The organism is Ferrimonas sediminicola, assembly GCF_005116715.1.
Lineage (GTDB): Bacteria > Pseudomonadota > Gammaproteobacteria > Enterobacterales > Shewanellaceae > Ferrimonas > Ferrimonas sediminicola.
Window position 1 is genome coordinate 170624 of sequence record NZ_SWCI01000003.1, and the last position, 57671, is coordinate 228294.

The following is a 57671-nucleotide window of genomic DNA, read 5'->3' on the forward strand; positions in this document are numbered from 1 at the left end:
CATCGCCACGACGGTGGCTTTTGCGAAGAAACAGGGGAAAACACCCATTGTGGTTCAAGATTGCGCCGGGTTCTATGTAAATCGCATTTTAGCACCCTATATGAACGAGGCTGCCAACCTCGTCTTGGAGGGTGAACCCATAGATAAATTGGATAAAGCACTGGTTAAATTCGGTTTTCCTGTTGGTCCAGTTACACTCTTGGATGAAGTTGGCATTGATGTGGGCGCCAAAATTTCGCCGATATTGGAGGCGGAACTGGGAGCCAGGTTCGCTTCGCCCCCGGCTTTCGCCAAACTTTTGGCGGATGGGCGTAAGGGGCGCAAGAATGGTAGGGGATTTTATCAGTTTGATGCCAAGAAGAAGGGCAAGAAGCCCGTGGATGAAAGCGTCTATAAGGTTCTTGGGGTAAATCCCGACGGAAGATTGTCGGATTCGGAGTTGTCTGAGCGCTGTGTGGTGCAGATGCTGAATGAAGCGGTCCGTTGCCTGGACGAGGGGATCATCGCCAGCGCTCGAGATGGCGATATCGGAGCCATCTTTGGCATCGGCTTCCCCCCCTTCCTCGGCGGTCCCTTCCGTTACATCGACAGCATGGGGCCGGCACGCCTGGTTGACCTGCTCAGGGGGTATGAGGCGCGTTTCGGCGAGCGTTTTGCCCCGTGTGAGCGACTGCTGGCCATGGCCGAAGCCGATCAGCGCTTTTACGGATAGGTGTGGGTCTGGGTCAGAGAGGGCAGCTTAGGCTGCCTTTTTCATTGGCCGTGTGTCGTCTTGGCTATATAATGGCCAGCTTTGTGGCGATGTGGTGTGTCCTATGCTGTGGTTACTGCTGATGCTGGTCAGTTCCGCCTTCTTCTATGTGGAGGCCTGTAAAGCCGGCCTGAGCCCAAAGCGATGGGGTATCGCCGGTTTTCTCGTGGGCCCCATGCTCTGGCCCCTGTTTCGCGTGCACGCCAACCTGGCGCTTCGCCGCGCCGTCGGCCGGGGTGACGTGCTCTGGACCATAAAATGACATAGAGGAGCCAAGGGCTCCTCTATGATTCTCGTCATCGACCTTTCGGTCTTCAGGACCACCAGCTTCCTGCCGGTACCTCTCTGATATCCAATTCAGCCTTGATGCGCTTACGAGGTTTGCGAATCAATGTGTCCCTCAGAAGTGTGATCATTATTCTAATCATCGTACAGCTCCTCTGTCGGGGGAATATCTGTTGCTTATAACTTAGGCGGTCTGCCGCTCGGACAGCTTGATCCAGGGGATGCCGCCGGCGAGCTGCTGGTCGGACAGCTTGATCCAGGGGATGCCACCGGCGACCTGCTGGTCGGACAGTTTTATCCAGGGGATGCCGCCGGCGAGCTGCTGGTCGGACAGCTTGATCCAGGGGATGCCGCCGGCGACCTGCTGGTCGGACAGTTTTATCCAGGGGATGCCGCCGGCGAGCTGCTGGTCGGACAGCTTGATCCAGGGGATGCCGCCGGCGACCTGCTGGTCGGACAGCTTGATCCAGGGGATGCCACCGGCGACCTGCTGGTCGGACAGCTTGATCCAGGGGATGCCGCCGGCGACCTGCTGGTCGGACAGTTTTATCCAGGGGATGCCACCGGCGACCTGCTGGTCGGACAGCTTGATCCAGGGGATGCCGCCGGCGATCTGCTGGTCGGACAGTTTTATCCAGGGGATGCCACCGGCGAGCTGCTGGTCGGACAGCTTGATCCAGGGGATGCCACCGGCGCTTTGTTGAGTATTTGATTTAATCCACGGAATGGAACCAGCAATTTCGGAAGTGGCCTGGTTGCCATGGCTGATGAAGGCGGAAGCAGAAAATGCTGTGGCGGTAGTAATGGCGATTACCAGAGTTTTCATTGCTGTTTTCATGGGAGTGGTCCTTGCCGAAAAAAAATTTAATCGGCAAGGACTCAGCAATGGCTGTGCCAATCCTGAAAAGTTAGTAACCTTTCTAGATCATACTGTTAACTTGTTAAGCTCATTTTTAAGCTTTTGTTCTATGTCGTTTTTTTTCAAAGGTTTGCTGAAATGGTAGCCTTGAATCAATTCGCACTTAAGAGCTTTTAAAACAGTAAGTTGCGAGCCATCTTCGATCCCTTCGGCCACCACCTGAAGATTCATGTTGTGGGCAATGGTAATAATGGAATCAACCATCTTCATATCTTTGTCGGAGACGGCGATGTCATCGATAAAGGACTTATCTATCTTCAACGTGTTGATGGGGAATCTCTTCAGATAGGAGAGAGACGAATAGCCCGTGCCAAAATCGTCCAGTGCTAGGTGGATGTGCATCTTATTGAGCTCTTGCATGATGCTGATCGCTTCCTCCGGGTGTTCGATGACCGCGCCCTCGGTGATCTCCAGTTCGAGGCTTTCGGGGGGAAGGCCGGTTTCCTCAAGTATGGCGTGCAGACGATGACACAGCTGTTTGGAGGCGAACTGCTGGCCGGAGATATTGACCGCCATGCGTCCACGCAACAGCCCAGCTTTCCGCCAATGCTGGGCGGTTGCGCAGGCTTGCCTGAGAACCCAGAGATCGATATCGGCGATGAGGCCGGTCTCTTCGGCCAGGGCAATGAACTTATCGGGGTAGAGCAGGCCCTGAGTGGGGTGATTGATTCGGACCAGGGCCTCCATGCCGAAGATGGAGTCGTCGCTCAAAGCCATTTTGGGCTGATAGTGCAGCTCGAACCAGTTTTCCCTCAGTGCTTGGCGAATCATCGCTTCAACTTCGAAGCGCCTGACCGCATCCTGGTTCATAAAGTCATTGAAGAACTGAAAGCTTTGCCCGCCCTCGCTCTTAGCGTGGTACATGGCCAGATCGGCTTTCCTGAGCAGAGCATGGGGATCAGAGTCGTCCTCGGGGTAACTTACGATGCCGATGCTGGCGTTGACTACGATCTCCTCCTCTTCGATGAGGAAAGGTTGAGCAAAGGTGTTGAGTATGCGGGTGGCGATCTTGGTAGCGTTCTTTATGGAGGCGTCGTTATCGGCGATCACCGCAAACTCGTCGCCGCCAAGGCGGTACAGTTCGCAGTCGTTAGTCAACTGGGCATTGAGCCTGTTGGCCACATGGCAAAGCAGGCTGTCACCCACATCGTGACCGAGTGTTTCGTTGATACGCTTGAAGTTATCAAGGTCGAAGACAAATAGGCAGTGGGCGCTCTCTCTCTTAATGCGGGCATCCAGGCTGATCTGCAGGTAGGTACGATTGGGCAGGCCGGTCAGCACGTCGTTGTTGGTCAGCCGCCTGAGTTCGGTTTCGTTCTGCTTCCTGTGGGTGATGTCGGTGAGAATACCCACGAAATAGCTGGGTTGGTTGTCCTCGGCCTTAATCAGGTCGATGACCACATCCAGGCAGATACGTCGACCATCTGGTCTGAGGTGCTCCAGTTCAGAGGTCCAGCTGCCCTGGATCTTGACGATGTTGGAGATCTCCTGGAAGTAACCGGCGTCCAGATCCCCCAGGGAGAGCGGAGTGCCGGTGAGATCCTGGCGTTGATGGCCGAGGATCTTGCAGGCGCTGTCGTTCAGCTCCAGGTAATGGAAGTTGGCATCCAGGATGAACATGCCTTCGGAGATGTTGGTCAGGGCCCGGGCGAAGATGGTGAGGCGCTCCTCCGCTTCTTTTAGCTTGCTGATGTCTTTGATGGTGCCCGTCATACGGGTGGGGTTGTCATCGCCGTCCCGTTCTACAATTTTGGCCCGGTCGAGAATCCACACCCAGTTGTGCTGCTTGTCCCGTACCCTGTAGGTAGCCTCGAAGTGGTCCACATCCCCCGTGAAGTGTGCCTCTAGCGCTTTTTGAACCCGCTCCCTGTCATTGGGATGGATGTTGCCGTTGTCGGTGGGGGCGCTGCGCTGGCCGTCCTGAGGGAAGTCCAGAGTACCCCAGATGTTGGAGCGGTAGATGCGTCCGGAGCGGATGTCCCAGTCCCACATCTCGTCACCGCTCCCCCAGAGGGACAGCTTAAGCCGCTCCTCACTCTGGGCGATGCGCAGTTGCACCAGTCTCCGTTGCTGAATGGAACGCAGAGCCAGCAGCATTAGGCTCAGAATCACCAAGGCATAGAGGCCACGGGCAAGATTGGAGAGCCACCAGGGCGGCAGGATCACTACATTCAGACTTCGAATTGGGCTTTCATGGCCCAGCCTATCGGTACTTTTAACCTGAAAGGTGTAATTGCCATAGGGGACATTGGTGTAGGTGGCCGCGTGGGCACTGGCATCGGCTTCGAGCCAGTGATCGTCGAGTCCTTCTAAACGATAAAAATACTGTAGGTTGTGATCCAGGGCCTCTTGCGGGGAGGAGAAAGAGAAGGAGAAGGGGTAATCACTGTATTTTAAGGTTACGGACTCCGCGTAAGGGATCGCTTGTTTAAGGTTCAGTCCTACATTGACATCTTTGTTGAAGATACGAAAAGAGGTCAATACTGGCGCAATTCGTGGTTCTCGATACTTGTTAAAGTCAGAGACAAGGTTAATTCCCTCGCTACCGCCAAAAATCAGGGTGTCATCGAACTTGCCTGATGCCATGCCGTTGAAGTCATTTAAGGAACCCTGCTTATTGCCGAAGATCTTCAGGATCTCACCAGTGCTTTTATCAAGGACCAATAATCCAGCAGAACTTGCGCTAATTATACGGTCGCCGGTGACTTCGAAAGAGTATGCAATATAATTATTAAGGTCGCTTATCTGGGTGGACTGACCACTGCTTGAAATTTCAAATATTCCATTATCAAGAGACTGAGCTAGTATTCTTCCCTCTGAGTATTTAACACCTGAGACAATTCTTCCTTTTAAAAATTCACCATTTCTGACGAGGCTTCCATTAAGCTTGGTCAGCTGCACAGCTCCAGTTTGAGTGCCAACAAACAATGCCTGTTTAGTGGCGGCACCATTCAGGATCGGCATGTTGATGCGTCTGTCAACTGGAGCTTTCTCAATTCTGGGCTCGCCATTAATATTTTTCAGCATCATTAGCCCATGTTCAACTGTACCCAGATAAATATTTGCTGAATATGGGTCTGGAATGATGGCGCTAAAAGTGGCTTGATGGTGCAGAACAACCTGTTCTAGGTTTTTATCAACTATTATTAGTTTGTTTTTTCCACTAATAAGAAGTTTTCCGGCATATTCATTAATGCCCTTCGGTCCGGAAATGCCAGTGTCAATGCTTCTGGCTTTTTGATAGGAGTGATCATATAGATGCAATACTGGGTCATTTTCGGCCAGCAGCAGGAACTCACCATACTGTTGAGCGCCCCAAATATCTGTAAGATCAGGGTGGGATAATTTTTCTACGATCTTTTCTTTGCTGCTTTTTCGGAAAATTCCATTTCCATTTGTTCCTATTAATAGACTTCCATCGCGGTCGAAAAACAGAGTGGTGATAGCCAGTGATTCACTTTTGTTGTTATAAACTCTTCCGGCACTACCGCTTTTACTAAGCTGGACTGAAAAGACTTTATCCCTAGAGACGGCATAAATATTGTCATCTTGCGGGTTGTACTTTAGCTTTTGGTAGCCACTACCAAGATTAAACACTCTTTTTTCGCCTCTTTCGACAACGGAGATGCTTTCTTCTCCCAGAAGAAAAATCCTGTCTCCATATTTGTCTAGGTCTGAAAATGCTTGTTTGTCTGGTATTTTTAATGATGTGTTTTTATTAACTATTGAGCCATCATACAATAATGCAATACCACCCTTTTCGAAGGGTATGAATTTGACGGCATTTACTCCATCGACCACCTTTTCAAATTCCATTGATTGAGTATCAAGACGGAATACACCGATGTTAGAAGCGATCCAAACGACATCTTCCTCCCTTTGCAGGTGACTGACCTTCATCCCTTCAGGTAGTGCCAGAGTCTCAAAGTGGTCTTCCGTGATGTTGTAGATATCGAGTGTTGTCTGCGTGGCTATTACCAGAGTATCAATGCTATCCAAATAGACCTGACTCAAAATGGTGTTAGAGCTCAAGCTGTTTGGGTTGCTATCCTGATGGCGGAAGATTTTGAACTCGTGACCATCGAAGCGGTTTAGCCCCTCCAGGGTGCCCACCCACAGCATACCGACTTTGTCCTGGGCGATTGACGTGACCACAGACTGGCTCAGTCCCTGGGTGGTGGAGAGGTGCTGGAACTTGTTTACCGGCTGCAGGGAGTCTCCCCAGGAGAGGGGCGGCAGGAGTAACACAGATAGGCCCAGAGCAATAACCGATTTTAGAGTCATTTCTGTATTTTTTATTAAATTATCGTATGTTAGAGCAGACTACCGAACCTAGCATGCCGTGCCCTAAATGAACAGAGTACATCTGTAAGGAGCCGTTTGGTTGCCGTATCCATGGCCATCACCTCCGGGAGTCTGGAATGTTAGACGGAAAACCGGCCGGTTTCCGATTTGAATCGGTTGAGGTCCTCGATGTTGCTGGATCCCTCGATCACCGAGTGATCTTGGTGTTGGTTGCCGCAGCTGAACAGGATCAGCCTGTCGGGCACCTTCGCCTTCATTCGACTGACAATAAAGCGGATCATGTCGGCCCTCTCCAGGGTGTCGATCTCCTCGGCGATACGCTGGCGAAGGCCAAAATCATTGTCATGGTTGCCTATGCTGGTCCACAGCCTCTGCGCTCTGGCGTTAATGTTAGCATCGGGCTCCAGGATCTGGCGGACCAGCCCTTGCTTGGTGGATTGCCACTGGTCGTGGGTGATCTGCATCAGGGCGTAGCTGAAATCGGCGATAAACTGGTCGATGGCTTCAATGAGCTGAAGAGGGCTGGCCACCGGACTCTGGATGTAGAACATCAGGCCGGGGTAGTGGTTCAGTGGCACATAGCTGGTGCCGACCATGTAACCCAGCTGTTGCTTGGTCCTCAGTTCGTGGAAGAAGTTGGAGCTCATGGCGTGGTTTAGCAGGCTGAACATCGCCGCCTTCTCCGGCGTGTGCCTGCGGGACTGGTAGTAGACCAGGATGGCGCTGTCCTGATGTTCCGCCGGCAGCTCGCGTAAGATGGTGCCTCGCGCCTCGATACTGACCAGCTCCCGAACCACTTCGGGACCGGGGGCGCTCAGCTTGATCATCTGTTGATGCAGGTCACGGGCCAGGGCATCGGCCTCTGCTCGCAGCCAATCGCCATAGACGAAGGCTTCGATGTTGATTTGGCGGTAGATCCTTCCAATGTGCTCGTGAAGCTCCTCCAAAGTGACCGTCTCCAGGCCCGCCGCCAGACGCAGGGGCTCATAGCTGCGGTGCTGGAGGGTGGCTGTCAGGCTGTTGAACAGTTTGGATATGGGGCGGGCATTGCGCACGGCGTGCCAATTGCGCATCAGCCTGGACTTGGTGTCGTTAAAGCGCCTGGGGAGGAAGTTCCGTTTCTTGGCCTGGCTGAGCAACAGGCTGAGCAGCTCCTGCTGTTTGCCGGTGAAACCGGTGAGGTGCAGGGTCAGCCCCCCCTGATGGGGGTAGATGTTGTAGCTGAGGCCGGCAATCTCGGCGGCGTAGGTGCGTTCGCTGAGATCGTCGAGTAGCATGGCAATGTAGAGGCGTGTCAGCGCCGCCGCTCGGGTGGTCCTATGGGCCTCGTCGCTGTCGAGGGCAATAAACAGGTGGCCCTTGGGCACATTGAACTCGCTGTCCTTGAAGTGCCACAGTCTGAAACCGTCGCGTTCGAACACAACCTGGGGGACCTCGGAGTCCTGCTCCTCGTGTCGGGCCTTAATATCCTTGAGGATGTAGGGATTGGGGCCCGGCAGGCTCAGTTCATGGGATTTTGGCACGGCAGCCCAACGACAGCGGCGCTGTTCGGTAATGGGCTCTATGCTGTAGGGTGTGTTGTACCACCTGGCGTGCCGGTCTGTTTCCAGCTCCGGCAGCACCAACTGCAGTCTCAGCCGTTTGGGGTGCATGCTCCCCAGCAGATCCCGGGTTAACTGGGTGTCCAGCTTGTCCATGCGGTAGTCGCCGTAGATGATGTCGTGTTCCGGGTAGTGCTGCATGTTGATCGCCAGATGGCTGGCCAGATCCATCGGCTTGCTAGCCTCCTGGAAGCGGAACGCCAGATCCAGCAGGGTTTTGCGTTCATCGTAGCGCCACTCCTCGAGGCACTGGGCTTTGACCACCTCAATGTACTGAAACATCAACCCCAGTATGGTGTCCTGTTCGGCGATCCCCTTCTCAGTCAGCTGGAAGCTGATGTTGAAATCCTTGAAGTTGTAGCCGTTGATGCCGCCGCCGGCGGAGAGGTTGGTGGCCAGCCCCTGGCGCTTGAGCAGGGAGAGCAGGCTGCCACGACCTTCGTAGCCTAGCATGTGGGCCAGAAAGGTCAGGGGCTTGAGGTGATACCACCGGTCGACGCCGGGCAGGGGGAAGGTCGCGGTCAGGCGTCGCTGAGCTTTCAGCGGGGTGGCCCGCACCTCGATGTTGAGCTCCCGATCGGTATAGAGGTCAATGTCCGGGTAGGCTTTGATCAGGTTACGGTTTTCCACCTGGGCGAAGCGTTGCTGCGCCCACTGCTGCTGTAACTCCAGTGGAGCGTGGCTTACCATCACCAGAGTCATCAGGTTGGCGGAGTAGTGCTGGCGGTAGAACGCCAGCAACTCCTCCCGGACCGGTCTGTCGTCGCGGTCTTCCAGGGTCTGAAGGTTGCCTACGGAAAATTTGGCAAAGGGGTGGGCGGGGTTTACCGTCTGCTTATGCACCTGATAGAGGCGGCGGACATCGTCCCGCAGCTTCATCTTGAATTCGGAGTCCACCGACAGGCGTTCTTTGTCCGCCAGGTGGGCATCGAACAGCGGGGCGGTAAAGAACTGGCTGAACCTGTCCAGGCCCTCTTCGAAGCTGGCGTGATTGATGTCGAAGAAGTAACAGGTAAACTCGGGCCCAGTCCAGGCGTTGTGGTTGCCGCCATGCTGGCTGATGAAGCGCTGGTAGTCTCCGGGGGTTGGGTACTTCTCCGTTCCCAGGAACAGCATGTGTTCCAGAAAATGCGCCATCCCCTCCCGCTCTTCGGGGTCGTCGAAATGTCCCACGTTGACCGCTAGGGCGGCGGCAGACTTGTTGGCCTCCGGATCCTGAATCAGGAGAACTCTTAGGCCATTGTCTAGGGTAATCTGAGCGTATTTCTTGTTATCGTTAGGGCTGACGATCAGTTCTGGCATTGATGTTGAGTCCTATGGGCCTACCGCAGTGCTTTGAGTATTGCGCCGGAGACAACAAGGGCAATGCGCATGCTGGTTCTGATAGTGATAAGCCTAGTTAAAGCTGACTGCGAACGTGGCATTTTTGTTAGCTTATACCCTTTCCCAGGGGAAAACCAAAATGAATCACTTTGTTATTTTGCTGCTTTCTTGGTGAGTGAGCGCTTTTTAGACGGGAACGGTTCGGGTGTTAACAACGGCCCTGGGTTTCTATAGAATGCCCGACTTAATCTGCTCTAAAGATCGGGGTTCAGAGCCCCGGTTCTCGCGGGCAGGAGCCACCATCCGGCCGGGCCGGCGAGCAATCATCGGGGTAACAATGCAGCTATTTTTGATGCGTCATGGCGAGGCCGGGTTCGATGCCTCGGTGGACAGCCAGAGAACCCTGACCGATCTCGGTCAGCGGGAGGTGATGCATATGGGGGCGAAGCTGGCTCCGGAGTTTGCCCGGTGCGAGCTGGCCCTGGTGAGCCCCTATGTGCGGGCCCAGCAGAGCTGGGTGTGTCTGCAGGCCTCGCTGCCCGAGGGGGTGGCGGTGGAAACTCTGGACGAACTGGTGCCCGATGCAGATCCCTCCCTCAGTCACGATGTGATTGCGGCCTATGCCGATACCCATGGCGCCGAGCGGGTGCTGGTGGTGGCCCACATGCCTCTGCTGGCCTATCTGGTCAGGGAGTTTGTCCCTGGTATAGAGCCTCCCCTGTTTGCCACCGCGGCGGTTGCTGCAATAAGGACGCTTCCCTGCGCGGAGTTTCAGTGGCTCAAGTCACCGACGGTGCCAGCCCTCCTCTGATTGACCGATATCCACCAACACCAGCAGTGAGCCATCGCCGCCCCACTCGAGGGGCGCCTGATGGTAGGCGATCACATCCGGATGCTGGGCCAGCCAGGCGGGTACCTGTTGCTTGAGCACCCCGCCACCGATGCCGTGCATGATGCAGGCACAGTCGATGTGCTGCTTCCTGCACGCCTCAATGAGGGCGATGATCTCGAACCGTGCTTCCTGGGCCCGGTAGCCGTGAAGATCCAGCATCAGCTCCGGAGGGTAGTCGCCGCGGCGCAGCTTCTTCAACTCGAAGGGATCTGCCCCCTCCCGCAGGTAGCGGGTGGGGCCGCTGTCGGGCATGGCCGGCTGGTACTCGTCCGAGAAGTAGGTGTCCGCCATCTGACGCTGCTGTTTCTCCTCCATCACCACCTTGGATTTGGGGCTTTTCCTGTGGTGATGCTTGTCCTGACTCATGGGTTTGATCCCCTTCATCATCTCGGAAAACAGCTTGTCGTGATTCTGCTGGCTCATAGACTTCCCGCTCGGGCGGCACATGGTTAAAGGAATGCAATCGTAATCCGACAAGGGGCGGGTTACAATGTGCCGGTTTCATCTAGTTTAGGGTTTTCCAGGTGGATAAAATTTTTATCGACGAAGCAGTGACCGAACTGCAGACCATTGAAGATATGCTGCGGTGGTCCGTCAGCCGTTTTAATGACGCTGGCATCTATTATGGCCATGGTACCGACAACCCCTGGGACGAGGCGGTGGCTTTGGTGCTGCACTGTTTGCACCTGCCCCTCGAGTTGGGGAACGAAGTGCGCCGGGCGCGCCTGACCAGCAGCGAAAAACAGAAGATCGCCGAGCTGGTGATCCGCCGGGTTCGGGATCGCACCCCGGTACCCTACCTGACCAACAGTGCCTGGTTCGCCGGCCTGGAGTTCTACTGTGATGAGCGGGTGCTGGTGCCCCGTTCGCCCATTGCCGAACTGATCGACAAGGGGTTCACTCCCTGGATGTACAACAAGCCGGTACAGCGTATCCTCGATATGTGTACTGGTTCCGGCTGTATCGCCATCGCCTGTGCCTACGCCTTCCCGGATGCCGAGGTGGACGCGGTGGACATCAGCAGCGACGCCCTGGATGTTGCTCAGATCAATATTGAGCGCCACGGCATGCTGCACAGCGTCTTCCCCATCCAGTCCGATGGGTTCAATGCCTTGCCAGGGCAGAAGTATGATCTTATTGTGTCCAATCCTCCCTACGTCGACGCCGAGGATATGGCTGACCTGCCTGAGGAGTTTCACCATGAGCCAGAGCTGGGTCTGGCTTCTGGCAACGATGGCCTGGACCTGACTCGCCGCATCCTGCGTGAGGCGGCCGATCACCTCAATGACAACGGGGTGCTGATCGTAGAGGTGGGTAACTCCTGGGTGGCCCTGGCCGAGCAACTGCCTGAGGTGCCCTTCACCTGGCTGGAGTTCGAAAACGGCGGCGACGGGGTGTTTGTCCTCACCAGGGAGCAGTTGGTGGAGCATCAAGACCGCTTCAAGTAGTCATCAATCATATGGGAGTGCCGCTGGGGAATGGCAGGTAATACTATAGGTAAGCTTTTCACCGTGACCACCTGGGGTGAAAGTCACGGTCTCTCACTGGGCGCCATTGTCGATGGTTGTCCCCCCGGCATCGAACTGAGCGAGGCGGATCTGCAGGGTGACCTGGACCGCCGTCGCCCAGGCAGTTCCCGCTATACCACCGCCCGGCGGGAGCCGGACCAGGTGAGCATCCAGTCCGGCGTGTTCGAGGGGAAAACCACTGGCACGCCCATCGGCCTGCTGATTCAGAACACCGATCAGCGCTCCAAGGATTACTCTGAGATCGCCCGGACCTTTCGTCCCGGCCATGCGGACTATACCTACCATCACAAGTACGGCATCCGCGATTACCGGGGCGGTGGCCGCAGTTCCGCCCGGGAAACCGCCATGCGGGTGGCCGCCGGCGCCATTGCCAAGAAGTACCTGGCCCAGGTTCATGGCATCGAGATTCGCGGTTACCTGTCCCAGCTCGGCCCCATCCGCGCCGAGCAGGTGGACCTGGCCCAGATTGAGCAGAACCCCTTTTTCTTCCCCGACACCACCAAGCTGGAGGCGCTGGACCAGTTCATGCGGGATCTGAAGAAGAGCGGCGACTCCATCGGCGCCAAGGTGACCGTGGTGGCCACCGGGGTGCCGGTGGGGCTGGGTGAGCCAGTGTTCGACCGTCTGGATGCGGATCTGGCCCACAGCCTGATGAGCATCAATGCGGTCAAGGCGGTGGCCTTGGGGGATGGCTTCGACGTGGTGGAGCAGCGGGGCAGCGAGCACCGTGACGAGTTGACCCCGGAGGGCTTTACCTCCAATCACGCCGGCGGCGTGCTCGGGGGGATCAGCAGCGGCCAGCCTCTGGTGGCTCATCTGGCGCTCAAGCCCACCTCCTCCATCATGGTGCCGGGCAACAGCATCGACCTTGAGGGGAACCCCACCGAACTGGTGACCCGGGGGCGTCATGACCCCTGTGTCGGCATACGAGCGGTACCGATCGCCGAAGCGATGATGGCGATTACCCTGATGGACCACCTGTTGCGTCATCGGGCTCAAAATGCCGACGTTGCCGTGACGACCCCTGCCTTGAATATGAAAGCGTGATGACCAACCGATTCTGGCAGCCACAGCGACAGCTGTTGGCTGCCAACTACCTGTTCTATTTTGCCGTACAGGGGTTGACCGTCCCCTTTATGGGAATCTACCTGGACCTGCGTGGTTTCGACGCCCCCCAGATCGGCACCCTGATGGCGGCGCAGATGGCCACCGCCATGGTGTCTCCCTACCTGTGGGCCTCCCTGGCCGATGCCAGCGGCCGTCGGGCTGGGATCGCCAAGCTGGGTCTGGCACTGGCGCTGACCGGGTTCGCCGGGCTGCTGTTCGCCCAGGGAATGTTGGCCACGGGGGCGGCGCTGATGGCGTTCAGTTTCAGCTGGAGCGGCATCCTCGCCCAGTTGGAGGTGCTGACTCTCTCCTCCCTGAAGCCGAGAACCGAGCTCTACAGCAAGGTGCGAAGCTGGGGAAGCGTCGGCTACCTGGCGATGGTGATCGCTGCCGGCTGGGCCTTCGACCAGTGGGATGCCGGCCTGTTGCCCTGGATCGGCGTCGGACTGCTGGCCACCATGCTCTGGTTTACCCTGGCGCTCGACAATGGGGATGAGTCGCACGGGACCCGCTCCACGGGGTCCTGGCTGGGGATCCGCTGGAGCAGGGTGGCTCTCTATCTGCTGTTTGCCTTCAGCCTTAACGCCAGTCACGGTGCCTACTACGGCTTTTACGTACTCTACCTGCAGACCCTGGGGATCAGTGAATCCGTGGCCGGGCTGCTGGTGGCCTCCGGGGTGCTGGCGGAGGTGGGCCTGTTTGCCCTGATGCCCAGGCTGCTCAGGAGGGTCGCGCTGGATCGGCTGATGATCGTCTGTGCCCTGCTGGCGCTGCTGCGCTGGTTGGTCACCGCCCAGGTGAGCTCGCCCCTGGGGCAGTTGCCGGCGCAGATGCTGCATGCGGCCAGCTTTGCCCTGGCTCATGCCTGTGCCATGCAGTTCATCCATCATGAGTTTGCGCCCGGGATCCAGGGGCGGATGCAGGCCCTCTACGGCAGCCTGGCGTTCAGTGGCGGCGGTGCCCTGGGGATCTACTTCAGTGGCCAACTTTGGGCGGATCAGCCAGGGCGAATCTGGCAGCTGGCCATGGCCCTGGCGGCGGTTTCGCTGGTGGCGGCGCTGCTCTCCCGGGGGCTGGGATACAACCGGCGGGTGGCGCAGCAGGCCGGTGAACCGCCGGGGCGTTGCGCGGATGCGGCCTAGCCCATTCCAGAGAGGGTGACACTCGAGATGACAAACGGTCGATTCTGGCAGCCACAGAGGCGGTTAATGGCGGCCAACTACCTGTGCTATTTCGCTATACAAGCGCTGACCGTGCCTTTCATGGGGGTCTATCTGAAGCTGCGTGGTTTCGATGCTCCCCAGATCGGCGCCCTGGTTGCCATCCAGATGGTGATCGCCATGGTGGCCCCCTATCTCTGGGCCAGCCTGGCGGATCGGGGCGGTCGCCGGGCCCTGCTGACCAAGGCGGGAGTGGCCCTGTCGCTGCTGAGCTTTGGCGGCCTGTTCCTGGTTGGCGGCTTCTGGCCGACGGCGGCGATCCTGGCCCTGTTCAGCTTCAGCTGGAGCAGCATCCTGTCCCAGCTTGAGGTGCTGACCCTGGCGCTGCTCCGACCTCAGGTGGAGCTCTACAGCCGGATTCGCAGCTGGGGCAGCATCGGTTTCCTGGTGATGGTGGCGCTGGCGGGCTGGATGTTCGAGCGCTGGAGTGTGGCGCTGCTTCCCTGGGTGGGGAGCGGTTTGCTGCTGGCGATGCTGCTGTTTTCCCTGCCGCTGAACGAGGGCGATGAGCCCGACCCTGAAGCTCGCCTCAGCGGATGGGATGGCGTCCACTGGCCCAAAGCCACCCTGTTTCTGCTGTTTGCCTTCTGTCTTAATGCCAGCCACGGCGCCTTCTACGGTTTCTACGTGCTCTACCTGCAGTCCCTGGGGATCAGTGAATCGGTGGCAGGGATGCTGGTGGCGGCCGGTGTGGTGGCCGAGTTGGGGCTGTTTGTCCTGATGCCGCGCCTGCTGAGGCGTTGGCCCCTGGATCGGCTGATGATCGCCTGTGGTATGCTGGCGTTGCTGCGATGGTACCTGACGGCACAGACGCACACCCCCTGGGGGCAGGTGCCCGCCAACCTGTTGCATGCGGCCAGCTTCTCCCTGGCGCACGTGTGTGCCATGCAGTTTATCCACCACGAGTTTGCTCCTGGCATCCAGGGGCGAGTGCAGGCACTGTACCGAAGTCTGGCCTTCAGCGGCGGCGGTGCGCTGGGGGTGTTTTTCAGTGGATTGTTGTGGCAGCGTCACCCCGGGCAGATCTGGTGGCTGGCCATGGGACTGGCCGCGACTGCGCTGTTGGTGGCATTGATCTCCAAGGGATTGAATTACAACAATGGGATGGTCCACCGAAGTGACAGAGACGCCGAACCTTGCCCTGATCCGGCTGTTTAACCTGGGGCTGGGCAGACAGTTCAATACCAGGTTGATTGATCTGGGGAGCGACCCCCTCTACCTGCCGGCGGATGAGCACTGCCCCTGGCACCGCATCTATTTTGCCCACGGTTTCTTCGCCAGTGCCCTCCATGAGTTGGCTCATTGGACCCTGGCCGGGGCGGCCAGGCGTCAACGGGTGGATTACGGTTACTGGTACCATCCCGACGGGCGCAGCGAGGCGCAGCAGGCCGCGTTTGAGCGGGTGGAGGTGAAGCCCCAGGCCATCGAGTGGGCCTTCCACCTGGCCGCCGGTCGCCGTTTCAATGTCAGTGTGGACAACCTGGGGGGGGCGCAGGTGGATCGGGCCACCTTTCAGAGACAGGTGCAGGCGCAGACCCGCCGCTATCTGAAGCAGGGATTTCCTCCCAGGGCACAGGCCCTGATCGAGGATCTTCACCGCTACTATGCAACTCCGGCCCTGTCGCCGGAACAGTTTGAATGTTGAGGCAAGGATGAACAGAGCATTTCGACTCGGGGTGATCATCAACCCCCTGGCTGGACTGGGGGGGAGCGTCGCTCTCAAGGGCAGCGACGGCATGGCGGAGCAGGCGCTGGCCCTGGGGGCCGAGCCTAGGGCTCACCTGAGAATGGCCACCGCCCTGGAGCAGCTGGAGGGGGAGCGGGATCAGTTTGAGCTGCTGACCGCCTCCGGTCCCATGGGGCAGGCGCTCCTGGAGACCCTGGGGTATCAGCCGACGGTGGTGCATCACTGCGCGGCGCCCACTGGCGCCGAGGATACCCGGTTGGCGGCTCGTGCCCTGATGGAGGCCAGGGTGGACCTTATCCTGTTTGCCGGTGGTGATGGCACCGCCCGGGATATCTGCGCCGAGGTCCATGACCGCCAAGCGGTGCTCGGGGTACCGGCCGGGGTGAAGATCCACTCCGGCGTCTACGGCATCACCCCAAAGGCCAGCGGCGAGGTGGTGGCCAAGATGGTGCGCGGCGAGTTGCTCTCCACCCAGCTGGCCGAGGTGCGCGACATCGACGAGACCGCCTTCCGCCAGGGGCGGGTCCAGGCCCGCCACTTCGGTGAGATGCGCATCCCCGAGGCGCTGCAGTATGTGCAGGCGGTGAAGATGGGGGGCGTGGAGGTGGAAGCCCTGGTGCTGGATGACATCAGTGCGGAATTTCGGGAACGGATGGATGACCATTGGCAGTACATCATGGGGTCCGGATCCACGGTGGCGGCGGTGATGGAGCACCTGGGGCTGGAGAACACCCTGCTGGGGGTGGACCTGATTGCCGGGGAGCGACTGATCGGGCAGGATATGACTGCGGTTCAATTGGTTGACGCCGTTAACGGCCGCCCCACCAAGCTGGTGGTGACCCTGATTGGCGGTCAGGGCCACCTGTTCGGTCGGGGCAACCAGCAGCTGAGCCCGGCGGTGATCCGCGCCGTTGGCAAGGACAATATCCTGGTGCTGGCCACCAAGGCCAAGCTAGAGGCCCTTGAGGGAAGGCCGATGATCGCCGATACTGGCGACCCTGAGCTGGATGCCCAGCTGGCCGGTTGGTATCCCATCATCACCGGCTATCACGATGAAGTGTTGTACCCATTAGCGTAGGAAGGGTGGATGTTAGAGCAAATTGAACAGCAGGCGAACCAGTGGATGACCGAGATGGTGGAGCAGGGCAGTGACGACCAGGTGTTCGCCAGCGGCTACCTGCAGGGGCATCTGGCCCTGAGCCTGAGTACCCTGGAGGAGAGCGGGGGCGAGCTGTTGTCGTGCCTGGCCCAGGATATGCTCGTCCGCCTGGATGAGGCCAGCAGCGAGCTGGCACCGGAGGATCTGGCCCTGGTGCACAATGCCTGGCAGCAGCTGCTCAGCCGGCTGCAGCAACACTGAGGCGGAAGATGGACAAGAGAGGCTCCCTGGGGAGCCTCTCTTGCGTTGAGGGAGGTGCGCCGTTAATCGGCCTGACCCTGGTCAACCGGGGGGTGGCCCTTGTTGATGCGCCGTTGCCAGAAACGCCCCGGCAGCAGCCTCTGCAGCAGCCCCTGGGTGAGGGGCAGGGGCTCGGCGCAGATCAGTGACACCGCCGATTCCGCCATCAGGGCGCCGCTGCACAGTCCCCGGGAGCCCAGCCCGGCCACCAGGTGCAGCCCGGGCTGGTTCGGCAGGGGCGCGTCCCGCCACACCCTGGGGTCGGCGGCAACCCGGGACCAGTCGGTTATCGGTCCCATCAGGGGGAAGTGGTCCCGTACCGAGCCGCGGATGGCGGCCCGGCCGCTGTCATCCAGTGCCAGCTGCGCCAGCCAGTCACTGCCGGCGAAGCTGTTGGCCATGCGACCGCCGATCTCCTCGACATCCTCGGAGCGCCACTGCGAGTCGCGGCTGTTCTTGACGAAACTGGCGCCACAGGTAAGCCTGCCCGCCAGAGCCGGCACCAGATAGCCGTCGGCGCACAGTACCGTCTTGAGCCGGGATAGATCGCCCGACGACTCGGGGGCGCTGATCTGGCCTCTGACCGGCTGCAGCGGCAACGGCGCACTCTGGGCGAGATCGGCGCTGGCGTGGCCCATGCAGATCACCAGCTGCTGATGGCGGGCGGTGGATTGGTCAAACTCCAGTTGCCAGTGAGCCTGAGCTCGCTGCAACCCTTGCAACCGGTGGTGCCAGTGACAGGTAAGCAACCCGGTGGCCTGGGCCTGAGCCAGCAGGGCCAGGACCAACTGCTCCGGAGCCAGCCAGCCGCCATAGGGGAAGAACAGGCCCCCCCGGTCCAGGGGCAGGTCGGCGATGTGGCTGGCGGCATCCCGATCCACCCGGTGCACCAGCTCACAGGGGAACCCGGCGGCGCCGATGCGCTCGAGCTTCTCGGCGTCCTTGGGGCTTTGGCTCAGCTGCAGCACCCCGCACCAGTCGTGATCCACCGAATGACCGTTCTCCACCAGTCGACTCAGGCGTTGGCGGGCCAGCAGGAACCCCTGTTGGTAGAGGGCGCTGAGGCCATCCTCCGCCAGGTTCATCAAGGGGTAGAGGGCGCCCTGGCGATTGCCGGAGGCGCCGTCTGCGGGGCCGGCGTCTTGACCGTAGAGGGTGACGGCGATGCCGCGCTGCACCAGGCTCAGGGCGGTGTGAGCGGCGGCAATCCCGGCCCCTACCACTGCCACCTCGTCCGGGCGGGAGGCCTGGGGTCGGTCTGGTGTGAAGTGGCCGGAGATCATCTCCCGCTTGACGCCATAGCCCTGGTCCTTGGTGACGGTGAAACCGTGCTTCTCCAGTCCCCGGCGCACATGGCCGGCGGCGGTAAAGGTGGCATAGCTGGCGTTCCGGTGGCTGAGACGGGCCATCTGCTCATAGAGCTGCTCCTGCCACATCTTGGGGTTGCGGCTGGGAGTGAAGCCATCGAGGAACCACACGTCCACCAGTCCCTCCTCCGGGGCGTACATCTGCTCCAGGCACTGGTTGACGTCTCCCAGCCACAGGTCCACCACCACCTGTCCCTGGTCAAACTCCATGCGGTGGCAGCCGGGAATGGGCATGGGATAGGCCGACTTGAGCTGGCGGCACTGTTCGGCGAATTCGGGCCAGTGGCGGTGGGCCTTGGCCAGATCCGCCTCGGTCACCGGGTACTTCTCCATGGTGACGAAGTGGAGCCGCTTGCACGGCGCATCGGGATGGCGTCGCCGGAACTCGCGGAAGGCGTGCCAGAGCACCATCAGATTGAGACCGGTGCCGAATCCGGTCTCGGCCACCACCAGGGTGTTTCGGGGATGCTCTGTAAATCGTTCGGGAAACCCGTTATGTTGCAGGAAGACGTAGCGGGTCTCATCGATGCCGTCTACGGTGGAGAAGTAGACATCGTCAAATTCGATGGAAACCGGGGTGTCGGAGTCGCGCCAATCCAGTTTGGCGTGGCTGATGGATCTCACTGGGGTACTCGCTGTGGCAATTTGAGACGCTATTCTAACCCCGAGGGGGGAAAGCCGACCAGTTTCGCCTGTAAAACAGGCTAAGATGGCGGCGGTTTAAAGATCTTCATACACAGGATACAACGATGAAGCGAGTTGTAATTACCGGACTGGGCATCGTTTCCAGTATTGGCAACAACGCCGAGGAAGTGAAAGCTTCCCTGAAGGCTGGTAAGAGTGGCTTGAGCTACTCGGAACAATTTGAGGAACTGGGCCTGCGCAGCCGGGTGTGGGGTGATCTGAAGATCGATACTTCCGAGCACATCGACCGCAAGACCCTGCGTTTCATGGGCGATGCCGCGGCCTACGCCTACATCGCCATGAAGGAAGCGATTGAGGATGCCGGTCTGGCCGAAGACCAGGTCAGCAACCTGCGCACCGGCATCATCGCCGGCTGCGGCGGTGCCTCCTCCCTGAACCAGGTGCAGGCTGCCGACACCCTGAGAACCAAGGGTGTGCGTCGGGTGGGTCCTTACCTGGTGCCCCGCATCATGTCCTCCACCGCTTCCGCCTGTCTGGCGACTCCCTTCAAGATCAAGGGGGTGAACTACTCCATCAGCTCAGCCTGCGCCACCAGTGCCCACTGCATCGGCAACGCGGTTGAGCAGATCCAACTGGGCAAGCAGGACATCGTCTTTGCCGGCGGTTCCGAGGAGCTGCACTGGACCCTGGCCATGGGCTTCGACGGCATGGGGGCGCTGTCCACCAAGTACAATGACGATCCCACCAAGGCATCCCGCACCTACGACGTCGATCGTGACGGCTTCGTCATCTCCGGTGGCGGTGGCATGGTGGTGGTCGAGGAGCTGGAGCATGCTCTGGCCCGCGGCGCCAAGATCTACGGTGAGATCATTGGCTACGGTGCCAACTCCGATGGTTACGACATGGTGGCGCCCAGTGGCGAAGGCGCGGTGCGCTGCATGAAGATGGCCCTGGAACAGGCTGGGGACGACGTGTCCATCGATTACATCAACACCCACGGCACCTCCACTCCTGTGGGCGACACCAAGGAGTTGGGTGCCATCCAGGAGGTGTTCGGTGCCAACAGCCCCGCCATCAGCGCCACCAAGGCGATGACCGGCCATGCCCTGGGCGCTGCAGGTGTTCATGAGGCGATCTACAGCCTGTTGATGATGGAGAACGACTTCATCGCCCCCAGCATCAACATCGACAACCTGGATCCGGAAGCCGAGGGGCTGGACATCGTCACCCAGACCCGTGAGCAGCCGGTGACCACCTTCATGAGCAACAGCTTCGGGTTCGGCGGCACCAACGCCACCCTGATTGTGCGCAAGTACCAGGGTTAACTCCCGAGCCTGCGAACACTCATGATGAAGCCGGGATACTGTATCCCGGCTTCGCTTTTGGTACACTTCCCCTCCTGTATTCCCCTTTCCCCTCCCTGACCGATGATTATCGTTGCTGATGAGAATATGCCGGCGCTGGACGCCATGTTCGGTGGTCATGCCGAGATCCGTACCTACCCGGGGCGTGAGATTGGCCCAGACCAGGTAGGCGATGCCGAGATCCTGCTGGTGCGCAGCGTGACCCGGGTAGACCCGGCGCTGATTGAGGCGGCTCCCCGGCTTAAGTTCGTGGGCACCGCCACCATAGGTTTTGACCATATCGACACCCGCGCCCTGGAGGCCCGGGGGATCTCTTGGAGCAACGCACCAGGCTGTAATGCCGAGGCGGTGGGTGAGTACGTGCTCACTGCGCTTTTGACCCTAGCCGAACGGCTGGGTGTGCCGCTGAAAGGGCGCACCCTGGGGGTGATCGGTGCCGGCAATACCGGCAGTGCCACCGCTGCCAGGGCGGCGGCTCTGGGGATGAGGGTGCTGTTGAATGACCCGCCGAAGCAGCGCGGCGGGGATCCCCGCGCCTTCGTCGATCTGGGCACCTTGCTGACTCAGTCCGATGTGGTCTGCTGTCATGTGCCGCTGAGTCGCCAGGGCGCGGACGCCACCTTCCACCTCCTGGATGCGGCCCGGCTTGGGCTGATGAAGGCGAATGCCTGGTTGGTGAACGCCTGCCGGGGGGAGGTGGTGGACAATGGTGCGCTGATCGCCCACAAGCGGACTCATCCTGAGTGCCGGTTGATCCTGGATGTCTGGGAGGGAGAGCCCAATCCCATGGCTGAGCTGGTGGCACTGGCGGAGATCGCCACGCCCCACATCGCCGGTTACAGCGTGGAAGCCAAGCTCAGGGGCAACTGGTTGCTGCTGAGTCGGCTGGGGGAGACGCTGGCCCTGGATGAGGTGCCGCCTCTGACCACCTATCTGCCCCAAGCTGCCATCTCCACCCTGGGGTTGTCGGCGCCGGCGGCCCAGAGCGATCTGGCCAGGGTGGCGCGACTGGTGTATGACATCGACGCCCAGGATCGCCGCTTCAGGGAGTGGAGCGGCCAGGTAGGCGGCTTTGATCGTCAACGCAAGGCGCACCTGGAGCGCCGGGAATTTATGTCTTTGACCATAGTTGGCCCTGCAGAGCAGGCGGCCCTCTGGTCCCAACTTGGATTTAACACGAGAGAGAACCTCCATGGCACAGGCCTTTAATATCGCAGTTCTCGGTGCCACCGGCGCCGTTGGTGAAACCCTGGTTCAGATCCTGGAGGAGCGCAAATTCCCCGTGGGGCAGCTTTTTCCGCTGGCCAGCGCCAACAGCGCCGGTACCAGCATCCACTTCAAAGGGGAGGAGCTGACGGTCCTGGATGTGGAGCAGTTTGACTGGAGCCAGGTGGAGCTGGCCTTTTTCTCCGCCGGTGGCGAGGTGTCCGCCCGCTGGGCCCCCGAGGCCGCCGACGCCGGCTGCGTGGTGATCGACAACACCTCCCATTTCCGCAACGACCCGGAAGTGCCGCTGGTGGTGCCGGAGATCAACTCCCATGCCCTGGAGGAGTTTCGCAATCGCAACATCATTGCCAATCCAAACTGCTCCACCATCCAGATGCTGGTGGCGCTCAACCCCATCCACCAGCAATACGGCATCGAGCGCATCAACGTGACCACCTACCAGTCGGTCTCGGGGGCCGGCCGTCGTGCCATCGAGGAGCTGGCCAAGCAGTGTGCCCAGTTGCTGAATGGCCTGCCCGCCAACAACGAGGTGTTCGACAACCAGATCGCCTTCAACTGCCTGCCCAAGATCGACGCCTTCATGGATAATGGCTACACCAAGGAGGAGATGAAGATGCTGTGGGAGACCCAGAAGATCCTCGGCGATGCCTCGGTGATGGTGAACGCCACCGCGGTGCGGGTGCCGGTGTTCCATGGCCATGGTGAGGCGATCCACCTTGAGACCCGTCAGCCCACCTCGGTGGAGGAGGTCAAGGTGCTGCTGAGCCAGGCCCCCGCAGTGACCCTGATGGAGGAGGATGTGGACTACCCCACCCAGGTGGGGAACGCCACCGGCCAGGATCAGGTGTTTGTCGGTCGGGTTCGCCAGGACTTGAGTCACCCCTGTGGCCTCAACCTGTGGGTGGTGGCGGACAACATCCGTAAGGGGGCGGCCTTGAATGCGGTGCAGATTGGTGAGGTGCTGATCCGCGATTACCTCTGAGGGACAAAGTGTGAAGCCGGTGACATACACCGGCTTCACAACCGCTGTCGTCCTTTTACAAGATAAGATATAGTGTTGAAATCGCTGTAATTAGATTCAGATAACGATTCGAGATATGCGGGCCTGCAAAATGACTGGAAAGCAAAGGGTATTGGCTGCTCTTCTGGGGGGCGCTCTGAGCTGCTCCCTTTCACTGGATGCCGTCGCCGAAGGGATATCGCTCGCCGGTCCCGAGGGCGAGGTCAAGCAGGTCACCATCGGCCCCACCAGCCCCAAGGACACCCTCTGGCGTCTCGCCAGTGCCCACCGGCCGGAGGGCGCGACCGTCTACCAGACCATGCTGGCCCTGTACCGGGCCAATCCTCAGGCGTTCAGCGCCGACAATCTCAATGCCCTGGAGAAGGGGATGGTGCTGACCCTGCCGGACAGCCAGACCATCCTGGCCATCGATCCTGCCGAAGCCAAGCGCCGGGCCACGCAGGACGACCGGCAGTGGAGTGGACAGGCGTCCCAACCCAAGGCAAAACCTAAGGGCGCGGCCCCGCAACCGGCGGTCGTGACCCCACAGCCCGAAGCGCAGACCACGGCTGATGCCAGCAGGGGCGTGGTGGACGGCCAGTTGACCGAACTGCGTAGCCAACTGGATGAGCAGCGCGCCCAGTCGGCCCAGCAGGTGGCTGAGCTGCGCGCCGAGCTGGGGCGCTCCATCGATGAAATGGGGGCGATGTTGGAGCAGAATGAACTGCTCAAGGCCCGCCTCGAGGAGCTCAATGACCAGATACAGGTGTTGCAGGATGCCCTGGATGACCAGCAGGCGGTGAACCGGGAGCTGGAGCAGCAACTGACGCCGCCCATGGCCACCGAGCCCACCGGAGAGGTGTTTGAACCTGTCGAGGAGATGGAGGAAAGCGGCATCTGGCAGCAACTGTGGAGCAAGCCCTGGTTGGTGGGGATTGCCGGTGTGGTGCCCACCATCTTCCTGTTGGCCCTGATCTGGCTGTTCCTGCGCCGTCGCTCGCCCGAGCCGGAGGCGGGTCAGAGCACTCCGGCCGAGGATCGCCGGCCCAGCCTGGGTGAGATGGCCGCCAATCCGGCCGCAACGCCGGAGTCCGACAGCGCCGGCGAGCCCGACCTGAAGAGCGCCATCCAGTTGGATCCTCAGGTGGATGATGACGAGGAGCCGGTCCAGTCTCTGGAGGAGTTGCTGCAGGAGCATCAGAGTCTGGAGCAACCCGAGGTGTCTCTGGCCGAGTCCGCGTCCGCACCGGCCGAGCCCCAGCCGGACGACGAGTTGCTGGCCGATATGGCGATGAGTGAGCTCGAACCCGATATCGACACGGTGATGAGTGAGCTGGGCGTGGCCCTGGACGACACCAATGGGATGGTCGAACTCGGTCACGACTCTGAGGATGTGGAGCCGAGCCTGGGTGAGGATGAGATTGACGCGCTGCTCAATGGGGCCGGTGAACCGCCGTCGTCCCCCCAGGAGGAGGTGCCGGAACCCGAGGCGGTGGAGCCGGCACCGGGTCTGAATCTGGCGTTGGGCGATGGCGAACCGGCGTTAACCCCTGCTGAGGCGCAACCCGCCGAGCCGCAGCAGGAAGGGTTTATCGACATCGATAAGCTGCTGGATGAGACCGGCAGCGGCGAGCCCAACTTCGAACCCTACAGTGGGCTGGATCTGGACATCGGCGATGCCGACCTGACGGAGCTGGTCGGGGGCGGCAACGGTGTCGATGTGGATGACGAGGAGGGCGGCTTCAGTGCCAAGCTGGATCTGGCCCGGGCCTACATCGAGATCGACGACAAGGACAGCGCCAAAGCCCTGCTCAAAGAGGTGGTGGAGAAGGGGGCGGATCCCCAGCGCCAGGAGGCCATGAGCCTGCTGGAGAAGATGTAAAATCCGACCGAACCAACAGCGGTGGCCCTGGCCACCGCTTTTTTTGGGCTCCAGGATCTCTGGGCCGCTGGCGAGACCGGAATTCCGGCTCTGCTGCATTTCAGATCCGTGCGCCGGGGTCGCTGTGAATGGCGGAGGATGGCCTGTGGTGGTCCGGCCAAGGGCGGGAGCCAACCGGATTGGAGTCTGGTATAATGCGCCCCTTTTGAGCTTTGCAGGTTGATGTTTCTATGAGAGTGGCACTGGGTATTGAGTATGACGGCAGTCGCTACTACGGCTGGCAACGCCAGCGGGAAGTGGTTGGCGTCCAGCAGCGCCTGGAGGAGGCGATCTCCGTCGTTGCCAATCACCCCGTGGAGGTCAGCTGTGCCGGCCGCACCGATGCCGGAGTTCACGGCACCGGTCAGGTGGTGCACTTCGATACTGATGCCATCCGCCCCGAGCGCGCCTGGACCCTGGGGCTGAATGCCAACCTGCCCGAGGACATCGCGGTACGCTGGGCCCAGCCGGTCAGCGACGAGTTCCACGCCCGTTTTTCCGCCACCGCCCGTCGTTATCGCTACATCATCTATAACCACAGGTATCGGCCGGCGATCCTGGGGCGCGGGGTGAGCCATTACTACCACCATCTGGATGAACGCCTGATGCACCAGGCGGGCCAACAGCTGCTGGGAGAGAACGATTTCAGCGCGTTTCGCGCAGTGCAGTGTCAGTCGAAGTCGCCCTGGCGCAATGTTCACCAGCTGAGTGTCAGCCGAAGGAACCATTTCGTCATTATGGATATCAAAGCCAATGCCTTTGTCCACCATATGGTGCGCAACATCGTCGGATCGCTGATGGAGGTAGGGAAAGGGGAGCAGCCGGTGGAGTGGATCGCCGAGTTGCTGGCCGGCAGGGACCGTAACTTGGCGGCGGCCACCGCCAAGGCGGAGGGCCTCTACCTGGTGGAAGTGGACTATCCTGACCAGTTTGGCCTGCCCAAGAGCCAACCGGGCCCCCTGTTCCTTCCCGACCCGTTGTAGGATTTTAGGCTAAAAAACCCTGAAGATTGCCGCAAATTCCCCGAGAATTATCGGGTTAGACCAGTTTTCGGTATCGTCGTTGTGACCTTTGTGGTTTAATTTAGCCAGTTTGCGCCCAGGGGCCAGAAACAGAATTCGAAAACAGGCTATTATTATCGACTTAATAGCCTGATTGAAGCAGATAACAGCCTAATCAGGGCATTCAAAAACAGGACTAGCGACGATGAGTTGGTTAGAGAAAATCCTGCCTAAAAGTAAAACAGTCGCGGCCCGTCGCCACTCCGTACCCGAAGGGGTCTGGAGCAAATGTGGCCAGTGTGACCAGATCCTCTATCGCGCCGAGTTGGAGCGTAATCTTGAGGTGTGTCCCAAGTGCGATCACCATATGCGTATCGGTGCCAGAGCCCGTCTGGAGAAGTTTTTCGACGAGGGGAGCCTGAGGGAGATCGGTGCTGATCTCGAGCCCCAGGATATCTTGAAGTTCCGTGACTCCAAGAAGTACAAGGACCGCATCGCCCAGGGTGAGCGTGCCAGTGGCGAGAAAGACGCCCTGGTGGCCGCCGAAGGCAAGCTGAAGGGGATGCACGTGGTGGCCTGCTCCTTCGAGTTCTCCTTCATGGGAGGCTCCATGGCGTCGGTGGTGGGCGCCCGTTTCGTCCGCGCCGTCGAGGTTTGTCTGGATAAGAACCTGCCTCTTATCTGTTTCTCCGCCAGCGGCGGGGCTCGTATGCAGGAGGCGTTGTTCTCCCTGATGCAGATGGCCAAGACCTCCGCAGCCCTGGCGAAGATGAGCGAACGCGGCCTGCCCTACATCTCGGTACTGACCGACCCGACCATGGGTGGGGTGTCGGCCTCCCTGGCGATGCTGGGAGACGTCAATGTCGGTGAACCCAAGGCGCTGATCGGCTTTGCCGGCCCCCGGGTGATTGAGCAGACCGTACGGGAGCAACTGCCGGAAGGGTTCCAGCGCAGTGAGTTCCTGCTGGAGAAGGGGGCCATCGACATGATCGTTGACCGCCGGGAGATGCGGGACACCCTGGCCCGGGTGATAGGCAAGTTTACCCACGCGGCGCCCCAAGAGAGCGAGTAATGTCCAGCTCCACCCGATTTGAAAGCCAGTCCCTCGCGGACTGGCTTAATTATATCCTGTCGGTGCACCCAGCCGAGATCGAGATGGGACTGACCCGGTTGATCAAGGTGGCAACCGATATGGGGTTGGCCTCTCTGCCCCATTCCAAGGTGGTCACCGTTGCCGGCACCAATGGCAAAGGATCCACCTGTGCCATGATGGAGTCTGTGCTTCGCCAAGCCGGCATCAGCACCGGAGTCTTCAGTTCGCCCCACCTGCACCGCTATAACGAACGGGTCCGTATCAATGGCCGGGAGCTGGAGGACAGGGCCCATATCGACGCATTCCGAGCCATCGAGCAGGCTCGGGGAGAGACCCAACTGACCTTCTTCGAGTTCTCTGCTCTGGGGGCACTCTATCTGTTTGCCGAGCAGCGGCCCGAAGTGGTGCTGCTGGAGGTGGGGCTGGGGGGCAGGCTGGATGCCACCAACCTGATCGACGCCGATCTGGCGGTGATCACCTCCATCGATTTGGATCACCAGGAGTACCTGGGTAACACCCGCGAGTCCGTTGGGCGAGAGAAAGCGGGGATCTTCCGCCCCCGAGTGCCCGCCGTCATAGGTGAACCGGACCTGCCTGGTTCGGTGGTGGAGGTGGCCGGGGCACTCGGCACGCCGCTGCTGTGCGTGGGGCGGGATTTTCATGGCGAGTTCAGGGAGCTGGGCTGGCACTTCCAGGGAGCCCGGTGGCGCCTCGAGGCATTGCCAACCCCCTCTCTGCCACAGGTCAACGCGGTGACCGCCCTGGCCGCCCTGGAGCAACTGAGGCCGGAACTGCCGGAGGAGGCGGTGAGGGCGGGGTTGGCCGAGGCGTCGTTGCCCGGCCGGATGCAGCTACTCAGTGACGAGCCCAGGGTGTACGCCGACGTGGCACACAACCCCCACGCCGCCCGCTACCTGGCGCAGAGGCTGTCTCTGCTCAGGGGCAAGGGCCGGGTGCTGGCCGTCTGCGCCATGCTCGAGGACAAGGAGATCGAGCTCTCTCTGTCTGCGCTGATGCCCGTGGTGGACCACTGGTTTGCCGCACCGCTGCCGGTGCCCAGGGGCGGGGACGGTCAACGGGTCGCCAGGGCCGCGGGGATCCGCGGGGTGGAGCCGTCGCTGGCGGCGGCCCTGAGCAAAGCCTGTGACCAGGCCGGAGATTTGGATCTGGTCATTGTGTTTGGCTCCTTTTACACTGTTGCTGAGGCCCAGAGTCTGTTTGAGGGAGAGTAACTGTTGTCGGATCAGCTGAAAAATCGCATCGTAGGCATCCTGGTATTAACCGCTTTGGCGGTGATTTTCCTGCCGAACCTGCTCGACGGTGAAAAGCGCAGGATGGAGGAGAATTTTGCCACCATCCCGCTGGGGCCGGTGGCCCTGCCGCAGGAGGTGCCGGAACAGGCGTTTGAACCGGTGGTCCTGGAGAGTGCGTCGGGTCCATCCGAACAGCCGGGGGCCGAACCGGCCGCCGGCGCGTTGGCCTCTGGACAGAGCACAAAGGCTGCCGAAAGCGGCTCCCAACCCCAGGAGAAAGGGGTGAACGGTGGCTGGACCCTGCAGGTGGGCAGCTTCAAGAATGCCAAGAATGTGACCAAGCTGGTCAATGACTTGAGGGAGCAGGGGTTTCGTGCCTACAGCGTCCCCGCACGCCCGATCGAAGGCCGGATAAACCGGGTGTTTGTCGGTCCCGATGTCTCCAAGAATCGGCTGGAGAAGGAACGGGTACGTCTGGTCAAGGCCACGAATCTTAAAGGGGCGCTGGTGCCCTATAAGGCTACAGATATTTAGTCATAAACAAAGCAAAAGCCCGCATCATGCGGGCTTTTTAGTGGGATCTTCAGGGGGCGATTTTTGGTGAGAAAGGCGGCACCCTCTGTTAGAATTGCCGCGCAAGAATCTGTTGGAGGCGATACTCGCTGTGATGGTATGGATAGACTACGCCATATTGGGCGTAGTGGGCCTGTCGGTCCTGATTAGTTTGGTTAGGGGCTTCGCCAGAGAAGCGATGTCCCTGGTGGTGTGGGTCCTCGCCTTCCTTATCTCAAGCCGTTTCTACGAAGATCTGGCGGTCTACCTGACCCAGGTGGACGACCCCATGTTGCGCAACGGTGCCGCTATTGCCGCGTTGTTTGTGGCCACCCTGATTCTCGGCGGATTGCTCAATTACCTAGTGGGGCAGATGGTGGATCGCACCGGCCTGACGGGAACGGACCGTCTTCTCGGGGCGGTGTTCGGCGCCGCTCGTGGTGCGCTGGTGGTGGCCGCCGCCCTGTTTTTCTTCGACAGTTTTACTCCGGCAGCCTCCTCGGACTGGTGGCAGGACTCCCTGCTGATCCCCGAGTTCAAGGTTGTCATCCAGTGGTTCTTCCAATATCTGGAGCAAAGCTCCAGCTTTTTACCAAAAATATAAAAACAGAATGACCCTACAAACAATGAACTTCTTACCAACTAAGGACCAAGCATAATGTGTGGTATCGTCGGAATTGTCGCTCATTCCTCCGTTAACCAAACCATTTATGATGCGTTGACCGTGTTGCAGCACCGTGGCCAGGACGCCGCCGGTATTGTGACCGTGGATGGCGAAGCCTTCCGCCTGCGCAAAGCGAATGGATTGGTGAAGGATGTGTTCCAAAGTAAGCACATGTTGCGGTTGCAGGGGAACATCGGCATAGGCCATGTGCGTTATCCCACCGCCGGCTCCTCCAGTTCCTCGGAAGCCCAACCCTTCTACGTCAACTCCCCCTTCGGCATCACCCTGGCCCACAACGGCAATCTGACCAACGCCCATGAGCTCAGCGAGCAGATGGCGCAGATGCGTCGACACATCAACACCAACTCGGACTCCGAGTTGCTGCTCAATGTGCTGGCCCACGAAATCCAGCAACAGCCGGGCTATGTGCTGACACCGGAGCAGGTGTTCGAGGCGGTGACCAAGCTGCATGCCAGGGTTCGAGGCGCTTACGCCTGCGTAGCCCTGATCGTCGGCCAGGGCCTGGTGGCGTTCCGTGACCGCAACGGCATTCGCCCTCTGGTGCTGGGTAAGCGCAGCACCGACAAGGGCCAGGAGTACATGGTTGCCTCCGAAAGCGTCGCCCTGGACGCGGTGGGCTTCGAGTACATCCGCGATGTGGCCCCGGGGGAAGCGGTGTTTGTTGACCGTGACGGCCAGCTGTTTACCAAGCAGTGTGCCCAGGCACCGCAGCTGAGCCCCTGCATCTTCGAGTTTGTCTACTTTGCTCGTCCCGACTCCACCATCGACGGTATCTCCGTCTATGCCAGCCGGGTCAACATGGGCCGCAAGCTGGGGGCCAAGATCGCCCGCGAGTGGGAGGACCATGACATCGATGTGGTGATCCCCATTCCGGAGACCTCTTGTGACATTGCGCTGCAGATCGCCAATGAGCTGGATTTGCCTTACCGTCAGGGGTTCGTCAAGAATCGCTACGTGGGCCGAACCTTCATCATGCCGGGCCAGGAGGAGCGTAAGAAGTCGGTTCGCCGCAAGCTCAACGCCATCGGCCAGGAGTTCAAGGGCAAGAATGTTCTGCTGGTGGATGACTCCGTGGTTCGAGGCACCACCTCCGAGCAGATCATCGAGATGGCCAGGGAGTCCGGGGCCCGCAAGGTGTACTTCGCCTCGGCGGCGCCGGAGATCCGTTTCCCCAATGTCTACGGCATCGACATGCCCAGCTCCCAGGAGCTGATTGCCCATGGCCGTGACGTGGAGGAGGTGTGCAAGCTCATCGGCGCCGACGGCCTGATCTACCAGGATCTGCCTGACCTGGTGGCGGCGGTTAGTGAGGAGAATCCCACGGTCAGCCGGTTCGATACCTCGGTATTTAACGGCCAGTATGTGACCCAGGATGTGGACCAGGCTTACCTGGACCGGCTCAATGAGGATCGCAGTGACGATGCCAAGTCCAAGCGGGACTCAGAGCAGAGCAGCAACCTGGAGATCCACAACGTCTGCCATCCCTAAGGGGATTGGCCAGATGTGAAAAAACGCGCCGAGGGCGCGTTTTTTTTTGCTTGACGGCAGTCAGCCTACATAGGAAGGGCCGAAGCCAAGGTTCCACAGGATCACCGAGGACGCCAGGATCGCCACCAGCAATACCAGGCCGCAGGTGACCAGGGAACTGGCGTAGATGAAGCCGCGCTCCTCGGGAATGTTCATGATGATGGGGACGCCGGAATAGAGCAGGTACACCGAGTAGGCGATGCCCGCCAGGCCCACCAGCATCACAAACCACAGTTCGGGATAGAGGGTGGCGAACCCGACCATGAACAGCGGGGTGGCGGTGTAGGCGGATAGCTCGATGGCCTGGGTAAAGCTGGGTTTGGCCCCGAATGTCTTGGCCATCCAGTGGGCCAGGTAGGCCAGCAGGAATACGCCGGCAATCAGGGCGGCATACATGGCGACTGCCATCTTGGCGGCGCTGCCCTGAGTCAGCTTAATGGGATCCCCGGCGCCAATGCTCCAGCCGATGTAACTGCTGGCAAAGAAACCGCAGATGGTGGGGATCAGTGCGATGATCAGGATATGGGCCAGGCTGGCGCCCACCCCCTCGTGGGTTTGTTCGATGCTTTGCCATTCCTGGCGTGGATGGGTATAAAGTCCCCATAAGTGATTGAGTATCATAGTTATTATCCCCTGCTTAACATCAGACAATGATGGTCGTCGAAACCTCAGACGATACAACTACTTCCTGACTAGTTATTAGGGATTGGCGAGCCTGAGTCAAGAATAAGTTTGAATTCGATCACGCTTTTGCCCGACTCCTGAGGGAGCCGGACGGGGAGAATAAACAGTATTTTCTTATATTACAGACATTTATATTTTAGGCAGGGCCTGACTGGACAGTTTGCATTCGTCCGGGGTGACCAGTAGCACGCTTTCCTGCAGATACCAGTCTCCCACCACAACCCTCTGACGCTCGTCGGGTAATCGGTGGATTGCCGGCCTATGGGTATGACCGTGGATCATCCGCAGCGCATGGGTGGCGTTGAGCAGGTGGTCTACAGCGGTGGGGGTGACATCCATGATGGCCATCTCCTTGCTGGCATTGGCCGCCTTACTGCGGGCGCGGGCCCGACGCGCTAGGGCTCGCCGCAGGCGCAGGGGCAGGGACAGCATCAGCAACCGAAACCAGGGCCGGTTGCGTATCCTCCGGAACTTCTGATACTCCAGGTCGGCGGTACACAGGCTGTCTCCGTGGAGAATCACCGTGGGGATGCCGTACAGCTCCAGGATCTCCACCTCGGGCAGCAGGGTGATGCCGGCACGTTTGGCGAAATCGGGCCCGATCAGAAAGTCCCGGTTGCCATGGAGATAGAAGATGGGGGCCTGGGCACTGGCCTGGTGAAGCAGGGCGGCCACCTCGAGGTTGAAGGGGGAGAGGTCATCGTCGCCAATCCAGGCTTCGAACAGATCGCCCAGGATGTAGAGGGCATCGGCACCCGGCACCTCGTCGGCCAGGAAGCGGGCGAAGGCCCGGGTGATGTCCGGGCGGTCGGCACTCAGGTGCAGATCGCCGATAAACAGGGTGCGAGGATCGCCGACGGCGACCCTCTGAAGGTTATCACTCTTCAATCTTGGCGCTCTCGATAACCACGGATTCCAGGGGAACGTCCTGATGCATGCCGTGGTTGCCGGTTTTCACCGCCTTGATCTTCTCGACCACATCCATGCCTTCGACCACCTGGCCAAAGACACAGTAGCCCCAACCCTGCATGGATTCGTTCTTGAAATCCAGGAAGGTGTTGTCGTTGACGTTGATGAAGAACTGGGCGGTGGCGGAGTGCGGATCCGGGGTGCGGGCCATGGCAATGGTGCCCACCTTGTTGGAGATGCCGTTGTTGGCTTCGTTCTCCACCCCCTCGCCAGTGGACTTCTGCTGCATGTCCGGGGTAAATCCCCCTCCCTGGACCATGAAGCCGTCGATGACGCGGTGGAAGATGGTGTTGTCGTAGAAACCCTGCTTCACGTAGTTCAGGAAGTTCTCAACAGTCTTGGGTGCCTTGTCGGCAAAGAGTTCCAGCTTGATATCGCCGAAATTGGTGGTCAGTGTCACCATGGTAGGGACCTCATTATGAATGGTTTACAAATTTTACCTCAAGCAAAAGGCGCGAGAAAAGGGGCAGGGCCCTTCAGGGGAAAAAGCCCGTTTTCAGGTGGTGAAGTCGTGATAAACTAGCGCCTTTGATTTTCGCTTAACGTCAAACAGTATAACGAGCGGTGCAATGCTAAAGATTTTTAATACGCTGACCAGACAGAAAGAGACCTTTACTCCCATCGTCCCAAACAAGGTGGGTATCTACGTGTGTGGGGTCACCATCTACGACTACTGTCACATCGGTCACGGTCGCACCTATGTCGCTTTCGACATCGCCGTTCGTTACCTGCGCTCCCTGGGCATGGAGGTCAACTACGTTCGCAACATCACCGATGTAGACGACAAGATCATCCGCCGGGCGGCGGAAAATGGCGAGAGCTGTGAGGCGCTGGTGGAGCGGTTTACCCAGGCGATGTACGAGGACTTCGACGCGCTGGGGCTGCTGCGTCCAGATGTGACCCCCACAGTCACCGGCCATATGGCGGAGATCATCGACATCATCGCCCGCCTGGTGGAAAAGGGGCACGCCTACGTCTCTGACAATGGCGACGTCTGGTTCGAGGTGAACACCTTCTCGGCCTACGGCAAGCTGTCCAAGCAGGATCTGGAGCAGCTGCAGGCGGGGGCCCGGGTGGATGTGGAGGAGGCCAAGCGCAACCCCATGGATTTCGCCCTGTGGAAGAGCGCCAAGCCCGGCGAGCCCTCCTGGGATTCCCCATGGGGCATGGGTCGTCCTGGCTGGCACATCGAGTGTTCCGCCATGAACGAGAAGCACCTGGGCAAGGTGTTCGATATCCATGGCGGCGGCTCCGACCTGATGTTCCCCCACCATGAAAACGAGGTGGCCCAAAGCTGCTGCGCCAACGACAACAACTACGTCAACTACTGGATGCACTCCGGCATGGTGCAGGTGAATAAGGAGAAGATGTCCAAGTCACTGGGCAACTTCTTTACTATTCGCGACGTGCTCAAGCAGTACCAGGGGGAGTCGGTGCGCTACTTCCTGCTCTCCAGCCACTATCGCAGCCAGCTGAACTATTCCGAGGAGAACCTGGACCAGGCCCATGCGGCGATGGAGCGGCTCTACACCGCCCTGCGTGGCGCGCCGGAAGGGGGGCGGATGCTGGACGGCTATCTGGCGACTTTCCGTGAGGCGATGGACGATGATCTGAACACCCCGGAAGCGGTCTCCGTGCTGTTTGATCTGGCCCGGGAGCTGAACATCGCCAAGGAGAATAACCCGGAACTGGCGGCGGACCTGGCGGCGACCCTGAAGGGGATCGGCGAGGTGCTGGGCATTCTGCAGCAGCAGCCAGAGCAGTTCCTGCAAGGGGGCGGTGATGAGGACGAAGTGGCCACCATCGAAGCGCTGATTCAGCAGCGCAACGATGCCCGCGCCGCCAAGGACTGGGGCAAGGCCGACGAGGCCCGGGATGCCCTGACCGCCATGGGCATTGTGCTGGAAGACGGTGCCGGCGGTACCACCTGGCGCCGCAAGTAACAGCCCGCTCCCCAAAAAAGCCCGCATCAGCGGGCTTTTTTTGGTCTTGGATCAGCGGCTCAGCTTAGCTGTGGTACTGCTCGCAGGCGAACAGGGTGTTCTGCAGCAGGCTGGCGATGGTCATGGGGCCGACGCCACCGGGGACCGGGGTGATGTGGCCGGCCCGCTCGCTGGCGGCATCGAACTCGACATCCCCCACCAGGCGGCCATCGGCCAGGCGGTTGATGCCCACGTCGATGACGATGGCACCGGGCTTGACCCACTCCCCGGGAATGAAGTTGGGCTTGCCGACGGCAACCACCAGCAGATCGGCCTGCTCCACATGGTGGCGCAGGTCTTTGGTGAATCTGTGGCAGGTGGTGGTGGTGCAGCCACCGAGCAGCAGCTCCAGGGTCATGGGGCGGCCGACGATGTTGGAGGCGCCGACCACCACCGCGTGCAGTCCCTGGGTGCGGATACCGGTGGATTCGATCAGATGGGTGATCCCCAGGGGCGTGCAGGGACGCAGCACCGGAATGCGTTGAGCCAGGCGACCGACGTTGTAGGGGTGGAATCCGTCCACATCCTTGTCCGGGCGGATGCGCTCGATGACGGTGGCGCTGTCGATGTGCTTCGGCAGCGGCAACTGCACCAGGATGCCGTCGATGGTGGGATCCTCGTTGAGTGCATCGATCTGGGCCAGCAGTTCCGGCTGGGAGGTGTCGGAGGGGAGATCGAAACTCTTGGAGACAAAGCCCACCTGCTCACAGGCCTTGCGTTTGTTGCCGACATAGACCTGGGACGCGGGATCGCTGCCTACCAGGATGACGGCCAGGCCGGGGGCGCGAAGCCCCTGTTGGGTTCGGGTTTGTACTTGGGAGGCGATGTTCCGACGAACGGACGCGGCAATGGCTTTGCCGTCTATTAGTGTTGCTGTCATCTCTACAGACTTCCTATGTAGCTGAATAGGTTGACGCCGCTGCGCATTTTGCCAGTTAAAGTGCGCTGTGTCATGAAATTAGTGTGGTTGGAGTACAGGTATTGTCCAACTGGAAATGGTTGCATAAAAAAGTGTTTGACCTGGCTCGCCACCGCCGCTAATATTCGCCCCCGTTGTCGCAGGGACATCCCGAAGGCAACAGCACGAGAGTACACAGTCGGTGATTAGCGCAGCCTGGTAGCGCATCTGGTTTGGGACCAGAGGGTCAGAGGTTCGAATCCTCTATCACCGACCACTATTTCGTGATTGGTGATTAGCTCAGCCTGGTAGCGCATCGCAGCTGTTGGAATGAGTGGACCAGAGGACGGCCGCAGGCCCTAATCCTCTATCACCGACCACTATTTTGAGATGCCGAATCCCTGAATTCGGCGTTTCCAAAAATGCACCGGTCTGGTCATTTTCTTGCGCCCGTAGCTCAGTTGGATAGAGCAGCTGCCTTCTAAGCAGCTGGTCGCAGGTTCGAATCCTGCCGGGTGCGCCATAACAGTGGTGGCTGTAGCTCAGTTGGTAGAGTCCCGGATTGTGATTCCGGTTGTCGTGGGTTCAAGTCCCATCAGCCACCCCATCATTTAGAAAAAAGCCCTGTTTTTACAGGGCTTTTTTCGTTTGGTTGGGCCGCATCCGGCTCTCCGGTTTCTCCGGCTATCCCAGTGAAACGAGGCCATGATACCGGGTCAGTTGGTTTCGCCAGACTTTTTCTTGTCCTGCCAGACCTGAAGACCGGGGTCACTGGAGTAGATCCCCTTATCGGCATAGCGGTTCTCCTCAGCCATCCACCCCGCGCGATAGAGCTTGGGCAGTTCGCCGCCGTGTTGCTCGACGTAGGTGCGGGCGGCTTCCAGTGCTTCCTGATAGGGAATGTCGACGGTGACATCCGACAGGCTGCCGTGCCCCTTGATGGTCATCACTCCGTCGATCAGGGCGACCTCGATCATCTGATTGCCGATATGACAATATTGCGCTCTCACCTTTCACCTCCCTTGTTGCTAATAGGGAATAGTTCAATTGTGGTTGTTCCCTGGGAACAGTGCCAGAGAGTCGTGATCACCTGTTGATCTGTCACAGAAATTGGTGCGAAATCGGTGCCAAAGGGTGAGCTGACAACAATCTTCTCCAGCCATTGACATTGCCGTCTCGACTCCTTCAATACCTATGGCTATAATGGCGCGTCCTACTATTGGCTTAGGCAGGTTGTGACTGGCGCCGAAGGGTAACCTCGGCCGACTTTGAAGCCGTGACACGCATTGGACTTCGGGGTCTAAAGTCTTTTATTCACACCTGAATTGTGCGGTTTGCAAATAGGGCCGCGCCACGATTTTTCGCCGGTCGGGATTGACGACCGGCCACAAAGAACACGAGTACTTGAGGTAACCTAATGCAAGTTTCTTTCGAAACCCTGGAAGGCCTGGAGCGCCGCCTGACCATTACCGTTGAGAGCGCAGAATTCGAGCCTAAAGTAACTGAAAAGATGAAGGCCGAAGCCAAGCGCGTACGTCTGGACGGCTTCCGTCCGGGTAAGGTGCCTGTGTCTGTATTCAAGAAGCGCTACGGTGCTGCCATTCGCCAGGAGACCCTGGGCGAAGTCATGCAGCAGAAGTTCTTCGAAGCCATCGTTGAGCAGAAACTGAACCCTGCCGGCGCCCCCCGCTTCGAAGTGGTTGCTGATAATGAGGGCCAGGACCTGCAGTTCAACGCCCAGTTCGAAGTCTACCCGGAAGTTGAGCTGGCTGGCCTGACCGACATCGAGATCGAGAAGCCCGTCTGTGACGTAACCGACGCTGACGTGGACGCGATGATCGAGACTCTGCGTAAGCAGCACGCCACTTTCGATGCGGTTGAGCGCGAAGCGGCCAACGACGACAAGGTTAAGCTGGACTTTGAAGGTTCCATCGATGGCGAAGCCTTCGACGGCGGCAAGTCTGAAGGTTTCGAGCTGGTTCTGGGCTCCGGTCGCATGATCCCTGGCTTCGAAGACGGTCTGCTGGGCAAGAAGGCCGGTGACGAGTTTACCATCGACGTGACCTTCCCCGAGGAGTATCACGCCGAGAACCTGAAGGGCAAAGCCGCTCAGTTCGCCATCAAACTGCACAGCGTCGAGGCCCAGGTGCTGCCTGAGCTGAACGATGAGTTCGTTTCCAAGTTCGGTATCGCCGAAGGCGGTCTGGATGCCCTCAAGGCCGAGATTCGCAAGAACATGGAGCGTGAGCTGTCCCAGGCCCTGAAAGCCAAGATCAAGGAGCAGGCCCTGGACGGTCTGCTGAAGGCCAACGAGATCGATGTACCCAAGCCGCTGGTCGAGGGCGAGATCAACGTTCTGCGTCAGCAGGCGATGCAGCGCTTTGGTGGTATGCAGGGTAACAACATGCCCGAGCTGCCTGCCGAGCTGTTCACCGAGCAAGCCGAGCGCCGCGTACGCATCGGTCTGCTGCTGGGTGAAGTGATCAAGCAGAAGGAGCTGAAGGTGGAAGAGGAGCGCGTTGCCGCCCTGATCGAGTCCATGGCCTCCGCTTACGAAGATCCTCAGGAAGTTGTTGAATACTACAACAACAACCAGGAGATGATGCAGAACATGCGCAACGTTGCCCTGGAAGAGCAGGCTGTTGAAGCCCTGATGGCCGATGCCAAGGTTTCTGAGAAGGAAGTGAACTTCCAAGAGTTCATGAATCAACAGCAGCCTGCTGCCTAAGTTGATTTGACTTGGCCCCTGGGGCCGATCATATTATGGCTCGTATGGGGTTGTTCTCATGCGAGCCATTTTGTTAGGAAACGGATTGAATATGCAGCATTTGCTCGAATCTCCTCTCAACGCTTTGGTCCCTATGGTGGTGGAGCAGACCGCCAAGGGTGAGCGTTCCTACGACATCTACTCCCGTCTGCTGAAGGAGCGGGTGATCTTCCTGACCGGACCGGTAGAGGATCACATGGCCAACCTGGTGGTGGCACAGCTGTTGTTCCTGGAGTCCGAGAACCCGGACAAGGACATCTATCTGTATATCAACTCTCCCGGTGGGTCGGTGACCGCAGGCATGTCCATCTATGACACCATGCAGTTCATCAAGCCCGATGTCAGTACCGTGTGCATGGGCCAGGCGGCCTCCATGGGCGCCTTCCTGCTGGCCGGTGGTGCCAAGGGCAAGCGCCATGTGCTGCCCAACTCCCGGGTGATGATCCACCAGCCGCTGGGGGGCTTCCAGGGCCAGGCGTCCGATATCGCCATCCATGCGCAGGAGATCATCGGCATCAAACAGAAACTGAACAGCCTGTTGGCTGAGCATACCGGTCAGCCTCTGGAAGTGGTAGAGCGCGATACTGACCGGGATAACTTCATGAGTGCCAACGAAGCCGTCGAGTACGGACTGGTCGATTCCGTACTGACCAAGCGCGGCGCAGAGTAAAGCAAAGCAGCCGGGGGTGGCGTACACTAAGGTGGACGGCCCTGCCGGCAGGCACAGCGATGAGGTAGCTGAATGAGTGATATCTCCAAGGGTGATGGCGAAAACAGCAAACTGCTGTACTGCTCCTTCTGTGGAAAGAGCCAGCACGAAGTGCGGAAGCTGATCGCCGGCCCTTCCGTTTATATCTGTGATGAGTGTGTGGATCTCTGTAACGACATCATTCGTGAAGAGGTCAAGGAGCTGGTGCCCAAGCGCGACAGTGATCGCCTGCCCACGCCCCATGAGATCCGCTCTCACCTGGATGACTATGTGATTGGCCAGAACCAGGCCAAGAAGGTGCTGGCGGTGGCGGTGTACAACCACTACAAACGTCTGCGCCATGGCGGTGACAACGCCGAAGTGGAGCTGGGCAAGAGCAACATCCTGCTGATCGGTCCTACCGGCTCCGGTAAGACCCTGCTGGCGGAGACCCTGGCCCGCTTGCTGGACGTGCCCTTCACCATGGCTGATGCCACCACCCTGACCGAGGCCGGTTACGTGGGTGAAGATGTGGAGAACATCATCCAGAAGTTGCTGCAGAAGTGCGACTACGATGTGGAGAAGGCCCAGCGCGGCATCGTCTACATCGATGAGATCGACAAGATCTCCCGCAAGTCTGACAACCCCTCCATCACGCGGGACGTCTCCGGTGAGGGTGTTCAGCAGGCACTGCTGAAGCTGATTGAGGGCACCGTTGCCGCGGTTCCGCCCCAGGGCGGCCGTAAGCACCCCCAGCAGGAGTTCCTGCAGGTGGACACATCCAAGATCCTGTTTATCTGCGGTGGCGCCTTCGCCGGCTTGGATAAGGTGATCGAGCAGCGTGCCCTGACCGGTACCGGCATCGGTTTCGGTGCCGAAGTGCGCGGCAAAAACGATACCCAGTCTCTGACCGAGACCTTCCAGCAGGTTGAACCGGAGGATCTGGTGAAGTATGGCCTGATTCCCGAGTTTATCGGCCGATTGCCGGTGGTCGCGACCCTGGGTGAGCTGGATGAGGAAGCCCTGATCCAGATCCTGCAGGAGCCGAAGAATTCGCTGACCAAGCAGTACGGTGCCCTGTTTGCCCTGGAGGATGTCGATCTGGAGTTCCGCGATGACGCCCTGCGCGCCATTGCCAAGAAGGCGATGGCCCGCAAGACCGGTGCCCGGGGATTGCGCTCCATCGTCGAAGGGGTTCTGCTGGACACCATGTACGATCTGCCCTCCGCCGACGATGTCAGCAAGGTGGTGATCGACGAGTCGGTGATCAAGGGGGAGTCTGATCCCATCCTCATCTACGATGGCTCAGATGCCCAGGTGGCTTCTTCAGAGTGATCACCTTAGTGTGTTGAAAAAAGGAGCCAAATTGGCTCCTTTTTTTATTGGTTCGAATTCAAATAAATAATTGAAACTGCCAGAAATGCCCCCATATACTGAATTACGGATGGCCTGCGTTTGGAGCAGGCCGGTAGCTGAAACGGAATAGAGCCATGACAATAGAGCGCTCCGACCTTGTCCAGATCCCGGTTTTGCCATTACGGGATGTGGTGGTCTACCCCCATATGGTGATCCCCCTGTTTGTCGGCCGGCAGAAGTCGATCAACTGCCTCGAGGCCGCCATGGAGCAGGACAAACAGGTTCTGCTGGTGGCCCAGAAGGAGGCCGAGCAGGACGACCCCACGGTTGATGACGTCTACCAGCTGGGTACAGTGGCGTCTATCCTGCAGCTGCTGAAACTGCCTGACGGCACCGTCAAGGTGCTGGTGGAGGGCAGTCAGCGCGCTCGCATTGAGCAGTTTACCGATGAGGAGCCCTTCCTGGTGGCCGATGCCCGCTTCGTCGAGACCGAGCGGATGGATGAGCGCGAGGAGGAGGTGCTGGTGCGCACCGCCATCGGTCAGTTCGAAGGGTACATCAAGCTCAACAAGAAGATTCCACCGGAGGTGCTGACTTCGCTCAACGGCATCGACGAGGCGGCTCGCCTGGCGGATACCATGGCGGCGCACATGCCGCTGAAGCTGGAGGAGAAGCAGGCGGTACTGGAGATGGACAATGTCTCCGAGCGTCTGGAGTACCTGATGGCGATGATGGAGTCGGAGATCGATATCCTCCAGGTGGAGAAGAAGATCCGCTCCCGCGTCAAGAAGCAGATGGAGAAGAGCCAGCGCGAGTACTATCTGAATGAACAGATGAAGGCGATTCAGAAGGAGCTTGGTGAACTGGATGACGTACCCGATGAGTTCGAGACGCTCTCCAAGAAGATTGCCGAGGCGGGCATGCCCAAGGAGGCCCAGGAGAAAACCGAGGCCGAGCTGAACAAGCTGAAGATGATGTCCCCCATGTCGGCCGAGGCCACCGTGGTGCGCAGCTACATCGACTGGATGGTGAGCGTGCCCTGGACCAAGCGCAGCAAGGTGAAGAAGGACATTGCCCGTGCCCAGGAGGTGCTGGATGCCGATCACTATGGCCTGGAGAAGGTGAAGGATCGGATCCTGGAGTACCTGGCGGTGCAGTCCAGAGTCAGGCAACTCAAGGGGCCAATTCTGTGCCTGGTGGGACCTCCGGGGGTAGGTAAGACCTCCCTGGGCCAGTCCATCGCCCGGGCGACCGGGCGCAAATACGTGCGCATGGCTCTGGGTGGGGTGCGGGATGAAGCGGAGATCCGCGGGCACCGCCGTACCTACATCGGTTCACTGCCTGGTAAGCTGATTCAAAAGATGGCCAAGGTGGAGGTGCGTAATCCACTGTTCCTGCTGGATGAGATTGACAAGATGAGCTCCGACATGCGCGGCGATCCTGCATCGGCGCTGCTGGAGGTGCTGGACCCCGAGCAGAACAACGCCTTCAACGATCACTATCTGGAGGTGGATTACGATCTGTCCGATGTGATGTTTGTCGCCACCTCCAACTCGATGAACATCCCGGGGCCGCTGCTGGACCGGATGGAGGTGATCCGTCTCTCCGGCTACACCGAAGACGAGAAGCTCAATATTGCCAAACAGCACCTGCTCTCCAAGCAGATCAAGCGCAATGGCCTCAAGGCAAGTGAACTGACCGTGGAGGATGACGCCATCGTCGGCATCATTCGCTACTACACCCGGGAAGCGGGCGTGCGCAGCCTGGAGCGGGAGATCTCCAAGATCTGTCGCAAGGCGGTGAAGCAGCTGCTGCTGGACAAGTCGCAGAAATCGGTGACCGTCAATGGCGACAACCTCAAGGATTTCCTCGGGGTGCAGCGCTTCGACTACGGCAAGGCCGAGGAGAACAACCAGGTGGGCCAGGTGGTGGGCCTGGCCTGGACCGAGGTGGGTGGCGATCTGCTGACCATCGAGGCGACCTCGGTGCCCGGCAAGGGCAAGCTGGCCTACACCGGCTCCCTGGGCGATGTGATGCAGGAGTCCATCCAGGCGGCGATGACCGTGGTCCGCTCCCGTGCGGATAAGTTGCGCATCAACCCGGACTTCTACGAGAAGCGGGACATCCACGTGCACGTTCCCGAGGGGGCCACTCCCAAGGATGGGCCCTCCGCCGGCATCGCCATGTGCACCGCCCTGGTTTCCAGCCTCACCGGTAACCCGGTGCGTGCCGATGTGGCCATGACCGGAGAGATCACCCTGAGGGGCGAAGTACTGCCCATCGGTGGCCTCAAGGAGAAACTGCTGGCTGCCCACCGGGGCGGCATCAAGACGGTGTTGATTCCCAAGGAGAATGCCCGCGATCTCGAGGAGATTCCGGAAAACGTGAAGAAGGATTTGGCCATTCATCCGGTCCAGTGGATCGATGAAGTGCTGAGTCTGGCACTGGAAAATCCACCGGAAGGGTTTGAATCTGTGGCCTAAAAGTGGCTAAACACCCCCCAAAATGCGCCTTTTTTATGGCGCATTTTTGATTTGGAAGCAAAAACCGTAAAAAGGGCTTTGCAATCTGGATTTCACTGTGTAGTGTATGGTTTGAACCAAGGCTCAGTGCGCTATAGGGCGCGTCATGACTGGCTTTGAGCGGTATCCTGGTTTCCATGTCGTGCGGCTCTTTGAACGCTTGAACTTTGAAATTAGGCTTGATATAAAACTCTCCGCAGACCGCGCTAGCGTATGGAATGGCAGCGGCGCAAAATTAGAATTGAAGGGGATGAAATGAACAAATCTCAACTGATCGATCAAATCGCTTCTGGTGCTGATATCTCCAAAGCTGCGGCCAGCCGCGCTCTGGATTCCTTCATTGAAGCAATCACCGACACTCTGAAAGAGGGCGACAAGATCTCCCTGGTTGGTTTCGGTACCTTTGAAGTACGCGAGCGTGCCGAGCGCACCGGTCGCAACCCTCAAACTGGCCAAGAGATCAAGATCGCAGCTGCGAAGATCCCTGCATTCAAGGCCGGTAAAGCGCTGAAAGACGCGGTAAACTAAGTTACCAGAGGACGCTCCCAATGTTGTGAGCGTTTTTTAGTTTCGGAGTGGTAGTTCAGTTGGTTAGAATACCGGCCTGTCACGCCGGGGGTCGCGGGTTCGAGTCCCGTCCACTCCGCCAGCTTTTCAAAGGCGCATCCAGGATGCGCTTTTTTTATTTTGTACCCGCCTGGCGCGGTACAACAGGTTCCAGCTCGTTCTAAAAGAGACGTCTGATGTTAGAAAAAATTCGTGAAGGATCGCAGGGAGGCGCCGCCAAGATTATCCTGGGTGCCGTGATTCTTTCATTTGCACTGTCCGGAATCTACAGCTATCTGGGCTCCAACGGCCAGGCCAATGCCGCCGCCGTCAATGGTGAGGATATCACCCGCTACGACCTGAGCGTGGCCCTGCAGAATGAGCAAAGCCGGCTGCGTCAGCAGATGGGCGAGATGTTCGACACCCTGGCTGCCGACCCTGCCTGGATGGCCAATGTGCAGCGCTCTGTGCTGGAGCGTATGGTGTCTGAGCGTCTGGTGGATCAGAAGGCCCGGGAGCTGGGACTGCGTGTCTCCGATGAGCAGATTAAGAAGGCCATTGTCGAGACTCCGGAGTTCCAGGTGGACGGTCGCTTCGACAACGATCGCTACCAGGCGGTTCTGCGCCAGATCAACATGACCCCCGATCGTCTGGCCGCCACCATCGGCCGGGACATGATCCGTCAGCAACTGCTGAGCACCCTGTTCGGCACCGAGATCGTGACCTCCGAGCAGGCTCAGGATCTGCTGGCGCTGCAGCAGCAGTTGCGGGACATCCGTTACCTGACCATCGACAAGTCCGCCTACCTGGATCAGGTGAGTGTGGGCGATGAGCAGGTGCAGAGCTTCTATGACACCAATCTGGACCGTTTCGCCACCCCAGAGCAGGTGAGCCTGGAGTACATCGAACTCAAGGCCGCCGACCTGGCCCAGGATATCGAGGTCAGCGACGACGAGCTGCTGGCCTACTATGAGGGTCACCAGAATCTCTACCAGAAGCCTGAGCGCCGTCTGGCGGCGATGATCCTGATCGAGGGCGATCGTGCCAAGGCCGAGCGGGCTCTGGCCCGCATCAAGGCCGGTGAAGCCTTTGCCGATGTGGCCAGGGAGATGTCCGATGATTTCTCCGCCGAGAATGGTGGCGAGCTGGACTGGTTTGAGCGCGGCATGATGGACAAGGCGTTTGATGACGCCCTGTTTGCCCTGGAGAAGGGCGGGGTATCTGAGATCCTGGAGACCGAGTTCGGCTTCCAGATCGTCCAGGCCAAGGAGATTGCCGAGAGCGTGGCAGCCCCCATCGACGATGTGAAGGCCGAGATCGCCGACACCGTAAAGCTGGAGAAGGCCCAGGAGGCGTTCTATGACATGCAGCAGCGCCTGGTCGATGCCAGCTTCCAGTTCCCCGACAGCCTGGACGATGCCGCTGCCGAGGTGGGCGCCACCATCGAGACCAGCCAGTTGTTCAACCGCTTCAATGCGCCCCAGTCCCTGGCCGATCCCAAGGTGCTGAACGCCGCCTTCTCCGATGCGGTGGTGCTGGATAAGATGAACAGCGACGTCATCGAACTGGGCAGCGGCCACGTGATTGTGGTGCGTGCCAAGGAGTACCAGGCCGCCGGGACCCAGCCCCTGTCCGAGGTTCGTGACCAGATCCTGGCCCAGTTGAAGGCGGAAGAGGCCTCCAAGCTGGCTCAGGCTGCCGCCGAAGCCAAACTGGCAGAACTGGAGGCCGGTGCCGAGCTCGAGGGGATGGTGACTGAGGCCGGCCTGGCTCGTATGGGTAAGCCCGGCGTGGATCCGCAGCTGGTGGCTCAGGTGTTCACCCTGGCTCGTCCTGCCGACCAGCCTACCTTGGGCAGCATCAAGCTGAGCACCGGTGACTACGCCATCGTCGCCCTGGACAAGGTGACCGACGGTGATGCCGAGCGCGCCGCTGCCGATGCGCTGAAACTGCGCCTGGCGGGCGTGATGGGACAGGAGAACTACCAGTCCCTGATCGATGCCCTGCGTGCCAATGCCGAGATCAGCTACTACGCTGCTCAGTAAGGGTCGGCTTCAAGATTCCAAGGCGCGGCTCAGTCCGCGCCTTTTTATTATGCCAATTGCATTAAATATCTGGTCATTTAGCTGAAATTTAATGCAATTGGCATTTTGCACCGATGGTCGGATCTGCGGGTTTTTCCTTTCCGTCCCCGGCGCTTTTGGATAAGCTTTCCGGAAAATTTTGAGAACTGGCCCAAACTTGGGGCCGAACTCCTGCCAAGGTGCAGGTACCAGACAAGGGAAATATTGATGATCATCAAGCCAAAGATTCGCGGTTTCATCTGTACCACCACTCACCCGGTTGGCTGTGAGCAGAATGTACGTGAGCAGATCGCCTACACCCAGGCCAAGGGTGCCATCGAAAAGGGTCCCAAGCGGGTACTGGTGATCGGCTCCTCCAGTGGCTACGGCCTCTCCTCCCGTGTTGCTGCGGCGTTCGGTTGTGGTGCCGCCACCATCGGCGTGTTCTTTGAGAAGCCCGCCACCGAGAAGAAGCCCGGCACCGCCGGCTGGCACAATGCGGCAGCCTTCGACAAGCTGGCCCACGAAGCCGGCCTCTATGCCAAGAGCCTCAATGGTGACGCCTTCAGCCACGAAGCCAAGCAGAAGACCATCGACTTGATTAAGGAAGACCTGGGGCAGGTGGATATGGTGGTCTACTCCCTGGCCTCCCCGGTACGCAAGCTGCCCGACACTGGGGAACTGGTGCGCTCGGTACTTAAGCCCAAGGGTGAAACCTACACCGCAACCGCCGTGGACACCAACAAGGACAGCCTGTTCCAAGCCTCCATCGAGCCCGCCACCGAGGAGGAGATCGCCGCCACCAAGACCGTGATGGGGGGCGAGGACTGGGAGCTGTGGATCAACGCCCTGAACGACGCCGGGGTGCTGGCCGAGGGGTGCAAGACCGTGGCCTACAGCTACATCGGCACCGAGATCACCTGGCCCATCTACTGGCACGGCGCCCTGGGCGATGCCAAGAAGGACCTGGATCGTGCCGCCCACGCCCTGGACGCCAAGCTTCAGGCCAACGGCGGCAGCGCCAACGTGGCGGTGCTGAAGTCGGTAGTGACCCAGGCCTCCTCCGCCATCCCGGTGATGCCCCTGTACATCGCCATGGTGTTCAAGAAGATGCGCGAAGAGGGGGTCCACGAGGGCTGCATGGAACAGATCTACCGCATGTTCAACGAGCGTCTCTACAAGGCCGACGACTCCGCGCCCCAGGTGGACGAAGAGAACCGCCTGCGTCTGGATGACTGGGAGCTGCGCGATGACATCCAGCAGCACTGCCGTGATCTGTGGCCCCAGCTGACCGACGACAACCTCAAGGAACTGACCGACTACGTTCAGTACAAGGAGGAGTTCCTCAAGCTGTTTGGCTTCGGTGTCGACGGTGTGGATTACGATGCCGACGTCAATCCGCTGGTGGAGTTTGACGTTATCGACATCTAAGGCCCTTGGCCAGAAGAGAAAACCGCCCTTGTGGCGGTTTTTTTATGACTCCCGTCTAGCGGCCAGGTGGTCAAAGTGGGCGTGGTCGCCGCCACAGAAGGTGGGCAACAGTACCTTGGGTATCGGGACGACCTCCGACCGCTCTCCCCGGTAGAGTGAGCATTCACCCACAGGGCGAATGCCCGCTTCCGGGGCACCGATGCCGGGGTAGCGGAAATCCACCAGCCACTCCTGCCAGATCACCCAATGATGGGGTCTGTCCGCCAATGTTCCTTTCATCAATTGGGCGGATTCTCCTTCGTGATGCAGCAGGCTGAGCACCACGGTCGACAACGCGAAGGCGTCCAGCTCACGGGTGGGCAGGGCGAAGAGGTGTTCGAGCAGCTGCTGTGGGGTCATGACGAAACTCTGACGGGGAGGCCGGGTCCCCACCATACCCAAGAGGGGGCCCGGATGCCAGTGCCGCTACAGCCGGTAGTAGAGGCTCAGCCAGCCACTCCAGCCGATGGGGGCCTCTATGCCGTTGTCGCCGGCCCAGCCGACGCCCATCCGGACCTGCATGCCGTCGAACTCCGGCAGAGCATCGAAGATATAGGGGGCGATCCCCTCCAGTTCGAGGTTGACGCCGGCCACGGGCAGGCGGTTGCCTCGGTCCATCTGGTAGCTGCGGTAGAACAGCTGCAGCGGCGCTTGGCCCAGGGAGAGCCCCAGGCGATCCAGCCGCTCCCCTACCAGGGCGGAGTGGGGCAGAGCCGCGTCGGTCAACTGACCCCAGGGAAGCCAGTCGGGGGTGAGGCTGCTGGGGGCGCCCCCCAGCCTCAGGAGATCTAACCGGGAGGGGGAGCCCCCCAGCTCCCATAGGGCGGCGTTTCCGACAAGGGTCCAATCCTGCCAGCCCAGGGAGAGGGCCAGCGCTCCTTCACTGCGTTGCCAGCCGTCGAGGCTATCGCCCCAGGTCTGCCGGCCGCCGACGCGGCCGCCCAATGACCAGGGACCCCGGCGCCACGCTCCGGCCAGCCCCATCCCCAGGTAGCTACTGCGCCAGTCACTGTCCCTGCCGCTATGACGTTCCGTCACCTCGCCCAGGGTGGTGCCCGCCTCCAGCCCCAGCTGCAGGGCGTCGGTCAGTCGCCGTTGCCAGTCCAGGCCGAGGTGGGCCGCCAGGCGGCGCTCGCTCAGCCAGGGGGTCTGACTTGCCTTAAGGGCGCTGAACTCCTGCTCCAGGGCAAGCAGGTCGCCATTGACCACCACCGGCCAGCCCTGCCAGCGCAATGAGGCGATGGCGCCCTGTTGAGTGCCGGCTGTATCGCCCTGTCCCAGCAGTTGCCAGCGCAGTCGGTTGACCGGATCGCCCCCCTTGACGCCCAGCTCCAGCGCCTGTTGCCATGGGGTCAGGTTGGCGCCGATGGCCAGGGCGGCGTACTGGGGGCCGACGCCGTACACTGTCGCCGGGCGGGGATCCTGTTCCGGCGTCCCTGCCGGGGACGTGGCCAGTGTCGGTGCCAGGGAGTGGCGGGCCAGGGGGGGATGGGTCAGCGGTTGGCGGTAGAGGCTTTGACCCTGGCTGGTGGTGGCCAGGAAGTAGAGGACGTCGCCGTCGCTTCGCGGGGCGGTGGCCAGTTGCCGGTAGCTGGTCAGTCGGCTCAGTGAGCGGTCACTGAGGCGCAGGCGGTAGTTGGCGACCCCCTGGGGGGTACCCAGGGTGATCAGCAGGGCGTCGGGCGACTGCCAGCTGGGGTAGCTGACAAAGTTGCCGTCGTTGATCCGGGGCAGGCCGAGGGCTATCTCACTCTGGCCATCGGACAGGTAGAGATCCCACTCGCCCCGGCGATGCTTGAGGTAGCTGAGCCGATCCTCTCCGGGACGATAGCCGGGAAAGTCGAGGATCTCATCGGTACCGGCACTGACCCTCTCCGTCAGGGTGCCACTGGTTAGATCCAGCTCCATCAGGGTGCTGTGACCGCCCTTTCTCTGCAGAGCCAGCACCCGCCGCCCATCCGGATGGGGCGCCGGACGCACCAAGTTTTGTTCATGGGTCAGCCGGGTCACCCGGTGGCTGCTTAATTGCCAAAGGTGCAGATCGAAGTGCCACGCCCCCCGTTCATCCCTGAGCAACTGGCTGAACAGGATGCGATCCTCGTCAAGCCAAACCGGGTCCACCATGGGGCCACTGCGTCGGTTCAGGGTGTGCAGCACCTGCGGATTGAACATGGCTGGTTCAATGTCCGGCACATCCAGAGGGTCGGCCTGCTGGCGCGCCTGGCGCTTCTCCAGCCACGCCTGTCGGGCCGGCTCGTTGCCGGCGGTGCTGACCACCACCAGCGACTGGTTGTAGCCCTTCTGGTCCCCCTGGATCACCGCTAACTGCTCCCCGGAGGGGGAGATCGTCGGTGGGGACAGCTGCCAGTGGTGCTCCAGCCACTGCCCGCCGGTCTCCGGCTGTGCCTGTGCCTCTTGGCTCATCGCCTGGTAGGTGGTTTCCGCCACGAAGCGGCGGTAGAGCCGCTCCGGACCCTGGCCGAATACTCCTTCGAACGCCTGTTCGAAGCTGCGGGGTTCCCTGGCCGCCATCCGGGTCCACAGCTGCTTGAGGCTGGGCTCCCCATACTCCTGTTGTAGCCACAGCAGGTAGCTGGCGCCCACCAGGTAGGCCATGCTCATCCCGAGGTAGGCGTCCTCATCGGCGGACAGCTGGGCGTAGTTGGGCAGGTAGCCTTCACGGGCCCACTGCATCAGCACGCCCTGGGCCAGGGCATTGGCCGGCCGCCCCTTACCGTCATGCCGATGCTCGATCACCGTGGCATACCCCTCCGAGACCCAGCGGGGCACCTCCAGCAGGCCCACATAGAGCGATTGCCACAGCTGGGTGAGGGGGGCGCGTGACTCCCGCGCTAGGTGGTTGAGGTGGGCCTGCTCATGGACCAGCAGCAGGGTGGGCCAGTCGGGCATGTGGGACAGGAGGGAGTCGGACAGCGGCGGGGTGGTGTAGAACACGGTGCGGCTGCGGCCGATGAGTGGCAGGGCAAAGCCATTGGCCAGGTTGAGGGGATCACGAACCACCAGGTCCACCTTGGCGGGCAACTGATGCCCCACTGCTTCTCCCACCGCCCGCTGCAGCCGGTCGGCGTCTAGGGCCAGCCGCCTGGCCCAGGTCTCGTGCTCAGGGGTGAAGTGGATGCGGTAGTGCTCCGTTTCCAGGGTCTGCCAGTGCCGGTCGGGGGTGGCCCAGGCCAGCCGGGTCATCAATGCCACCAGCAGGGCGGCAAACAGGGCAGATCTCATGAGTCACATCCTGTGCGGAGAAAGGCCTAATCTATCCTGTTCACTTCACCGGATGCAAAGTCGGCCTACTGCAGCTGCTTCTCCTTCTCCCGGTTTGCCATCTCCAAGGTGACGCTGAGCAGATCCAGCTCCAGGGCGGTCAATGCCCTGTTGATGTAGGGCACCAGTCTGTCCGCGTCCGACAGGGCACCCTGGCAGGCGGTGACACCGATATTGAGCTGATCGTTGTAGCTGAACATGGTGATGTTGAGGCTCTGGCCCGGGAGCAGCAGCGAGAAGGGGGTGATGGAACGGATCGGCGCTCCGTACAGGTAGCGGGGCTCCTTGGGGCCGGGAACATTGGAGATGATCAGGTTGCTGATGGCCGGCAGACGGGTATCCAGCCCCAGGCGGCCGATGAGCAGCATCAGCGCATTGGTGACCACCGACAGGTTCATAAAGGCGGTGGGGGAGAAGCTCTTGGCTTCGTGCTTGATCTGGCGGCTGGAGATCATGATCTCCTTGAGGCGCTCTGTGGGTTGGTTCTGGCGCCGGCCCAGCTCAATCAGTGCCGGCGAGAAGTGGTTGTCTCTGGTGTCCCCGTCCCCCTTCATGTTCACCGGCATGATGGCCACCAGGGGTTTGTCGCTGGGACGCTGGTGCTCAATCAGGTACTGGTGCAGGGCGGCATCACACACCGCCAGGACCACTTCGTTGATGGAGGCGCCGGTAAATTGGCTGATGCGGCGAATGGATCCCAGGGGCAGGTTGCCCCAGGCGATCACTCGTTTATCTTCCGGTCCCTGGTTGAACAGGGTGCGCTCGGCAGTAAAGGGGATGGGCAGGCGGCTGATGCTGGGGTAGAACGCCCGGGAGAGCAGCTTGCCGGTGAGCTTGGCCAGATTGGGCAACTCCTGTATCTGGTGGTAGAGGCTGTGGGCGAAATCGTAGGCCAGCTTCAAAGTGGGGTTGGGGTTGTGGTGCCGGTGCAGCGGAAACTGCCAGAAGGCGGGGCTGACACTGCTGTCCGGGTTGAGGCTGAGCATCTGCTGCATCAGGGCGCTGAGCTTCATGCCATCGGCGCAGGCATGGTGGATCTTCACATAGACCGCCACCTGCCCCTGCTCCAGGCCCTCCACCAGGTGACACTCCCACAGGGGCTTGTGTCTGTCCATCTGCCGACTGTGCAGGGACTCGAGCAGGCGCTGTAACTGAGACTCTCCACCATGATCCTCCAGGTGATGACGGAACAGGTGCCGTCTCAGATCCAGCTGCTGCCGCCGTTTCCAGCTTGGCCACAGGCCCGGTCCGAAATGGAGTACCCGATTGAAGGGAGCATGGACTCGGTTGCTGTCCATCATATGCTGAAACAACCGCTCGGCGTAGTCTGGGGTGTCCGGTGCCACCAGGAACAGGCCGCCCACGTGCATCGGGGTTGAGCGGGTTTCGAACAGGACAAAGGAAGCGTCAATCAGGGACAAGCGGGCCATGTCGGTGTACTCCTTGTAATCTATCGGCAGAGAGACCGGCCAACACCTCTCCTTTGGTGCTGGTCTGTCCTCTTAAGGTATGGAGGGGAGCGGCGCCGGTCAATGCGCTGGATCCAAACAATGGGCAGTTTCTCTGTTAATCAGCACTAATTTGGGATCTTTAGTGGGCTCCGGTTGTTGCGAAGGGTGAGCCGATTCAAATTCAACCAGCCCTTGGGAGTTGAAAAAATTTGGTCAGATAAATCAGTTAAGTACAAGGACGACAAAAATAGGGTATTTACTCCGCTTTTTACATTGGGGTAACCCCGTGCCGGTGATGCCCTCCCGGAGAGCGTGGCTGGTCAAAAAATACCATTACAGCTTGATGACAGCCTGCCGCTAACTCCAGTAAAGCGGGTTTGCCGCCTACGGATTACAAGAGACTCAGCATTACTTGAGGGCCGATATATGAATCTTCTCCGTCATCTCAGCATTAGCAAGAAACTGATGTTCGCCAACCTGGTGGGCATGCTGCTGCTGCTCCTTGGGGCAGGCTATGCCCTCTACAGCCAGGTCACGGTGGTGGGGTATTACCAGCAGGTGCTGCAGAGGGACGCGGTGGCCAGGGAGCAGGTGCTGTCCCTGGAGGTGGCGTTCAAGGGCCAGGTGCAGGAGTGGAAGAACGTGCTGGTGCGGACCTACAAGCAGGATGACAGGGAGAAGTACTGGGGCAAGTACCTCAAGGCCGAAGCCAAGGTAGCGGATCATGCCCGGGTGATCCTGCCTTTGCTTGAGGAGATCGACCCGGTGCTGGCGGGTCAGCTGCAGGAGTTTATCCAGGCCCACGACACCCTCGGGGAGAAGTATCGGGCGGGAAGAGAGTATCAGCTGGCCAATGGCTATGATGCCGCCGGCACAGACACCCTGGTTCGCGGCATCGACCGCGCCCCCTCCAAGAGCCTCGGTGCCCTGGTGGAAGCGATGGCCCAGGCCCAGCAGCGGACAGTTGCCGAACACCAGCGGCACGCGGACCAGCAGCTGACCCTGGCGATGCTGGCGTTGGCACTGGCCTTTGCCCTGGCCCTGGTGACCGGGGTCATGGTGAGCAACGGGTTTATTGTCCGCCCCATGCGCGAGGTGGGCGCCTTCCTCCGGGAGCTGGCTTCCGGCAACTTTGCCGCTAGGCTCAGCCTGGGACAGCGGGATGAGCTGGGTCAGCTGGCCGAGGACGCCCGGGAGCTGCAGAAGCAGCAGGAGGCGATCCTCAACCAGCTGACCGATGTGGCGGCACAGCTCAGCGGCCAGTCAGCCACCCTGCAGCGGGAGATGGGCGAGACCGCCACCGACATCCATGAGCAGAACTCCCAGACCGACCAGATGGCCAGTGCCATGACCGAGATGGTGGCCTCCATCTCCCAGGTCAGCGCCAGTGCCCAGATCGCCGCCAGCAACGTCGCCGAAACCAATGGCCGCCTGGGTGAGAGCAAGGGCAACCTGAATGAGACCAAGCGGAACATCATCGAGCTTCAGGGGGCGGTGAGCCACTCCGGTGAGGTGATGCAGCGCCTGGAGCATGAGAGCCAGGAGATCGGGGCCATCCTGGACGTCATTCGCAACATCGCCGATCAGACCAACCTGCTGGCGCTTAACGCCGCCATCGAGGCCGCCCGGGCGGGAGAGCAGGGGCGTGGCTTTGCGGTGGTGGCGGATGAGGTTCGCTCACTGGCGTCCCGCACCCAGGAGTCCACCCAGCAGATTCAGACGATGATCGAGCGGCTGCAGCGGGAGAGTCAGGAGGCGGTGGCGTCGATTCAACATGGTCAGCAGTTTGCCGACCTGTGCGCCACCCAGGCCACAGGTGTGGACGAAATGCTCAGCCAGGTTACCGATGAGGTGAACCAGATCAGCCAGATGAACATGGAGATTGCCGCCGCCGCCGAAGAGCAGAGCCGGGTCAGCGAGGAGATCAGCCAGAATGTCATGCGGGTCAAGGAGGTGGGCGAATCGGTGGAGAGCAACGCCGCCGAGGCCCAACAGGTTGGCGAGCAGATCGCCTCCCAGGCCGGTGAGCTGCAGCAGCTGGTGGGGCGTTATCGCCTGAACTGATCAACGTGCCCCGCTTCGGCGGGGTTTTCTTTTGCTGGTCATCCGCTACACTACTGTCTATCTATACAGTGAGTGAGCGCCATGAGACTCTACATCGCCGAAAAACCCAGCCTGGGGCGCGCCATTGCCGCTGTGCTGCCCAAGCCCCACAAGAAGCATGAGGGCTACATTGAGCTGGGCAACGGCGACTGTGTCAGTTGGTGTGTCGGTCACCTGCTGGAGCAGGCGGAGCCCGGAGACTATGACGAGAGCTGGCGCTCCTGGCAGGAGCAGCACCTGCCCATCGTACCGGACGACTGGCAGCTCAAGACCCGCAAGGGCTGCCACAAACAGCTGACGGTGTTGCGCAAGCTGATGAAGCTGGCGGATGAACTGGTGCACGCCGGCGATCCGGACCGGGAGGGACAACTGTTGGTGGATGAGGTGGTGCACCACTGCAAGGTGCCTCAGGCCAAGCGCCAGGGGATGAAGCGGCTGCTGGTCAGCGACCTGACCCCGGCGGCGGTGACCCGGGCGCTGGGGCAACTGCGCAGTAACCGTGAGTTTGTGCCCCTGTCGGTCTCTGCCCTGGCCCGTTCCCGGGCAGACTGGCTGTACGGCATCAACCTGACCCGCGCCTACACCCTGCAGGGGCGCAAGGTGAACTACACCGGGGTGCTGTCCGTGGGCCGGGTGCAGACCCCGCTGCTGGGGCTGGTGGTGCGCCGGGATCTCGCCATCGAATCCTACGTCCCCAAGCCCTACTATGAGGTGCTGGCCCACCTTGAAACCGACGGCGGCGAGGCGTTCAGCGCCAAGTGGCAGCCCAGCGAGGCGTGTCAGCCCTACATGGACGAGGAGGGCAGGGTGCTGGCCCGGGGGTTGGCGGAGAACGTTGCCGGGCGCATCAGCGATCAGCCGGCGACAGTCTCCTCGCTGGTGAAAACGCGCAAAAACCAGGCGGCGCCGCTGCCTTACAACCTGTCTGCCCTGCAGATCGACGCGGCCAAGCGCTTTGGCTTCAGTGCCCAGAGGGTATTGGACCTGGCCCAGGCGCTGTATGAGCGCCACCAGCTGATCACCTACCCCAGATCCGACAGTCGCCACCTGCCCGCCCAGCAGCATGGGGATGCCTCCAGGGTGACCGCCGCCATCGCCGCCAACAGCGACAGCCTGGCCCAGGCGGTGGCGGGGGCGGACACAAGCCGGCGCGGCAAGGCGTGGAACGACGCCAAGGTGGAGGCTCACCATGCGGTGATCCCCACCGACAAGCGCGGCGCCGGCAGCCTGTCCGCCGACGAACGCAAGCTCTACGAACTGATTGCCCGTCAGTACCTGCTGCAGTTCTACCCGGACTACCGCTTCGATGAGACCAGGGTGGAGGTGACCATAGGCACCGGCCTGTTCCGCGCTGCCGCCAGGGTAGCGGTGGAGATGGGGTGGAAGGCCCTGTTTCCCCAAAAGGAGAGGAGTGATAAGGAGGAGAGCATCAGCCTGCCTCGGCTCAGCGAGGGCCAGTCGCTCCATTGCCGGCGTGGTGAGGTGGTGGATAAGCTGACCCAGCCCCCCAAGCATTTTACCGACGCCACCCTGCTGGCGGCCATGACCAATATCGCCGCCCACGTCAGCGACAAGGCGCTGAAGAGCATCCTCAAGGAGACCGATGGCCTGGGTACCGAGGCCACCCGTGCCGGGATCATCGAGTTGCTGTTCAAGCGTGGCTTTCTGACCCGTCAGGGCAAGCAGATTCGGGCGACCGAGGCGGGCAGGGCGCTGATCGCCAGCCTGCCGGAGAGTGCCACCACCCCGGACATGACCGCCCGCTGGGAATCGGCGCTGGAGTCGATCCGGGAGCGGCAGCTCAGTTACCAGGGGTTTATGGGCCCCTTGACCGAGCAGCTCCAGGCCCTGGTCGCCGGCGCCCGTGGCCACCTGCCCGAGTCGCTGCGAGGGGTGGCTGCCCCCGGCCGCCGCCGCGGCAAGGGAGGCCGGGGGCGGCGCAAAAGCAGTGACAAAAGATCAGCCGCGGCCATGACAGAGTAGGATGGGGCGGGCCGGTTTTGTGATCTCGGTGGATCCCATCGCTGCACTCAATGTGGAGAATGGGGGCAGTTGAAGTTTGGCCCAGAGGGCCGGTGGAAAAGCGTCCATGTCCCAGATTGAGCAGTTACAGCAGGCCGTGCTCGGCCACATTACCAATCCCAACCTGACCCTGCCCCAGAAACAGCTGGCCCTGGCTCAGCTGGCGGAGTCGCTGGTGCCCCGCCACCCCTATGGTGAGGAGGTGGAGCGGGCGTTCGATCAGGGGCTGCTCCACGACATGTTCGAGAGCCAGTGTCCCTTCAAGCCCCGCTACGTGCTGCCGGATTACGCCAAGGCGATGGTGCAGGGGTGTGAGTTTCTGGAGATGGCGCCCCCGAAGGATCTGGATGAGGCGCTGAACTTCCTCTCCATCCTCTACCTCAACGTGCCCTCGGTGACCGGCTACCCGGTGTTCCTCGGCCATCTGGACCAGCTGCTCGAGCCTTTCGTGGACGGGGTATCCGACGCCGAGCTGGAAAAGGCCCTGACCCTGTTCTGGCAACGGCTGGATCGCACCCTGCCGGACTCCTTCGTCCATGCCAACCTCGGCCCCCAGGACAGCCGGGTAGGGCGGATGATCCTCAGGGTGGACGCGGCCCTGGGGCAGTCGGTGCCCAACCTGACCTTTCGCTACCAGCAGGGGGTGACCCCCGACGACCTGCTCAGGCGGGTGACCGACAACATCATCGCCTGCAACAAGCCCCATATCGCCAACCATGAGGCGATCGACGCCGAGTTCGACCGGGGCTACGGGGTGGTGAGCTGCTACAACGCCCTGCCCCTGGGGGGCGGTTCCCACACCCTGCTCAGGCTCAACCTGAGGCGTTCCTTCGAGTTGTGTGATGGCAGTGAGCAGGACTACATCGGCACCGTTGTACCCCGCTGTACCGAGCTGGTGGCCAGCGCCATGGCCCATCGCATCCGTTTCCTGGTGGAGGAGTCCGGTTTCTTCCAGCACCACTTCCTGTGCAAGGAGGGGCTGGTCTCCCTGGATCGCTTCACCGCCATGTTCGGCATCTACGGCCTGGCGGAGCTGGTGAATCAGATGATGGACGCCCTTGGTGAGTCGGGACGCTATGGCCTGGACCGAGACGCCACCGCCCTGGGCGAGCGCATCGTCGCCGCCTACCGTCGCCAGATCGATCACCTGGAGATGATCTACTGCCAGGGAGGCCTGATGAGGTTCCACTCCCAGTCCGGCATCTCCTGCGATGCCGATGAGACCGCCGGCACCCGCATCCCCGTGGGCAGCGAGCCCGATCCCCTCAGCCACATCCTGGCCTGTGCGCCCATGCACCAGTATTTTGACGGTGGTATCAGCGACATCTTCGGCCTGGATCCCACTATCCGTCACAACCCAGGTGCCCTGGTGAGGCTGGTCACCGGAGGGTTCGGCATGGGGCTGAAGATGTTCACCGCCAACCTGGCGGACAATGACCTGGTGCGGGTGACCGGCTATATGGTGAAGAGGTCCGATATCGACAAGTTCCGCACCGAGGCGGAGCGGCACAACTCCACCTGCCTGGGAGCGGAAGCGGTGGATGTGGTCAAGATTCTCGAGCGCCAGGCCAGGGTGATCAGCCAGGAGCAGCATCCGGTTTCCCTGTGGAGATAAGGTCCCTGGCCCCGGCATCGGTGCGCCCGGCGTCGGTCAGCCGCATCCTGGCCTTCAGCTGCGTCGACGGTCCTGGTAGCCGTCTGGTGATCTTCTTCCAGGGGTGCAACATGGATTGTCCGGGCTGCCACAATCCCCAGACCATCGGTCAGTGCAACCAGTGTGGCGATTGTGTGACGCACTGCCCCAACGGCGCCCTGTCTCTGGAGCATGGCTTGGGCCAGCGCAAACGGCGACGCTGTGACCGGCGACTGTGCCAGGGCTGTGATCTCTGCCTGCCCCACTGTCCCCGCAGCGCCAACCCCAACGCCCAGAGCTTTGAGGTGTCCGAACTGGTGGAGAGGATCGCTCTCCATGCACCGCTGCTGGACGGGGTGACCTTCTCCGGCGGCGAAGCGACCCTGCAGCGCCAGTTCCTGGCGCGGATGTGCCAGGAACTGGATCGGGATCCACGCACGGCCCAGCTGGGGCGGCTTATCGACTCTAACGGCCTGCTGGCGGCGGGGCACTGGCCGACCCTGCTGGAGAGGGTGGACGGGGTGATGCTGGACATCAAGGCGCTGGATGGGTCGATTCACCGGCGCCTCACCGGACGCAGCA

45 protein-coding genes and 4 tRNA genes (2 of these 49 running past the window's edge) are annotated in these 57671 nt (G+C 60.4%); 36 read left to right on the forward strand and 13 right to left on the reverse strand.

The features are described from left to right. A protein-coding gene (gene fadJ, locus FCL40_RS06650; protein WP_136852381.1) for a fatty acid oxidation complex subunit alpha FadJ crosses the window boundary here: on the forward strand, nucleotides 1–712 show its end. The gene continues 1412 nt to the left of window position 1, outside the view; 712 of the gene's 2124 nt are visible here — the last part of the coding sequence; its start codon lies beyond the left edge, outside the window; its stop codon occupies nucleotides 710–712. Between the two features lie 103 nt (nucleotides 713–815). Beyond that, nucleotides 816–1013: a hypothetical protein gene (locus tag FCL40_RS06655; RefSeq protein ID WP_136852382.1), complete on the forward strand. Its 198-nt coding sequence runs from the start codon at nucleotides 816–818 to the stop codon at nucleotides 1011–1013. A gap of 207 nt (nucleotides 1014–1220) precedes the next feature. Here FCL40_RS06655 and FCL40_RS06660 read toward each other — a convergent pair whose 3' ends face one another. The 3 genes from FCL40_RS06660 to FCL40_RS06670 form a co-directional block, all read right to left on the reverse strand. Next, nucleotides 1221–1862, reverse strand: a complete 642-nt coding sequence (locus FCL40_RS06660; protein WP_136852383.1) for a hypothetical protein — start codon at nucleotides 1860–1862, stop codon at nucleotides 1221–1223. Nucleotides 1863–1961: 99 nt separating this feature from the next. Then, nucleotides 1962–6239: an EAL domain-containing protein gene (locus tag FCL40_RS06665; protein ID WP_136852384.1), complete on the reverse strand. Its 4278-nt coding sequence runs from the start codon at nucleotides 6237–6239 to the stop codon at nucleotides 1962–1964. Between the two features lie 140 nt (nucleotides 6240–6379). Then, nucleotides 6380–9163, reverse strand: a complete 2784-nt coding sequence (locus tag FCL40_RS06670; RefSeq protein ID WP_136852385.1) for an insulinase family protein — start codon at nucleotides 9161–9163, stop codon at nucleotides 6380–6382. 358 nt (nucleotides 9164–9521) lie between these two features. Here FCL40_RS06670 and sixA point away from each other — a divergent pair, with 358 nt between their 5' ends. Then, nucleotides 9522–9995: a phosphohistidine phosphatase SixA gene (gene sixA, locus FCL40_RS06675; RefSeq protein WP_136852386.1), complete on the forward strand. Its 474-nt coding sequence runs from the start codon at nucleotides 9522–9524 to the stop codon at nucleotides 9993–9995. Here sixA and smrB read toward each other — a convergent pair. Further along, nucleotides 9969–10499, reverse strand: coding sequence for an endonuclease SmrB (smrB, locus tag FCL40_RS06680; protein WP_136852387.1), 531 nt, complete (start codon nucleotides 10497–10499; stop codon nucleotides 9969–9971). The genes sixA and smrB overlap by 27 nt on opposite strands. Before the next feature lie 101 nt (nucleotides 10500–10600). Between smrB and prmB the strand changes: the two genes are divergently transcribed. The 7 genes from prmB (at nucleotide 10601) to FCL40_RS06715 (ending at nucleotide 16979) form a co-directional block, all read left to right on the forward strand. Further along, entirely contained in the window at nucleotides 10601–11524 is a 924-nt protein-coding gene (gene prmB / locus FCL40_RS06685) for a 50S ribosomal protein L3 N(5)-glutamine methyltransferase (RefSeq protein WP_136852388.1), read from the forward strand. Nucleotides 11525–11554: 30 nt separating this feature from the next. Then, complete coding sequence (gene aroC, locus FCL40_RS06690) at nucleotides 11555–12652, forward strand: chorismate synthase (protein WP_136852389.1); 1098 nt, start codon at nucleotides 11555–11557, stop codon at nucleotides 12650–12652. Beyond that, the gene (locus tag FCL40_RS06695) at nucleotides 12652–13854 is read left to right on the forward strand and encodes an MFS transporter (protein WP_136852390.1); all 1203 of its coding nucleotides are present in this window, start codon (nucleotides 12652–12654) and stop codon (nucleotides 13852–13854) included. Before aroC ends, FCL40_RS06695 begins: the two co-directional genes overlap by 1 nt. A gap of 66 nt (nucleotides 13855–13920) precedes the next feature. Continuing rightward, on the forward strand, nucleotides 13921–15090 hold the full coding sequence (locus tag FCL40_RS06700) for an MFS transporter (RefSeq protein ID WP_169307026.1): 1170 nt from the start codon (nucleotides 13921–13923) through the stop codon (nucleotides 15088–15090). Continuing rightward, complete coding sequence (locus tag FCL40_RS06705) at nucleotides 15032–15577, forward strand: elongation factor P hydroxylase (protein WP_136852392.1); 546 nt, start codon at nucleotides 15032–15034, stop codon at nucleotides 15575–15577. The genes FCL40_RS06700 and FCL40_RS06705 overlap by 59 nt, the downstream gene beginning before the upstream one ends. Nucleotides 15578–15584: 7 nt before the next feature. Continuing rightward, a complete protein-coding gene (locus FCL40_RS06710) occupies nucleotides 15585–16697 on the forward strand; it encodes an ATP-NAD kinase family protein (protein ID WP_136852393.1) in 1113 nt (370 codons plus the stop codon). A 9-nt stretch (nucleotides 16698–16706) separates the two neighbouring features. Beyond that, the gene (locus tag FCL40_RS06715) at nucleotides 16707–16979 is read left to right on the forward strand and encodes a YfcL family protein (RefSeq protein WP_136852394.1); all 273 of its coding nucleotides are present in this window, start codon (nucleotides 16707–16709) and stop codon (nucleotides 16977–16979) included. Nucleotides 16980–17041: 62 nt separating this feature from the next. On the opposite strand, the gene mnmC is transcribed toward FCL40_RS06715, so the two are convergent. Next, on the reverse strand, nucleotides 17042–19009 hold the full coding sequence (gene mnmC, locus FCL40_RS06720; protein WP_169307027.1) for a bifunctional tRNA (5-methylaminomethyl-2-thiouridine)(34)-methyltransferase MnmD/FAD-dependent 5-carboxymethylaminomethyl-2-thiouridine(34) oxidoreductase MnmC: 1968 nt from the start codon (nucleotides 19007–19009) through the stop codon (nucleotides 17042–17044). A 125-nt stretch (nucleotides 19010–19134) separates the two neighbouring features. On the opposite strand from mnmC, the gene fabB reads away from it, so the two are divergent. The 10 genes from fabB (at nucleotide 19135) to purF (ending at nucleotide 30614) form a co-directional block, all read left to right on the forward strand. Further along, on the forward strand, nucleotides 19135–20355 hold the full coding sequence (gene fabB / locus FCL40_RS06725; protein ID WP_136852396.1) for a beta-ketoacyl-ACP synthase I: 1221 nt from the start codon (nucleotides 19135–19137) through the stop codon (nucleotides 20353–20355). A gap of 102 nt (nucleotides 20356–20457) precedes the next feature. Next, nucleotides 20458–21603 (forward strand): 4-phosphoerythronate dehydrogenase, encoded by a 1146-nt coding sequence (locus FCL40_RS06730; RefSeq protein ID WP_136852397.1) that lies wholly within the window; start codon nucleotides 20458–20460, stop codon nucleotides 21601–21603. Continuing rightward, nucleotides 21587–22603, forward strand: a complete 1017-nt coding sequence (locus FCL40_RS06735; protein WP_136852398.1) for an aspartate-semialdehyde dehydrogenase — start codon at nucleotides 21587–21589, stop codon at nucleotides 22601–22603. The genes FCL40_RS06730 and FCL40_RS06735 overlap by 17 nt, the downstream gene beginning before the upstream one ends. Before the next feature lie 130 nt (nucleotides 22604–22733). Next, complete coding sequence (locus FCL40_RS06740; RefSeq protein WP_169307028.1) at nucleotides 22734–24503, forward strand: FimV/HubP family polar landmark protein; 1770 nt, start codon at nucleotides 22734–22736, stop codon at nucleotides 24501–24503. Nucleotides 24504–24733: 230 nt separating this feature from the next. Further along, nucleotides 24734–25525, forward strand: a complete 792-nt coding sequence (gene truA, locus FCL40_RS06745) for a tRNA pseudouridine(38-40) synthase TruA (protein ID WP_136852400.1) — start codon at nucleotides 24734–24736, stop codon at nucleotides 25523–25525. 223 nt (nucleotides 25526–25748) lie between these two features. Then, a complete protein-coding gene (gene accD, locus FCL40_RS06750; protein WP_136852401.1) occupies nucleotides 25749–26615 on the forward strand; it encodes an acetyl-CoA carboxylase, carboxyltransferase subunit beta in 867 nt (288 codons plus the stop codon). Next, nucleotides 26615–27868 carry a bifunctional tetrahydrofolate synthase/dihydrofolate synthase gene (gene folC / locus FCL40_RS06755; protein ID WP_136852402.1) on the forward strand — a complete coding sequence of 418 codons (1254 nt, stop codon included), beginning with the start codon at nucleotides 26615–26617 and terminating at the stop codon, nucleotides 27866–27868. Before accD ends, folC begins: the two co-directional genes overlap by 1 nt. A gap of 3 nt (nucleotides 27869–27871) precedes the next feature. After that, nucleotides 27872–28423: an SPOR domain-containing protein gene (locus tag FCL40_RS06760; RefSeq protein ID WP_136852403.1), complete on the forward strand. Its 552-nt coding sequence runs from the start codon at nucleotides 27872–27874 to the stop codon at nucleotides 28421–28423. A gap of 133 nt (nucleotides 28424–28556) precedes the next feature. Then, the gene (locus tag FCL40_RS06765; RefSeq protein ID WP_136852560.1) at nucleotides 28557–29045 is read left to right on the forward strand and encodes a CvpA family protein; all 489 of its coding nucleotides are present in this window, start codon (nucleotides 28557–28559) and stop codon (nucleotides 29043–29045) included. A 54-nt stretch (nucleotides 29046–29099) separates the two neighbouring features. Further along, the gene (gene purF, locus FCL40_RS06770) at nucleotides 29100–30614 is read left to right on the forward strand and encodes an amidophosphoribosyltransferase (RefSeq protein ID WP_136852404.1); all 1515 of its coding nucleotides are present in this window, start codon (nucleotides 29100–29102) and stop codon (nucleotides 30612–30614) included. 60 nt (nucleotides 30615–30674) lie between these two features. Here purF and FCL40_RS06775 read toward each other — a convergent pair whose 3' ends face one another. The 3 genes from FCL40_RS06775 to FCL40_RS06785 form a co-directional block, all read right to left on the reverse strand. Continuing rightward, nucleotides 30675–31274: a Yip1 family protein gene (locus FCL40_RS06775; RefSeq protein WP_136852405.1), complete on the reverse strand. Its 600-nt coding sequence runs from the start codon at nucleotides 31272–31274 to the stop codon at nucleotides 30675–30677. Nucleotides 31275–31466: 192 nt separating this feature from the next. Then, nucleotides 31467–32225: a UDP-2,3-diacylglucosamine diphosphatase gene (locus FCL40_RS06780; protein ID WP_136852406.1), complete on the reverse strand. Its 759-nt coding sequence runs from the start codon at nucleotides 32223–32225 to the stop codon at nucleotides 31467–31469. Then, complete coding sequence (locus FCL40_RS06785; RefSeq protein ID WP_136852407.1) at nucleotides 32215–32709, reverse strand: peptidylprolyl isomerase; 495 nt, start codon at nucleotides 32707–32709, stop codon at nucleotides 32215–32217. The genes FCL40_RS06780 and FCL40_RS06785 overlap by 11 nt, the downstream gene beginning before the upstream one ends. A gap of 166 nt (nucleotides 32710–32875) precedes the next feature. Here FCL40_RS06785 and cysS point away from each other — a divergent pair, with 166 nt between their 5' ends. Further along, nucleotides 32876–34249 (forward strand): cysteine--tRNA ligase, encoded by a 1374-nt coding sequence (cysS, locus tag FCL40_RS06790; RefSeq protein ID WP_136852408.1) that lies wholly within the window; start codon nucleotides 32876–32878, stop codon nucleotides 34247–34249. Nucleotides 34250–34313: 64 nt separating this feature from the next. On the opposite strand, the gene folD is transcribed toward cysS, so the two are convergent. Then, a complete protein-coding gene (gene folD / locus FCL40_RS06795) occupies nucleotides 34314–35168 on the reverse strand; it encodes a bifunctional methylenetetrahydrofolate dehydrogenase/methenyltetrahydrofolate cyclohydrolase FolD (RefSeq protein ID WP_136852409.1) in 855 nt (284 codons plus the stop codon). Nucleotides 35169–35386: 218 nt separating this feature from the next. Here folD and FCL40_RS06800 point away from each other — a divergent pair. From FCL40_RS06800 to FCL40_RS06810, 3 genes are all read left to right on the forward strand, one after another. Continuing rightward, nucleotides 35387–35463: transfer RNA gene (locus tag FCL40_RS06800), tRNA-Pro, on the forward strand. 169 nt (nucleotides 35464–35632) lie between these two features. Further along, nucleotides 35633–35709, forward strand: a tRNA-Arg gene (locus FCL40_RS06805). A gap of 8 nt (nucleotides 35710–35717) precedes the next feature. Then, nucleotides 35718–35793, forward strand: a tRNA-His gene (locus tag FCL40_RS06810). 109 nt (nucleotides 35794–35902) lie between these two features. On the opposite strand, the gene FCL40_RS06815 is transcribed toward FCL40_RS06810, so the two are convergent. Then, on the reverse strand, nucleotides 35903–36196 hold the full coding sequence (locus FCL40_RS06815; protein WP_136852410.1) for a hypothetical protein: 294 nt from the start codon (nucleotides 36194–36196) through the stop codon (nucleotides 35903–35905). A 407-nt stretch (nucleotides 36197–36603) separates the two neighbouring features. Between FCL40_RS06815 and tig the strand changes: the two genes are divergently transcribed. The 8 genes from tig (at nucleotide 36604) to fabV (ending at nucleotide 46559) form a co-directional block, all read left to right on the forward strand. After that, nucleotides 36604–37914, forward strand: a complete 1311-nt coding sequence (gene tig / locus FCL40_RS06820; RefSeq protein ID WP_136852411.1) for a trigger factor — start codon at nucleotides 36604–36606, stop codon at nucleotides 37912–37914. Nucleotides 37915–38005: 91 nt separating this feature from the next. Continuing rightward, the gene (gene clpP / locus FCL40_RS06825; protein WP_136852412.1) at nucleotides 38006–38623 is read left to right on the forward strand and encodes an ATP-dependent Clp endopeptidase proteolytic subunit ClpP; all 618 of its coding nucleotides are present in this window, start codon (nucleotides 38006–38008) and stop codon (nucleotides 38621–38623) included. Nucleotides 38624–38695: 72 nt separating this feature from the next. Further along, nucleotides 38696–39976: an ATP-dependent protease ATP-binding subunit ClpX gene (gene clpX / locus FCL40_RS06830; protein ID WP_136852413.1), complete on the forward strand. Its 1281-nt coding sequence runs from the start codon at nucleotides 38696–38698 to the stop codon at nucleotides 39974–39976. A gap of 155 nt (nucleotides 39977–40131) precedes the next feature. Further along, complete coding sequence (lon, locus tag FCL40_RS06835) at nucleotides 40132–42480, forward strand: endopeptidase La (protein WP_136852414.1); 2349 nt, start codon at nucleotides 40132–40134, stop codon at nucleotides 42478–42480. A 294-nt stretch (nucleotides 42481–42774) separates the two neighbouring features. Further along, nucleotides 42775–43047, forward strand: a complete 273-nt coding sequence (hupB, locus tag FCL40_RS06840) for a nucleoid-associated protein HU-beta (RefSeq protein ID WP_028109509.1) — start codon at nucleotides 42775–42777, stop codon at nucleotides 43045–43047. 44 nt (nucleotides 43048–43091) lie between these two features. Then, nucleotides 43092–43168: transfer RNA gene (locus FCL40_RS06845), tRNA-Asp, on the forward strand. Nucleotides 43169–43262: 94 nt separating this feature from the next. Continuing rightward, nucleotides 43263–45110, forward strand: a complete 1848-nt coding sequence (locus FCL40_RS06850) for a SurA N-terminal domain-containing protein (RefSeq protein ID WP_136852415.1) — start codon at nucleotides 43263–43265, stop codon at nucleotides 45108–45110. Nucleotides 45111–45356: 246 nt separating this feature from the next. Continuing rightward, a complete protein-coding gene (gene fabV, locus FCL40_RS06855; protein ID WP_136852416.1) occupies nucleotides 45357–46559 on the forward strand; it encodes an enoyl-ACP reductase FabV in 1203 nt (400 codons plus the stop codon). Nucleotides 46560–46601: 42 nt separating this feature from the next. On the opposite strand, the gene FCL40_RS06860 is transcribed toward fabV, so the two are convergent. From FCL40_RS06860 to FCL40_RS06870, 3 genes are all read right to left on the reverse strand, one after another. Continuing rightward, entirely contained in the window at nucleotides 46602–46958 is a 357-nt protein-coding gene (locus FCL40_RS06860) for a hypothetical protein (RefSeq protein ID WP_136852417.1), read from the reverse strand. Between the two features lie 66 nt (nucleotides 46959–47024). Beyond that, the gene (locus tag FCL40_RS06865; protein WP_136852418.1) at nucleotides 47025–49841 is read right to left on the reverse strand and encodes a TolB-like translocation protein; all 2817 of its coding nucleotides are present in this window, start codon (nucleotides 49839–49841) and stop codon (nucleotides 47025–47027) included. Nucleotides 49842–49906: 65 nt separating this feature from the next. Beyond that, the gene (locus FCL40_RS06870) at nucleotides 49907–51310 is read right to left on the reverse strand and encodes a wax ester/triacylglycerol synthase family O-acyltransferase (protein ID WP_136852419.1); all 1404 of its coding nucleotides are present in this window, start codon (nucleotides 51308–51310) and stop codon (nucleotides 49907–49909) included. A gap of 447 nt (nucleotides 51311–51757) precedes the next feature. On the opposite strand from FCL40_RS06870, the gene FCL40_RS06875 reads away from it, so the two are divergent. The 4 genes from FCL40_RS06875 to FCL40_RS06890 form a co-directional block, all read left to right on the forward strand. Then, nucleotides 51758–53395, forward strand: a complete 1638-nt coding sequence (locus tag FCL40_RS06875; protein ID WP_136852420.1) for a methyl-accepting chemotaxis protein — start codon at nucleotides 51758–51760, stop codon at nucleotides 53393–53395. 81 nt (nucleotides 53396–53476) lie between these two features. Then, nucleotides 53477–55417 (forward strand): DNA topoisomerase III, encoded by a 1941-nt coding sequence (locus tag FCL40_RS06880; protein WP_136852421.1) that lies wholly within the window; start codon nucleotides 53477–53479, stop codon nucleotides 55415–55417. A gap of 106 nt (nucleotides 55418–55523) precedes the next feature. Continuing rightward, nucleotides 55524–57071, forward strand: a complete 1548-nt coding sequence (locus FCL40_RS06885; protein ID WP_136852422.1) for a YjjI family glycine radical enzyme — start codon at nucleotides 55524–55526, stop codon at nucleotides 57069–57071. Continuing rightward, nucleotides 57062–57671, forward strand: partial view of a YjjW family glycine radical enzyme activase gene (locus tag FCL40_RS06890; protein WP_205729104.1) — the 5' portion only. 290 nt of this gene lie beyond the right edge of the window; only the first 610 of its 900 coding nucleotides appear in the window; the start codon lies at nucleotides 57062–57064; the stop codon falls past the right edge of the window. Before FCL40_RS06885 ends, FCL40_RS06890 begins: the two co-directional genes overlap by 10 nt.

Bases quoted from the DNA above. Each gene is read 5' to 3' on its own strand.
- FCL40_RS06655 (WP_136852382.1), top strand. From the start codon at position 816: ATGCTGTGGTTACTGCTGATGCTGGTCAGTTCCGCCTTCTTCTATGTG.
- FCL40_RS06660 (WP_136852383.1), bottom strand. From the start codon at position 1,862: ATGAAAACTCTGGTAATCGCCATTACTACCGCCACAGCATTTTCTGCT.
- FCL40_RS06665 (WP_136852384.1), bottom strand. From the start codon at position 6,239: ATGACTCTAAAATCGGTTATTGCTCTGGGCCTATCTGTGTTACTCCTG.
- FCL40_RS06670 (WP_136852385.1), bottom strand. From the start codon at position 9,163: ATGCCAGAACTGATCGTCAGCCCTAACGATAACAAGAAATACGCTCAG.
- sixA (WP_136852386.1), top strand. From the start codon at position 9,522: ATGCAGCTATTTTTGATGCGTCATGGCGAGGCCGGGTTCGATGCCTCG.
- smrB (WP_136852387.1), bottom strand. From the start codon at position 10,499: ATGAGCCAGCAGAATCACGACAAGCTGTTTTCCGAGATGATGAAGGGG.
- aroC (WP_136852389.1), top strand. From the start codon at position 11,555: ATGGCAGGTAATACTATAGGTAAGCTTTTCACCGTGACCACCTGGGGT.
- FCL40_RS06695 (WP_136852390.1), top strand. From the start codon at position 12,652: ATGACCAACCGATTCTGGCAGCCACAGCGACAGCTGTTGGCTGCCAAC.
- FCL40_RS06700 (WP_169307026.1), top strand. From the start codon at position 13,921: ATGGCGGCCAACTACCTGTGCTATTTCGCTATACAAGCGCTGACCGTG.
- FCL40_RS06705 (WP_136852392.1), top strand. From the start codon at position 15,032: ATGGGATGGTCCACCGAAGTGACAGAGACGCCGAACCTTGCCCTGATC.
- FCL40_RS06710 (WP_136852393.1), top strand. From the start codon at position 15,585: ATGAACAGAGCATTTCGACTCGGGGTGATCATCAACCCCCTGGCTGGA.
- FCL40_RS06715 (WP_136852394.1), top strand. From the start codon at position 16,707: ATGTTAGAGCAAATTGAACAGCAGGCGAACCAGTGGATGACCGAGATG.
- fabB (WP_136852396.1), top strand. From the start codon at position 19,135: ATGAAGCGAGTTGTAATTACCGGACTGGGCATCGTTTCCAGTATTGGC.
- FCL40_RS06730 (WP_136852397.1), top strand. From the start codon at position 20,458: ATGATTATCGTTGCTGATGAGAATATGCCGGCGCTGGACGCCATGTTC.
- FCL40_RS06735 (WP_136852398.1), top strand. From the start codon at position 21,587: ATGGCACAGGCCTTTAATATCGCAGTTCTCGGTGCCACCGGCGCCGTT.
- FCL40_RS06740 (WP_169307028.1), top strand. From the start codon at position 22,734: ATGACTGGAAAGCAAAGGGTATTGGCTGCTCTTCTGGGGGGCGCTCTG.
- truA (WP_136852400.1), top strand. From the start codon at position 24,734: ATGAGAGTGGCACTGGGTATTGAGTATGACGGCAGTCGCTACTACGGC.
- accD (WP_136852401.1), top strand. From the start codon at position 25,749: ATGAGTTGGTTAGAGAAAATCCTGCCTAAAAGTAAAACAGTCGCGGCC.
- folC (WP_136852402.1), top strand. From the start codon at position 26,615: ATGTCCAGCTCCACCCGATTTGAAAGCCAGTCCCTCGCGGACTGGCTT.
- FCL40_RS06765 (WP_136852560.1), top strand. From the start codon at position 28,557: ATGGTATGGATAGACTACGCCATATTGGGCGTAGTGGGCCTGTCGGTC.
- purF (WP_136852404.1), top strand. From the start codon at position 29,100: ATGTGTGGTATCGTCGGAATTGTCGCTCATTCCTCCGTTAACCAAACC.
- FCL40_RS06775 (WP_136852405.1), bottom strand. From the start codon at position 31,274: ATGATACTCAATCACTTATGGGGACTTTATACCCATCCACGCCAGGAA.
- FCL40_RS06785 (WP_136852407.1), bottom strand. From the start codon at position 32,709: ATGGTGACACTGACCACCAATTTCGGCGATATCAAGCTGGAACTCTTT.
- cysS (WP_136852408.1), top strand. From the start codon at position 32,876: ATGCTAAAGATTTTTAATACGCTGACCAGACAGAAAGAGACCTTTACT.
- folD (WP_136852409.1), bottom strand. From the start codon at position 35,168: ATGACAGCAACACTAATAGACGGCAAAGCCATTGCCGCGTCCGTTCGT.
- tig (WP_136852411.1), top strand. From the start codon at position 36,604: ATGCAAGTTTCTTTCGAAACCCTGGAAGGCCTGGAGCGCCGCCTGACC.
- clpP (WP_136852412.1), top strand. From the start codon at position 38,006: ATGCAGCATTTGCTCGAATCTCCTCTCAACGCTTTGGTCCCTATGGTG.
- clpX (WP_136852413.1), top strand. From the start codon at position 38,696: ATGAGTGATATCTCCAAGGGTGATGGCGAAAACAGCAAACTGCTGTAC.
- lon (WP_136852414.1), top strand. From the start codon at position 40,132: ATGACAATAGAGCGCTCCGACCTTGTCCAGATCCCGGTTTTGCCATTA.
- hupB (WP_028109509.1), top strand. From the start codon at position 42,775: ATGAACAAATCTCAACTGATCGATCAAATCGCTTCTGGTGCTGATATC.
- FCL40_RS06850 (WP_136852415.1), top strand. From the start codon at position 43,263: ATGTTAGAAAAAATTCGTGAAGGATCGCAGGGAGGCGCCGCCAAGATT.
- fabV (WP_136852416.1), top strand. From the start codon at position 45,357: ATGATCATCAAGCCAAAGATTCGCGGTTTCATCTGTACCACCACTCAC.
- FCL40_RS06860 (WP_136852417.1), bottom strand. From the start codon at position 46,958: ATGACCCCACAGCAGCTGCTCGAACACCTCTTCGCCCTGCCCACCCGT.
- FCL40_RS06865 (WP_136852418.1), bottom strand. From the start codon at position 49,841: ATGAGATCTGCCCTGTTTGCCGCCCTGCTGGTGGCATTGATGACCCGG.
- FCL40_RS06870 (WP_136852419.1), bottom strand. From the start codon at position 51,310: ATGGCCCGCTTGTCCCTGATTGACGCTTCCTTTGTCCTGTTCGAAACC.
- FCL40_RS06875 (WP_136852420.1), top strand. From the start codon at position 51,758: ATGAATCTTCTCCGTCATCTCAGCATTAGCAAGAAACTGATGTTCGCC.
- FCL40_RS06880 (WP_136852421.1), top strand. From the start codon at position 53,477: ATGAGACTCTACATCGCCGAAAAACCCAGCCTGGGGCGCGCCATTGCC.
- FCL40_RS06885 (WP_136852422.1), top strand. From the start codon at position 55,524: ATGTCCCAGATTGAGCAGTTACAGCAGGCCGTGCTCGGCCACATTACC.